Genomic DNA, 54,565 nt, shown 5'->3' with positions numbered 1-54,565 from the left:
ACACGTCGGCCTGCGCCGCGCCCACCAGCGCGGCGACCCGCTCCACTCCGAACACGTATCCCTGCACTCCGCATCCGGCGATGACCCCGTCGGCGCGCAGCGAGACGTACGAGTGGTGGCGGAAGGACTCGCGTTTGTGAATGTTGGAGATGTGGACCTCCAGCACCGGAAGGCCGTCGCAGGTGTTGAGTGCGTCCAGAATCGCGACCGACGTATGCGAGTAGGCGCCCGGGTTGATCACGATCCCGCAGTGGCCCAGCCGCGCCTCGTGGATCCAGTCGACCAGCTCACCCTCGTGGTTGGACTGCCGGAAGTCGACCGTGCCGCCGTGCGCGGCCGCCGCCTTGGCACACAGCGCCTCGACGTCGGTCAGTGTGTCCTTGCCGTAGATCTCCGGCTGACGCTGCCCGAGCAGGTTCAGGTTGGGGCCGTTGAGGATCATGATCGGGGCGTTGGCCAGGGTACGGGGCACGGTTCCTCCGGTCCGGTGAAGGTGAGCTGCTCGGACCCGGTTTATCACGGTGCACCGCGCGCGGTGCGGCCCGTACCCTCCCGGCATGACGACGATCTCGTACCCGCCGAAGCCCGTACCGGGTGACCGCATCGCCGTGATCTCGCCCGGCGCCGGTCTGCCCGGGCTCTTCCCACGCCCCCACGAACTGGGCCTGGAGCGGCTCCGCAAGGAGTTCGGGCTCGAACCGGTGGAGTATCCGACGACCCGCAAGATGGGCTCGACGCCCCAGGAGCGGGCCGCCGACATCCACGCCGCGTTCGCCGACCCGGACATCAAGGCGGTCATGGCGTCGATCGGCGGCGAGGACCAGATCACCGTGCTGCCGTTTCTGGACCGGGAGTTGATCCGGGCGAACTCGAAGCCCTTCTTCGGGATGAGCGACAACACGAACCTGCTCGCATTCCTCTACACCACCGGCATCGTCGGCTACCACGGCGCGACCGTGATGACCGCGCTGGGCCGCCCGGTCGCCATGGACCAGCTGACCGCCGACTCCCTGCGGGCCGCCCTGTTCACCTCGGGCGAGTACGAACTGAAGCCCGCCGAGCGCTGGAACGACGTCAACCGCGACTGGGCCGACCCGGCGACCTTCGAGGCGGAACCGGCGACCAGGCCCGGCAGCGGATGGACGTGGGTGAATCCGGACCGGGTGGTCGAGGGCCGCAGTTGGGGCGGCTGTCTGGAGATCGTGGGCTGGCTGCTGATGGCCGACCGGGAGATCGCGCGCGACCTCTCGGAATACGAGGGCGGAGTGCTGCTCCTGGAGACCACGGAGGAACTGCCCAGCGCCACGGAGGTCTTCCGCACCCTGCGCAACATGGGTGAGCGCGGCCTGCTCCAGCGCTTCTCCGCCCTCCTGATGGGCCGCGCCAAGACCTGGTCCTTCGAGCGGCCCAACAGCCCGGAGGAGGGTGCGCGTTACGCCACCGAGCAGCGTGAGGCCGTACTGCGGGCCATGCGTATATATGCCCCCACCACCCCGATCGTCTTCGACGTGGACTTCGGCCACACCGATCCACAGCTCGTCATCCCCTACGGCGGTGTCGTCCGCGTCGACGGGCCTGCCCGGCGCATCACGGTCACGTACTGACGGAGACCGCCCGCCTCCGCGCGCCCCCGTAACTCCCGATCACCGTGGGTAGTTGACGCGGCATGCACGACGTACGCACCGTAAGGGCACCTTCCATGCTGCGGCTCGCGGCCGCCTCGCTCGCCGGGACTGCCATCGAGTTCTACGACTTCTTCGTCTACGGGACCGCGGCCGCGCTGATCCTGGGGCCGCTGTTCTTCCCGACCTTCTCGCCGGTCGCGGGGACGCTGGCCGCCTTCGGGACGTTCGGCGTGGGCTTCGGGGCGCGGCCGTTGGGGTCGGTGCTCTTCGGGCACATCGGTGACCGGCACGGGCGGCGGCCGGTCCTCGTCGGTTCGCTGCTGCTGACCGGCGGCTCGACGGTCGCGGTCGGTTGTGTGCCGACGTACGACACGATCGGGGTGGCCGCCCCCGTGCTGCTCCTCGTCCTGCGGTTTCTGCAAGGGCTGGGCCTCGGCGGGGAGTGGGGCGGAGCGGTGCTGCTGACCGCGGAGCACGCTCCTCCCGAGCGGCGCGGGCTGTGGTCGAGCTTCCCGCAGGTCGGCCCGGCCGTCGGCTTCGTGCTCGCCAACGGGGTGGTGCTGGCTCTGACCGCCACGCTGTCCGACGCGCAGTTCGCGCAGTGGGGCTGGCGTGTGCCGTTCTGGGCAGCGGGAGTGTTGGCCGTGCTGGGCCTCTGGCTGCGTTCGTCGCTGGTCGAGAGCCCGCGCTTTCTGGAGATCGAGGCCCCCGCGCGCGTACCGCTCGCCGAGGTGGTGCGGGACCACTGGCGACTCGTCCTGCTGACCGCCGGAGCACTCACGGTCGGGTACGCGCTCTTCTACGCCGTGACGACATGGTCCCTCGCCTACGGGACCGAGCGGCTCGGGGTGAGCCGAGTGGTCATGCTGTCCTGCATCATGGCCGCGGTGGTGGTGAAGGGGGCGCTCACGCCCTTGGTGGCGCTGCTCGGCGACCGTCTCGGGCGTCGGCCGCTGTGCCTGGCGGGGTGTGCCGCTGCGGCCCTGTGGATGCTGCCGATGGTCGCCCTCCTGTCGACGGCGGAGCCGTTGCTGATGTTCCTCGGTTTCCTGGGGGCGATGGTCGCGTTCGTCACCATGTTCGCGGTGATCGCCGCGTATCTGCCGGAGCTGTACGAGGCCCGGGTCCGGTGCACGGGTGCCGCCGTCGGCTACAACCTCGGCGGGGTCCTCGGCGGCGCGCTCACCCCGATCGTGGCCACGACGTTGGCGGAACAGGGCGGGCGGGTGCCCTGGGGCGTGGGCGCCTATCTGACGGGCGTCGCCCTCTTCAGCCTGGGGTGCTTCGCGCTGCTGCCGGAGACACGCCCGGTGCCGGTGGTGGCGGAGGCGGCGGCCACGGCTTGACGGCCGACTCCAGGTACGCCTCCCGGCAGGGGCCCGGCAGTCGACCTGCCGGGCCCCTCCTTGTGCGACGTGTGCGACGGGTGCCGCTGCTCAGACGTCGATGCTGTTCTTCGGACTGCCTTCGTTCGCCGCCTGCGCCGCCTCGGCCGCCTCCTGCTTCTTGGAGGCCCTGAGGCTGGTGATCGTGGTGACGATCAGGACCGCGCAGATCACGCCGAGCGAGACCGGGATGCTGATCTCCGGGACGTGGACCCCCGACTCGTGCAGCGCGTGCAGCACCAGCTTGACGCCGATGAAGCCCAGGATGATCGACAGGCCGTACGACAGGTGGACCAGCTTCCTCAGCAGGCCGCCGATGAGGAAGTACAGCTGCCTGAGGCCCATCAGCGCGAAGGCGTTGGCCGTGAACACGATGTACGGGTCCTGGGTCAGGCCGAAGATCGCGGGGATCGAGTCGAGCGCGAACAGGACGTCGGTCGTACCGATCGCGAGCATCACGACCAGCATGGGGGTCATGACCCGCTTGCCGTTCTGCTGGATCCACAGCTTGGTGCCGTGGTAGCGGTCGGCGACACCGAACCTGCGCTCGGCGGCCTTGAGCAGCTTGTTCTCCTCGAACTCCTCGTCCTCCTCGTCGGCCCGGGCCTCCTGGATGAGCTTCCAGGCGGTCCAGATCAGGAAGGCGCCGAAGAGGTAGAACACCCACGCGAAGCTGGCGAGGATCGCGGCGCCCGCGGCGATGAAGATCGCCCGCAGGACCAGGGCTATGAGCACACCGATGAGCAGGACCCGCTGCTGGTACTGCGACGGGACCGCGAACTTCGCCATGATCAGGACGAAGACGAAGAGGTTGTCGACGCTCAGCGACTTCTCGGTGATGAAGCCGGCGAAGAACTCGCCGGCGGGCTGGCCGCCGCCGAAGACGAGCAGGCCGAGTCCGAAGAGGCCGGCGAGAACGATCCAGACGACCGTCCAGATACCGGCTTCCTTGATCGAGACGTCGTGCGGCTTGCGGCCGATGAAGAAGTCGACCGCGATAAGGGCGGCAAGGCCCGCGATGGTCAGGACCCACAGGGTCACGGAAACATCCATTGCGCCTCCAGCAGTACGTAACGGCAGGTAATCAGCGTCGTCGCGCTGCCGGAGGTCTCTTCCACCCCGGACTCCCGGGCGCTGGACGCGCCGGGAGTCCACGGGCCGACGCCCCGGGATCTGGCCTGATCCGTATTGACGGGTACGCCGCAGCAGACAGGGAGTACTCCCCTCCGTATGGAAAACAGTACCCCAATCACCAAGGAAAGGTAAAGCGATTGGTAAAGGAAGTTCCAAAGCAGCTGGTCAGCCAGCTTTACGGGGACTTGGGGCAGACGTGGCCAGCCGTCACTGGTTCCATGAGCGACGGCCCGCAGCAACCTGCGTGAGCACATGCTGGAGGACCTGGCTGCCCGACGGCACGAGCGACGGCTCGTACGTCCAGGTGTGCCCCACCCATGGGTCGGCGAGGTGGTCGTCGGCGACCGGGGTCAGCCGCAGCAGCGAGCGCCACAGCGGATCCAGCAACGGACCGTAACCGGCGGCGTCCTCGCGGTCGGCGACCATCATCAGGTGGACACCGACGGCCGGGCCCTCGTCCGCGAGGTAGCGGAGCTGGGTCACGGCACGGTCGTCGAAGCCGTGCGGGAAGTCGTTGACGACCAGCAGCTGCTGCGAGGTGTCGAAACCGGGCGGGAGCGAGTCGGCGGCACCGCCGCGCACCGCCATCTGCACCAGGTCGACGCGCTGGGTGAGCCGGGCGAGGACGTCCGCCACCCCCGCGGCACCCACGGCGGGCGGGCCCGCGAGGACACCGGACTGCACCAGCGGCACCAGCTCCTGTGCCCCCGAACCCGCCGGGTCGGCGACATGCACCGTGAACTCGCCGGCGGGGTGGGCCGCGAGCAGCCGGGCGACGTGCGCCACTGCCGTCTCCATGGCCAGGCGGCGCAGGTCGTGGGAGTCTGCGAACGAGCCGTCGGACGATCCGGTCCGTCCGCTGTCCACCCACAGACCGCGTTCCAACGGCAGCCGGACCAGCATCGGGACGCGCAGCTGGTCGGCCTCGGGCAGATGGAGCTCGCCGAGGCGCAGGGCCATGGGCATCTCCATCGGGACGCGGTAGCCGTGCCAGACGGGGTTGTCCCAGCCGGCGTACGCGGGCGGCAGCGCGGGTTCGACGACCTCGGCCTCCGCAGCGAGCTGGGCGATGTCCCGGTCCAGGGCCTGCTGGGCCTGGTCGACGAGCTGGGCGTGTTTCGCGCGGGCCGCCTCACGGGCGGCGTCTCCCTGCCCGCCGATGCGGCTGCGCGGGTCGGACAGGACCTGGTCGAGCTCCTTCTCCATGCGGGACTCGGCGAAGTCGACGGCACTGCGGTAGGCGGCAGCGGTGCGAGCCAGGTCCTCGAACATGCCCCACACCTGGTTGTAGAGCCGCTCCTCCATGGTCCAGCCGGTCGCGTCACCGGCGACGGGCCGCGCGGGCTGTCCGGGCTCAGCCGGGGGTGCGGTGGGCGGAGGCGGAGGCGGAGCCGCGTTCTGACGGCGCGGGGGGCTGTAGTCGATCGGGCCGCCGACGGTGGGCGTGGTCGGTTGGCCGGCGGTGGAGGAGTCCGCGGGGGACGCGCCTGCCGGGTAGCCCGCGGGTGTTCCCGCGGTGCTCTGGCCCGGGGCCGCGTAGGGCGAGCCGCCCTGATCCTGAGTCGCGTAGGGCGAGCCGCCCTGGTCCGGGCCGAGCGCCGGTGCGGCCGCCTGCCGGGAGCGGTCGCCGTCGGCCGTACGCGGCGGCGGGGCCGCGACGGAGCGGGCCAGGCCCTGGGCGACCGCCTCGTTGATGCTGCTCGCGAGCTGCTGGGCCTGCGGGACGCCCTGGTCCGCGAAGAGCTCGCCGAGTCCGCCGGCGTAGCCCTGGCCGACGGCGCGCACCTTCCAGGCGCCCTGGCGGCGGTAGAGCTCCAGCACGACGACCGCCGACTCGGCTTCCAGACCGGTGACGGTGTAGCTGGCGATCTCGGTGCCGTCCGGTGCGGTGACCGCGACGAAGGGAGCGGCGACCACTCCGAAGCTGAGCGGTCCGCCGACGCCGCTGGGCAGGGCGAGCAGCACGGTGACACGGTGGACGGCTTCCGGCACGGCGTCCAGGTCCACCGCGAGCCGGTGGTCGGCTGCCGCCTGCCGGGAGACCTCGAGCCCGGGCAGGGTGGGCGCGCCGGGGTGCGCCACCCACTCGACGCCGTGGACCTTGCCGTGCTCGTCGCCGAGCGTGGCGCCGACCACGACCGGCTTGCCGGCCGAGACCCGGATCTCTAGGCGGGCCTGGGAGAGCGGGTGGTTCTGCCCCCGCACCAGCTCGGCCGTCATCGCCTTTCGTCCCCCTGTGTCGTTGTGGTGTTCTTTGCTGCTCGCCGGGCGTCCTACAGGTGCGGCAGGATCGACGGCATCAGGTCCTGGAAGGTGCGGCCGTTGGCCGGGGTGCCGATGGCCGTCATCGTCCAGCCCGGGCCCGTCCGGTGCACCTTCGCCATGATCTGGGCCGTGTAGGCGCCGCCGCCCGCGAGCGTGTACCGGGCGAGCTCCTGACCGTTGGTCTCGTCGACCAGGCGGCAGAACGCGTTCTGCACTTCCTGGAAGGTCTGGCCCGTGAAGGAGTTCACGGTGAAGACGATCTGGTCGATGTGGACCGGGATGCGCTGCAGGTCGACGAGGATCGCCTCGTCGTCGCCGCCCTGGCCGACACCGCCGACGAGGTTGTCGCCCGTGTGGCGCACGGAGCCGTCGTCGCTCACGAGGTGGCGGAAGAAGACGACGTCGACCGGCTGCTTGTCCGCGAACAGGACGGCCGAGGCGTCGAGGTCGATCTCCCTCGTACGCGAGCCGAACAGGCCGCGCCGCGGAGCCGCCTGCCAGCCGAGACCCATGCGCACCGCGGTCAGGCTGCCCCCGTCGTTCTTCTGCAGACTGATGGCCTGACCCTTGGTCATGTTGACGGTCACGCGCTGATTCCCCTCTCGAACTGTCCCCTGTTGCCGCGGAGCGCCGCGGTTGACCAGAACACTACGCAGGGGCACTGACAGTGCCGTACCCAGGCCCGCACTTTGTGTCGGTCTTGCAACACAGCGCGCTACGCCTGGGTCCGGCGGGACGGAAGGTCAGGCCAGGCCCGCCTCCTTCATCTGGCGCAGCTCCTTCTTCATTTCGGACACCTCGTCGCGCAGCCGGGCCGCGATCTCGAACTGGAGGTCGGCGGCGGCGGCGCGCATGCGCTCCGTCAGCTCCTCGATCTGCTCGGCGAGTTCGGCCGCCGGACGGTCGGTCGGCACGGTCTCCTTGGCCTTGCCCTTCGCGGCCTTCGCGGACTTCGCGCCCTTGGCCGCCTTGTCGCCGAGGGCGGGCACCGGGGCCTTGGTGCCGCGGCCGTCCTTCTTCGCGCGGTAGCCCGTGCCGAGCAGCTGCTCGGTGTCGACGTCCTCGCGGGCGATCTGCGCGACGATGTCGTTGATCTTCTTTCGGAGCGGCTGCGGGTCGATGCCCTTCGCCTTGTTGTAGGCGACCTGCTTCTCGCGGCGGCGGTTGGTCTCGTCGATGGCCCGCTCCATGCCAGGCGTGATCTTGTCGGCGTACATGTGGACCTGGCCGGAGACGTTGCGCGCCGCTCGGCCGATGGTCTGGATCAGCGAGGTGCCGGAGCGCAGGAAGCCCTCCTTGTCGGCGTCGAGGATCGCCACCAGGGACACCTCGGGCAGGTCGAGGCCCTCCCGCAGGAGGTTGATGCCGACCAGGACGTCGAACTCGCCGGCGCGCAGTTCACGCAGCAGCTCGACGCGGCGCAGCGTGTCGACGTCGCTGTGCAGGTAGCGCACGTGGATGCCGAGCTCCAGGAAGTAGGCCGTGAGGTCCTCGGCCATCTTCTTGGTGAGCGTGGTGACCAGGACGCGTTCGTCCTTCTCGACACGGGTGCGGATCTCGTGCACCAGGTCGTCGATCTGCCCTTCGGTGGGCTTGACGACGACCTCCGGGTCGATGAGGCCGGTGGGGCGGATGATCTGCTCGACGACGCCGTCGCCGCGCGAGAGCTCGTACTTTCCGGGCGTCGCCGACAGATACACGCTCTGCCCGATGCGCTCCTGGAACTCCTCCCACTTCAGGGGACGGTTGTCGAGGGCGGAGGGCAGACGGAAGCCATGATCGACGAGGGTGCGCTTGCGGGAGGCGTCACCTTCGTACATGGCGCCGATCTGCGGAACGGTGACGTGGGACTCGTCGATGACGAGGAGGAAGTCGTCCGGGAAGTAGTCGAGCAGGGTGTTCGGCGCGGAGCCGGGCGAGCGGCCGTCGAAGTGCATCGAGTAGTTCTCGACGCCGGAGCAGGATCCGATCTGGCGGAGCATCTCGATGTCGTACGTCGTGCGCATCCGCAGGCGCTGGGCCTCCAGGAGCTTGCCCTGCTTCTCCAGCTCGGCCAGGCGCTCGCCGAGTTCCTTCTCTATGTCGTTGACGGCCCGCTCCAGGCGCTCGGGGCCGGCGACGTAGTGGGAGGCCGGGAAGACGTACAGATGCTCGTCGTCGCTGATGATCTCGCCGGTGAGCGGGTGGAGCGTCGACAGGGCCTCGATCTCGTCGCCGAACATCTCGATGCGGACGGCGAGCTCCTCGTAGACCGGGAAGATCTCGATGGTGTCGCCCCGGACGCGGAAGGTGCCGCGGCTGAACGCCATGTCATTGCGCGTGTACTGGATGTCGACGAAGCGGCGCAGCAGCTCGTCCCGGTCGATCTCGTCGCCGACCCGGAGGGGGACCATGCGGTCCACGTACTCCTGTGGAGTACCGAGGCCGTAGATGCAGGAGACGGAGGCGACCACGACGACGTCACGGCGGGTGAGCAGGGAGTTGGTCGCGGAGTGGCGCAGGCGTTCGACCTCCTCGTTGATCGAGGAGTCCTTCTCGATGTAGGTGTCCGACTGCGGGACGTACGCCTCGGGCTGGTAGTAGTCGTAGTACGAGACGAAGTACTCGACGGCGTTGTTCGGCAGCAGCTCGCGGAACTCGTTCGCCAGCTGGGCGGCCAGCGTCTTGTTCGGCGCCATCACGAGGGTGGGGCGCTGGAGCTTCTCGATCATCCACGCGGTGGTGGCGGACTTGCCGGTGCCGGTCGCGCCCAGGAGGACGACGTCCTTCTCACCTGCCTCGATGCGCTTGGCCAGCTCGGCGATGGCCGCCGGCTGGTCGCCGCTGGGCTGGTAGGGGCTGACGACCTCGAAGGGCGCCACCGTGCGTTCGATGTGGGAAACGGGCCGCATGGGATCCACCGTACGACCCGCCACTGACAACCGGGTCCGGTCAGCGGTTCTGCGGGGCGCGGGACTCCTGGTGGCCGACCTTCTTGCGGGGACGCAGGGGGGCGCGTCGGGCGGTGTGGTGGAACGGAGTGTGCGCCGGTACGCCCGGCTTGTGCTCGACGGGGGCCCAGTTCGGCTTGCCCATGACCATCAGGGGGTCGCGGAGCACCACGACGCCCGCGAGGCACAGGAAGGCGAGCGGGCCGATCAGCATCGGCGCGAGCAGGCCGGCGGGCGAGTCCCCCGTGGCGGGTGCGCCCGTGCCGTGGACGTGGACGCTCAACGCGGCCATGCCCGTGTAGTGCATTCCGCTGACGGCCAGCCCCATGACGAGGCTCGCCCCCACGCTCCACAGAAACCCTCTGACCTGTCCGGCCGCCCACAGGGCGGCGGTGGCCGCCACCATCGCTATGACGACGGAGGCGGCGACGGTGACGGTGTTGTACTCCAGCGTCCCGTTGAGGCGCATGCCGGCCATGCCGAGGTAGTGCATCGAGGCGATGCCCAGGCCGGTGATGGTGCCTCCGGTGAACAGGGCCGTTCCTGAAGCGCCCTTGTAGCCGACGATGAAGATCCCGACTCCCACCATCACGATGGCGACGCCGAGGCTGGCGTACGTCATCGGTTTGTCGTAGTGGATCGGCGCCCCTTCGACGGTGAAGCCCATCATCGCGACGAAGTGCATGGTCCAGATGCCGGAGCCGATCGCGGCCGAGGCGAGGGCCAGCCAGCCGGGGCGCCACGAGTGGGTGACCAGCAGGGCCCGGGTGGTGCAGCGCAGGCCGAGAGCACCGCCGAGGCAGGCCATGAGGTAGGCCACCAGTGGTGTGACGAGGCCGTAGCTGAATCCGTCGACCGTGCCCTGCATACGCAGCTGCCCTTCCGCCCTGTTGTGTTCCGGAAATCCCTGGAATGCGCCCCCTGCCAGGGCCGCACGAGCGGCCAGGGTTGACGAAAAAGAGTATGACCCCCACCGGAATGGTCGAACGATTTTCCCGCAAAGAAACACGTCCTTGCCCCACATGTGCGGCACCAGTGTGCGGGCTTGGGAAACGCCGTTCCTTCTGTGGTCATCCTGCACCCCTCCACTGTTGACCCTCTGCTGTCAGAGTTGAGCTGTCCGTGATCATCAGACGCGAGGAGTACGCATGCACGCGCGCGCAGTTGCGGCCACGACCACCGCACTCCTGGGTACCGCCGCCTTCCTGCTCCCCGCCCCCCACGCCCGGGCGGGCATCGCCACACGGCCTTCCGTCATCGCGCACCGGGGCGCTTCCGCGCTCGCCCCCGAGAACACGCTGGCCGCCGTCGACAAGGCGGCCGAGCTGGGCGTCGCGTGGGTGGAGAACGACGTCCAGCGCACCAGGGACGGCGAACTCGTGGTGATCCACGACGACACCCTCCGGCGCACCACGAATGTGGAGGAGGTGTTCCCGAACCGTGCCCCCTGGAAGGTGAAGGACTTCACCACCGCCGAGATCGCGCGTCTCGACGCGGGCAGCTGGTTCGGCCCCACGTACGCGGGCGCGCGCGTGCCGACGCTGGAGCAGTACGTGGACCGCGTCGAGCGCCACCACCAGAAGCTGCTGCTGGAGATCAAGAATCCCGAGCTGTATCCGGGCATCGAGCGGCAGACCCTCAAGCTGCTCAGCAACGAGGGCTGGCTCGACGAATGGCACCTCGTGGACCGGCTGATCGTCCAGAGCTTCAGCACGGACAGCGTGCGCACCGTCCACGAGCTGAAGCCCGGCCTCAAAACCGGCTTCCTCGGTACGCCGTCCATGGCGGACCTGCCCGGGTACGCCGAGTTCGCCGACCAGGTCAATCCCTCGTACAGCTCCATCTCCCGGGGGTACGTCTCCGCCGTCCACGCGTTCATGGGACCGCACGGCAGCCCGATGGAGGTCTTCACCTGGACCGTCAACGACGCGGACACCGCCCGGACCGTCGCCGGGTACGGCGTCGACGGCATCATCACCAACAAGCCCGACGTGGTGCGGGAGGCGCTGACGTCCGGGTTCTGACCCGCTCCGGGGTTCTGGTCCACCCAGGATCGCGACCCTGCCACGCCTCGGAGCCCGGGTCGGTGTCCGGGCGCCGGGGCGTTGTCAGTGGCGAGTCGTACGGTGGGCGCATGGACAGCCATGGGCAGTACGAGCAGCAGGTTGTGTGGACCGTCATCGGCACCGACATCGGTCCGCTGTTGCTGGCCGCGACCCACGAGGGGCTGGTCAACGTCGTCTTCCACGCCACGGAATCCGTGCGCGACACGGCCCTGGCCCGCCTCGCGTCCCGGCTGGGCACCGAGCCCGTCGAGGCGCCCGGCTCCCCGCTGCTGGCCGAGGCGATACGTCAGGTCGAGGCGTACTTCGCGGGGAGGCGGCGTGACTTCGAGCTGCCGCTGGACTGGTCGCTGATCTCGGGCTTCAACCGGGAGGTGCTGCGCGAACTGGCCTCAGGCGTCCCGTGCGGCGCGGTCGTCGGCTACGGCGAGCTGGCCGGCCGGGTCGGCCAGCCGGGCGCCGCCCAGGCGGTGGGCGTGGCCATGGGCTCCAACCCGCTGCCGGTCGTCGTGCCCTGCCATCGGGTCGTGGAGAGCGACGGCGGCATCGGCGGTTTCGGGGGCGGTCTGGAGACCAAACGGAAGCTGCTCGCTCTGGAGGGGGTCCTGCCCGAGCCGCTGTTCTGAGGCAGTCGCGCTCGGCGGGCCCGTCATGCATCGCGGATGGGTGTCCTCCCCCACAGGTCGCACGGGTTTGACCGGGCGTGCCGCTCGCCAGGGATGAGGGAGGACCGACGGACAGGAGGCAGGCGCGTGGTGCTGGTGGTGTCGGATGAGGTGCGGGACGCGATCGACGCGCGTCGCCCCGTGGTGGCCCTGGAGTCCACGATCATCGCGCACGGGCTGCCGCGCCCGCGCAACCTACAGGTGGCCCTGGAGCTGGAGGCGGCCGTGCGGCAGGAGGGTGCCGTGCCGGCGACCATCGCCGTGCTGAACGGGCGGCCCCATGTGGGCCTGGACAAGGAGCAGTTGGAGCGGGTCGCCAACGAGGACGGCATCCGCAAGCTGGGTCATCGCGACCTGCCGCTCGCGGTGGCCTCCGGGGCGAGCGGGGCGACGACGGTGTCGGCGACCGCGCTGCTGACGGCGCGGGCCGGGGTCCGGGTGTTCGCGACCGGGGGGCTCGGCGGGGTGCACCGGGAGTGGACGGTGACGCAGGACGAGTCGGCCGACCTGGGCCTCCTCGCGCGGACGCGGATCACGGTGGTGTGCGCGGGCGTGAAGTCGATCCTCGACGTCCCGGCGACCCTGCAGCGGCTGGAGACGCTGGGCGTCGCGGTGGCCGGCTACGGCACGGACCGTTTCCCCGGCTTCTACCTGTCCGACTCCGGACATCCCGTGGAGTGGACGCTGGACACACCGCAGCAGGTGGCGGAGGTGATGCGAGCGCAGGACACGTTGAACGTCCCGGAGTCGGCACTGATCGTCGCCAACCCGGTTCCCGAGGAGGAGCAGCTGGATCCCGAGCTGCACGCGCGTGTGCTCGCCGACGCGCTGCACGCGTGCGAGGCGGAGGGGATCACCGGACAGGCGGTCACACCGTTCCTGCTGGGCTACCTGGTACGGCACACCGACGGTGCCTCGCTGAGCGCGAATCTGGCGGCGGTGCGCGGCAACGTACGGCTGGCGGGGCGGATCGCGGCGGCCTGGGCCGGGGCATGACCATGCGCCGGGACGGTGCGCTGCTGGTCGTCGGGGACGTGGTCACGGACGTCGTCGCCCGGCACCGGGGGCCGCTCGCCCCGGGCACCGACACTGCCGCCGCCGTGCGGACCCTGCCGGGTGGGGCGGGCGCCAATGTGGCGTGCTGGGCGGCGCATTGGGGGTGTGCGGACGTACGTCTGCTCGGCCGGGTGGGCGGCGACAGCGCGGCGTGGCACGAGCGGGAGCTGGTCGCCTGTGGGGTGCGGCCCCTGCTCGTCGTCGACCCCGAGGCCCCGACCGGGACGGTGGTCTGTCTGGTGGACACGGACGCCTCGGCCGAGCGGACGTTCCTCACGGACAGCGGCGCGTCCCTGCGGCTCGCGCCCCGTGACTGGTCGGAGGCGTTGCTCGACGGGGTCGTCCGGCTGCACCTGTCGGGTTACCTGCTGTTCTCCGCCACGGGGCGGGCAGTAGTGGCGGAGGCGCTGAAGTCGGCACGCGCGCGGGGGGTGCCGGTGAGTCTGGATCCGGCTTCGGCGGGTTTCCTGGTGGAGCTGGGCGTCGACCGTTTCCTGGCGCTCGTCGACGGGGTGGACGTCCTGCTGCCCAGCCGTGACGAGGCATGTCTGCTGACGGGGTTGCCGGATGCGGCGGACGCCGCGGCCAAGCTGAGCCGCCACATTCCGCTGGTGGTCGCCAAACAGGGCGCGGACGGTGCGCTGGTGGCCCGCGACGGCGCCGTACTGGCCCGTGTCCCCGCCCGGCCGGCGGCTCCCCGGGACACCACGGGGGCCGGCGACGCCTTCACGGGAGCGTTCCTCGCCGCGCTGCTGGCGGGGGCCGAGCCACAGGACGCCGCGGCGGAAGGGTGCCGAGCGGGGGCACGCGCGGTGGAGCGTGTGGGCGGCCGACCGCGTTCGGCTACGTAGCGGCACGCATCCTCGGCGACAGCGGCGCACGCCCTCACCGACGTGACGGCACGCATCCTCGGCGACGTGGCGGCGCACGCCCTCACCGACGTGACGGCACGCATCCTCGGCGACGTGGCGGCGCACGCCCTCACCGACGTAGCGGCACGCGCCTCACCGACGCCGCAGCGCCCGCCCCCGCCTCGCCGCGGACACCCCTCTGACAGCATCCCCTCTCACGGCTTCCGCCCCCACGCCGAGATCATCGGCGCCGTGGCCAGGTCCATGCTGCCGGACGCCACGTTCGCGAGGTGGCGGTCGATGTCCTGGTGGGTGGCGAGGCCGGCGGCGACGAGGTCGTCGCGAATCTGACGGATCGTCGCGGACTCCAGGGCGGCGCAGGCGGGCGAGGCGATCGGGAAGTAGGCCTCGGCCGTCACGCCGCGCAGCCCGGCCTCGCGCATCAGACGCGGAAGCCTGCGGCCGTACGACAGGTCGGCGCCGCAGTCGGCGAGGAGCTGTCGGAAGCCGTGCCGCAGCCGGTTGGCCAGCTGCTGCTCGGGGCCGTACTCGTCGGGGCAGGTCAGGGGCTGAAGGGCGGGGTCGGCGTCCTCGATCAGGAGCCGTCCGCCGGGGCGCAGGGCCTTGACCATGGACCGCAACGCCCGGTCCCGGTCGGGCACGTGGACCAGGACGAGCCGGGCGTGCACCAGGTCGAAGCCCTCCCCCGGCGGCTCCTGCGCGCCGACGTCGTGCACGCGCACCTCGACCGGCGGGCGGGCGGCGGGGGTCAGCCGGGAGGTGTCGATGTCGGTCGCGACCACCTTGCCGGTCGGCCCGACCTTCTTGGCGAGCCAGGACACCACCGAGGTGCCGCCGGCGCCGACCTCCCAGCAGCGCCAGCCTGAGCCGATACCGAATCCCTCGAGGTGCCGGAACGTCGTGGGGTCGAAGAGGGCCGCGAAGGCGTCGAAGCGCTCTGCCGCCTCGGCCTGCTGGTTGTCGAGGAGGTACCCGTCGGTTCGCGTCATGGCACGATCATCCCAGTTGCTCGACTTGTCCGACATGGTCGACGCTCCGGCACGACGGGGCGGCGCGCTTGGCGACAACCGGCCGTCGCACACGGTGACCGAGACCCCGTCGTCCACAGCCGGGAACAAAGCGGAACACTCCGTTTCCACAGGCTTACCCGGCACCTACGTCGGCCTGGCAAACTGGCGCGTCAAGGCGCAGGAATGCGGTGCGAGGAGATCCACGCAAGGAGATCCAGATGTCCATGGCAGGGAATCTGCGGAAGGTCACGAGCCTCGGCAGGGTCGGCGGCCTCCGCAAGGTGGCACGGCTGGCCCGGCGGCGCCCGCGTGTCGACCTGAGCCACCCGGCCCGGTCCCCGCTGGGCTCCTCGGTCGTGAACTGCGTGGCCTACCGGGACGGGGTCCGGGCCCCGGCCCCCGGCGATCTGGTCGACACCCTCGAGCGGGTGCGCAAGAGCGGTGACGGTTTCGTGTGGCTAGGTCTCCACGAACCCACGAACCGGGAGTTCGCGGGCATCGCCGAGCTCTTCGACCTGCACCCGCTGGCGGTCGAGGACGCCGTCGAGGCCCATCAGCGTCCGAAGGTGGAGCGGTACGGCGAGACGCTGTTCGCGGTGTTCAAGACGGTCTGCTACGTCGAGCACGAGGAACTCACCGCGACGAGCGAGGTGGTGAACACCGGCGAGATCATGGTGTTCGTCGGCCGCGACTTCGCCATCACGGTGCGCCACGGCCGGCACGGCTCGCTGGGTCCGCTGCGGGAGGAACTGGAGTCGGATCCGGACCAGCTCACCAAGGGCCCGTCGGCGGTGCTGCACGCGATCGCGGACCATGTGGTCGACGACTATCTCAACGTCATCGACGCGGTGCAGGCGGACATCGACCAGGTGGAGACGGACGTCTTCGCGGAGAACGGCGCGCGGGCCGACCCGGGCCGCATCTACCAGCTCAAGCGCGAACTGCTGGAGCTGAAGCGGGCGGTGGTGCCGCTCGGACGTCCGCTCCGGGATCTGGCGGAGCGGCCGACCCGGGTGGTCGAACCGGAGATACAGGCGTACTTCCGCGACGTCTCCGACCATCTGCTGCGGGCCACGGAGCAGATCGCCGCCTTCGACGAACTGCTCAACTCGATCCTCCAGGCCCATCTGGCACAGGTCACGGTCGCGCAGAACGAGGACATGCGGAAGATCACGGCGTGGGCCGCGATCGTCGCCGTGCCCACGATGGTGTGCGGGGTGTACGGCATGAACTTCAAGCACATGCCGGAGCTCCACTGGCGGTACGGCTACGGCATGGTCATCGGCGTCATATCCGTCGCCTGTCTGGCGCTGTACCGCGGCTTCCGGCGCAACGGCTGGCTCTGACCCCTCCCACGACCTGGGCCGGTGTCAGTGTGGGGTGGTCCTGGCGTAGACGCTCTCGGCCCAGGAGCCGATCTGGTCCTCCGAGAGGTGCTGGGCCAGGTCGGACTCGCTGATCATGCCGACGAGGCGCTTGTTGTCGATGACGGGGAGCCGGCGGATCTGGTGCTCCTGCATCTCGTGGAGCACCTCGCTGACGTCGGCGCCCGCGTCGATCCAGCGGGGCGTGCCCTGGGCCAGTTCGCCGGCGGTCGTCTTGGCGGGGTCGTGCCCCAGCGCCACGCAGCCGACGACGATGTCGCGGTCGGTGAGGATGCCGCAGAGCCGTTCGTTCTGGTCGCTGATCGGCAGGGCTCCCACGTTCAGGTCACGCATCAGCTGGGCGGCCCGGTCCAGGGTTTCGTGGGCGGGGATCCACTGGGCACCGCGGTGCATGATGTCTCGGGCGGTGGTCATGGAGCACCTCCGGTGCCGGACGGCCGGCGCGGCGCGGACGCACCGCCTTGTCCCGTTGCCCTACATTCTCGCCGCCCCTTCGGGCCGACGCACCCCGAGCCCGGCGGGTGTTCGGCGCACCGCGCGGCCCGAGTCCTCAGGCCGAGAAAGCCACGATCTTCCGCGGCACGACACGGATGATCACGCGGACCTCGTCGTCCTTCTCGGCGGGCGGGTCGATGCCGAGGTACTTGTGCGAGAGCTCGTGCGGAAGCCGCTTGCCCTCGTCCGGGAGGATCTCGGCGGTGCCGCGGATCTCGACGGAGGTGTAGGGGTTGGCGAGGTCGAACACCGAGAGGCTGATGCGGGGGTCGCGGCGGAGGTTGCGCACCTTCTGGCGTCCGTCGGTGGAGGAGAAGAGCACGGTGTCGCCCTCGCGTTTGATCCAGACCACCGAGTTCTGCGGGGCGCCGTCGGGGCCGAGGGTGGCGACGCCGGCGAAGTTCTTGCCGTCGAGGAGGGCGCGGACGGAGTCGTCGAAGGAGACGGAAGGTGCGGTGGAGGTCGTCATGCCGAACAGCGTACTTACATGCATGCGCATGTAAAAGCGGTTTCCCGGATTTCAGTCCGATGCTCCGGGCAGGCCGCTCCAGGCCGGATGGCGTGGGTCGTCGGCGCGCACGAGGACGTCGGCCGTGCCGACGGGGTCGGTCTCCTGCTCGTAGCGCTCGAAGGCGTGGAGGGTCCAGTGGTCGGTCCCGGGGGTGCGGCGGCGCAGGGCGCCCGGGGAGAGGAGGACGTGGACGGCCAGGTCGAAGGGGAACCAGTGGCGCAGCAGGAGGGGGCCGTGCAGGAGAAGGAAGCCGCCGGGCGGGAGTGGGACGTAGGGGCTGCGGGTGGCGCGGTCCGTGGCGGGATCCCAGAAGTCGGGCAGGATCCGCCCGTCGCCGCCGGATTCGAGGGGGCCGAACACCTCGCGCCAGAGGGCGCCGGTGTCGAACCAGCCGTTGTAGTAGGCCTCCACGTCCTGGTGGCCGTACTCCAGGCGGAGCGAGGCGGGTCGCAGGAAGCCGTGTGTGTCGACGGTCAGCGAGGGGCGGCCGCGCACACGGAGGGCTTCGGCGACCCGTGCCGCGAGGTCTCCGGGGCGGGCCGCCGGGGCGCCGTCGAAGGCGATGCGCGGCCAGGGACTGCCGTCGTCCGGTTTCAGGTCGAGCAGCCGCTCGGCGAGGAGGTCGCCGAGCCGGTCCCAGGTGATCGCTTCAAGTCGCACACGGCCCATGATGCGTCAGTCGCCGGTCGGAACGCGTCGCGCTCGACGCCGGAGAAGCGGACCGGTTCCCGGCCCGCCGAGGGGAATGAACCCTGTATGGCAGCCCTCGCTACTCCCCCGCCCCGGACCGGACTTCTCGTCATCCAGCCGATCAGGAGGAAACACTGTGCCGAGTGCCGCCGGGGCCCGCTGCCGCTGCTCGTGCTGGAGGACGGTGCGCCCCGGTGCCTCGACTGCGCCGATCTCGGCCACCTGGCCTTCCTGCCGCGCGGGGACACGGCGCTGACGCGCAGATCGCGGGAGGAGAGCACGCTGTCGGCGGTGGTCGTGCGCTTCAACCGGCGCAAGGGGCGCTACGAGCGACAGGGCGTCCTCGTCGAGGAAGCGGGGCTGGCGCGGGCCGAGGAGCGGTGCCTGGCGGACGCGGAGGCCCGTCGGCGACGGCGGGCGAGGGACGCCTTGCGGCGGGCGGCGCAGGACATGCGGTTCACGGAGGCATTCGCGGCGGAGATACGGCGCCTGCTTCCCGGCTGCCCGGAGGACCGGGCCCGGGCGATCGCCACGCACGCCTCGCTCCGGGGCAGCGGGCGGGTCGGGCGGAGCGCGGCCGGGCGGGCGCTGTCCGAGGTGGCGGTGGTGTCGGCGGTCGTGGCCTCCGTACGGCACCTGGACACGCCGTACGACCAGCTGCTGATGAGCGGGCTGCCGCGGCACGAGGCGCGGCGGCGGATCGCGGCGGGGGTGGAGGCCGTGCTGCGGGCATGGGGATGGGAGGGGCGGATCGGCTTCGCCGGATGAGGCGGGCCGTGGGCTGGACGCGGGCGGATGCCCGCGCGCTCCTCGGCCATGGTCACCGTGCCCGTGCCGGAATTCACTGGTCGTGACGGGTCGGGGCGGGAAGGATCTCGGTTCGACGAGGGAGTTGACGTTGACATGAGCGAGGAGCCGTATGCCGTACTGGCGCTGCTGGGCGTGCTCGGGACCGGGCTGGTGGCCGGGACCTTCTGCGCCTTCTCCACCTTCGTGATGAGAGGGCTCGCGCAGCTGCCGCCCGTGCAGGGTGTCGCCGCGATGAACGCGATCAACAGGGCCGCCCTGAAACCGCCGTTCATGATCGTGTTCCTCGGATCGGCGGGGCTGTGCGCGGTGACCGCGGTGGTGACGTTCGTACTGTGGCCGGACGACGGAGCGGTGGAGCTGCTGCTGGGCAGCGCGCTGTATCTGGTCGGCGCGTTCGGGGTGACCGTCGTCGCCAACGTGCCGCGCAACGACGCGCTGATGCGGCTGGACCCGGGCACCCCCGAGGCGGCCGCCTACTGGCCCTCGTACCTGCGCCGGTGGACGGCGTGGAACCACGTCCGCACGGTCGCCTCCGCGGCCGCCGCGCTCTCGTACGCGCTGGCGCTCGCCTGAGGGAGGCAGAAACCGGTCGGGACCCGTGGCCCCTGCGGGAGAAAGCGCTGTCTCGGAAGGTGACCGGGCTCCTGCGTCTGTGGCCGATGGGACGTATCGTGGCCGAAAGAGTGCCGCCCGGCGACGCTCGGCAGCCCGTCGTACCCGTATTGCAAGGAAGACGGCCATGGCCGATCCCAAGGGATTCATGACCACACCGCGCCAGGACTGGCCCCGTCGGCCGGTCGAGGAGCGGGTCCGGGACTGGGACGAGGTGTACGTCCCCGGGGCGCTGTTGCCCATCATCAGCAAACAGGCCGACCGATGTATGGACTGCGGCGTCCCGTTCTGTCACGACGCCTGCCCGCTCGGCAATCTGATCCCCGAGTGGAACGACCTGGTCTCCAGGGAGGATTGGCGGGCGGCGAGCGACCGGCTGCACGCCACGAACAACTTCCCCGAGTTCACCGGGCGGTTGTGTCCGGCGCCGTGCGAGGCGGGGTGTGTCCTCGCCATCAACCAGCCCGCGGTCACCATCAAGAACGTCGAGTGCGCTGTCGCCGACCGGGCCTGGGAGGACGGGTTCGTGCCGCCCCGGCCGCCGGACCGGCTCTCGGGGCGGACCGTCGCGGTCATCGGCTCCGGCCCGACGGGGCTCGCCGCGGCGCAGCAGCTGACCCGGGCGGGCCACACCGTCGCCGTGTACGAGAAGGACGACCGGCTCGGCGGGCTGATGCGGTACGGCATCCCCGAGTTCAAGATGGAGAAGCGGCATCTGGAACGGCGGATCGAGCAGATGCGCGCCGAGGGGACCAAGTTCCGTACGTCGACGGCGGTCGGCCGGGATGTCGCAGCCTCCGAGGTGCGGGCCCGGTACGACGCCGTGGTGATCGCCACCGGGGCGACGGCGTGGCGGGAACTTCCGGTACCGGGTCGGGAATTGTCCGGGATACACCAGGCGATGGAGTATCTGCCGCTGTCCAACCGGGTGTGCGAGGGCGACCTGGAGGCTTCGCCGATGTCCGCCGCCGGGAAGCATGTCGTGATCGTGGGCGGCGGCGACACCGGGGCGGACTGTCTGGGGACGGCGGTGCGGGAGGGTGCCGCGTCCGTGACCCAGCTGGACATCTACGCCCAGCCGGGCGCGGAGCGCGACGAGGACGCGGAGCCCTGGCCGACGTACCCGAAGATCTACCGGCTGTCGGCCGCGCACGAGGAGGCCGGCGATCTGCGGACCGCGCCGGCGGCGGACGCGGACGCGCGGCTGTTCGCGGCGTCCACGCTCCGCTTCACCGGCGACGAGGACGGGCAGGTGCGGTCGCTGCACCTGGTCGAGGTGGACGCGGGGCGGCGCCCGAAGCCGGGTACCGCGCGGGCGCTCCCCGTCGACCTCGTGCTGCTCGCCCTGGGCTTCTCCGGGCCCGACCGCGCGGACGGACTCATCGATCAGCTGGGCCTCGAGCTGGAGCCGCGCGGCACGATCACGCGGGACGCCGACTTCGCGACGAACGTGCCGGGGGTGTTCGTCGCCGGGGACGCCGGGCGCGGGCAGTCGCTGATCGTGTGGGCGATCGCGGAGGGGCGTGCGGTGGCGGAGGCTGTCGACCGTCATCTGACGGGGAGTTCGCGGCTGCCGGCGCCGATATCGCCGTACGACCGGCCGATGGCCGTGTGAGAACAGGGGGCGGGGTCAGCGGCGCTCGTCCGTGCCCGCCACCTTTGCCGTGGCCAGGGCCACGCGGTTCCAGGTGTTGATCGTGCAGATCACGGCCAGCACCTGGGCCAGTTCCTCCTCGTCGAACTCCGCCGCCGCGCGGGCGTAGACGTCGTCCGGGACACCGCCGTCCGCCACGAGGGTGACCGCCTCCGTCAGAGCGAGGGCGGCCTGCTCCCGCTCGGTGAAGAAGTGCCGGGCCTCGCGCCACACGGGGACCATGTGCAGCCGGTCCTCGCTCTCGCCGGCCTTGCGTGCGTCGTTGGTGTGCATGTGCAGGCAGTACGCGCAGTGGTTGAGGTGCGAGGCGCGGATCTGGATCAGTTCGACGAGCGCCGGGTCGAGGCCCTGACGGGCGGCCGCGTCGAAGCCGATGAGGGCGCGGAAGGCCTTGGGGGCGGTTTTCGCGAAGTCGAGGCGGGTCTGTTCGGGCATGTTCGTGCCAGGCGTGTGCGTCTCAGGCGTGTGCGTCTCAGCCTCGTGGGTCCCGGGCGGGTGCGTCGTCGTCATGCCCTCAACCTATGAGCCGGAAAGACCGCCTGTAAGGTGCATTCCGATGACGGATTCATGGGTCAATGCAGCGGAAGGCATAGGCGCCGACCTGCATCTGGAGCTGGACGGGCCGGGCGGTCGGCGGGCCGCGCTCATCCGGGCGCTGCGCGACGCCGTACGCAGCGGACGACTCGCGCCCGGCACCCGGCTACCGCCCTACCGCTCGCTCGCCGCCGACCTGGGTGTCGCCCGCAACACGGTGGCGGACGCCTACGCGGAGCTGGTCGCCGAGGGCTGGCTCACCGCCCGTCAGGGCTCGGGCACCCGGGTCGCCGAGCGGGCCGAACCTCTGCGCCCGCCCGCACGCGTCCCCAAAAAGGCACCTCCACACGCGCGTGCACCACGACACGACCTGCGCCAGGGCACCCCGGACGCCTCGTCCTTCCCGCGATCGGCCTGGGCCACCTCCTACCGGCGGGCCCTCCAGCAGGCACCCAACCAGGTGTTCGGGCCCGGCGACCCGGCCGGCCGCGTCGAGCTGCGCGAGGCCCTCACCGAGTACCTGGCACGCGCGCGTGGCGTACGCACGGAGCCGGGCCGGATCGTCGTCTGCTCCGGCTTCGCGCACGCGCTGCGTCTGCTCTTCGGGGGCCGGGTGCTGCGCGGTCCGCTGGCCGTGGAGGCGTACGGGCTGGACTTCCACCGGGGACTGCTCACGGAGGCGGGCGTACGGACCGTGCCCCTCCCCCTGGACGACCACGGGGCGCGGGTCGAGCGGCTGGAGCGCGAGCGGGCCGTACTGCTCACGCCCGCCCACCAGTTCCCGACCGGAGGCCCGCTGCACGCCGCCCGCAGGGCCGCCGTGATCGACTGGGCACGCGCGCGTGACGCGGTGATCGTCGAGGACGACTACGACGGCGAGTTCCGCTACGACCGCAAGCCCGTCGGCGCACTCCAGGGCCTCGACCCCGAGCGGGTGATCCACATCGGCTCCGTCAGCAAGAGCCTGTCACCGGCGCTGCGACTGGGGTGGATGGTCCTGCCGGAGCGGTACGTCGGCGCCGTCCTCGCGGCCAAGGGCGAGCGGGAGGCGTGGGTGAGCGCCCTGGACCAGCTGAGCCTCGCGGACTTCATCGCCTCCGGTGCGTACGACCGTCATGTGCGGCGCATGCGCCAGCGGTACCGGGGCCGCCGGGACCGGCTCGTCGCGGCGCTCGCCGAGCGGGCGCCGCACATCGAGGTCACCGGGGTGGCGGCCGGGCTGCACGCGGTGCTGCGGCTGCCGCCCGGCACCGAGCGGTCCGCCGTCAAAGCGGCCACATGGCAGGGCGTCGCGTTGGACGGCCTGGCCGCGTTCCGCCACCCGGAGACGGACATGGCGGTGCGCGACGGGCTCGTGGTCGGCTACGCGACACCCTCGGAGCACGCGTACGCGGCGGCACTCGACGCGCTGTGCGCCGTGCTGCCGCCGCAGTAGCGGCGTGCGCCGTGCCACCTCAGTAGCACTGTGCTCCGTGCCGCCGCAGGAGCCGTACGTGGCCCGGGGCGCCCCCTCGCCCGGGCCCTGCGGCCTACGCCTTGCGCCCCACCGCCCCGTATCCCGGGATCACCCCGTCGTCCTGCCCCGGAACCGGCTCGCCGAGTTCCGGATGCCACTCGGGGACCACGGCGACCCCGGGCTCGACCAGTTCGAGTCCGTCGAAGAACCGGCCGAACTGCTCGCGGGAGCGCAGTGCCAGGGTGACGCCGGCGGCCTTCAGCTTCTCCGTCGCCGCGGCCGACTCCTCAGGTGTGAAGTCGGCGGTGGCGTGGGTCATCATCAGGTAGCTGCCGGACGGGAGTTCGGACAGCAGCCGCTGGACGAGTTCGAGCGCTCCGTCCTCGTCGGAGATGAAGTGCAGCAGCGCGACCAGGGAGAGGGCCACGGGCCGGGAGAAGTCCAGGACCTTACTGGCCCCCTCCACGATGGTGGCCGGATCCCGCACGTCGGCCTGGAGGTACTCGGTGACGCCCTCGGGCGTACTGCGCAGCAGGGCCGCCGCGTGGGCCAGCACGATCGGGTCGTTGTCGCAGTAGACGACGCGGGCGTCGGGAGCGATCTGCTGGGCGACCTGGTGCAGGTTCGGCTCGGTCGGGATGCCCGTACCGACGTCCAGGAACTGCCGTACGCCGTTCTTGGCGAGCCAGCGTGTGGCCCGGTGCATGAAGGCTCGGTTGACTCGTGCCATCACGGGCACGCGCGGGTCGAGGGCGAGCATCTGCCGGCCCATCGCCTCGTCGACGGGGTAGTTGTCCTTGCCGCCGAGGTACCAGTCGTACATCCGCGCGGGATGCGGTCTGCTGGTGTCGATCTCGACGGCCGCGTTCGGGTCCAGCCCGGTCATGAGGCACTCCGTAAGGCACAAAGGATGTTCAATTCAGCACCACGATAAGGAAGTTCAGCGATAAGGAAGTTCAGATAAAGACAATCACGTCAGGACAGCAGGAAGTCCGCCTTTCCCGCCTTCGCTCCCTCGACGAAGGCCGTCATCTCGTCGGTGGTGTAGATCAGCGCCGGACCGTCCGGGTCGGTGGACTGACGGACGGCGATCCTGCCGTCGGCGAGCTTCATCGCCTCCAGGCAGTTCCCGCCGTTGCCGCCGCTCCACGGCTTGTGCCAGCCTTCGCTGCCCAAGTCACGCGCGGGCATGCCGTTGTAGACCTGTTTGCGCGGCTTGATGCGATCCATTCACAGCTCCTTGCGGAGATCCCGGAGGATCTCCTTCGTGCGATGTGCAGTAGCGGCCTGCGCCGCCATGCGGTCCATGACCTCGAGGTGGGTCGCCACCTCGGTGCGCCCGTCCAGGTAGACGGCGCCGGTCAGGTACTCGCTGTAGACCATGTCCGGAAGTTCGGGCATGGCGAATCGGAACAGCACGAAGGGCCCGTACGTGCCGGGGTGCGGCCCGTTGGCGAACGGGGCGACCTGAAGGGTCACGTGGGGCAGCTTCGTGGCGTCGAGCAGTTTGTCGATCTGGGCACGCATCACCTCCGGGCCGCCGACGGGGCGGCGCAGCACGGTTTCGTCCATCACGACCCAGATCCGGGGCGCGTCCTGACGGGTGAGCAGTTCCTGGCGTTGCATGCGCAGCTCGACGAGGCCGTCGATGTCCTCCGGCCGGGTCTGACCGACGGCCCCGGAGGTCAGGACCCCGCGGGCGTAGTCCTCGGTCTGCAACAGACCCGGCACGAAGTGGGGTTCGTACTGGCGGATGAGGGCGGCCGCCCCCTCGAGGCTGACGTGCATCGAGAACCAGCCGGGCAGGACGTCGTGGAAACGCTGCCACCAGCCGGGCTGGTTGGCCTCCTCGGCCAGCTGGACGAAGGCGTCGGCCTCCCGGTCGGACACGCCGTATGCCTTCAGCAGCAGCTGGAGGTACGGGATTTTGAGCGCGACCTCGGCCATCTCCATGCGGCGGACGGTGGCGGGGGCGACGCGGAGGATGCGGGCGGCCTCCTCGCGCTTGAGCCCGGCGCGCTCCCGCAGATCCAGCAGGCGTCGACCGAGAACGACCTGTCCGACCGTCGGCGCGGACCGCGGTTCGCTCACGCTCCACCTCCATGAAGAGCCCTGACAGCCCGGCCACACCGGGGCGTTGACGCCCGGTCGGTCCGGCGGCGAGGTATCGACAAAGACTGCTGACAGCCATGCGGCGCCATGCGAAGACCCATTCGAAGATCCGTTCGGATCTCCGGCGATCCCAACTGGCGCCGTGTCACGTGCTGTTGCGAGCAGTGTGCCACGGCCATCCACAGCGTCACACAGCACTCTGCATTTTTCAGAGTGACACTTGCCAAGTGTTCACGGCGGGGCGATAGTGGCAAGCGTGATTCCGTCCGCGCCCTTAGGAACAGACGCCGCCGCAGGCCGCCCCCTCGGTCTCGGTGCCGCCCCGACGGTGGACCCCGAAAGGGCCGCTGCCGAGCGCCGGTTCCGCTTCGAGCTGGCCGCACATCCGGGTTCTCCCGCGCAGGCCAGACGCCTGACGAGGGCCCGGCTGACGGGCTGGTCGGTGTGCGAGGACACCTGCGACACGGCCGCTCTGGTCGTCACCGAACTGGTCACCAACGCGATCGTGCACACCGCGAGCAATGTCGTCGTCTGTGAACTGCACGACGGCGACGACGTGGTGCGCATAGCCGTGCGTGACGAGGGATGCGCTCCGGGTGAGCCCCACCCGTCCCCGCAGCGGCCCGAGGAGGAGCACGGGAGGGGACTGCTCCTCGTCGACGCCCTCTGTCACGCCTGGGGCGCCCAGGAGCACGGACCCGGGCTGCTGGTCTGGGCGGAGCTGCCGCGCACGGCCGACATCGCCGACGAGGCTGCCACCACCCACGATGCCGACAGCGACCGCGATCACGAAGAGCCCCGCAACGACCTGGGCTGGGGCACCCGCCCGAAGCCCGGCGGCCCCACCGACGGCTCGGGCGACGAGACCGGCCCAGCTCAGCGGGCGCACCACGGAACCGGGGACGCGGTCGTCACCCCGCTGGAACCCGGCCGAGAGTGGGGCAGGGCGTGAGCGTCGCATCCGGCCGGGGTCTGGTCCTCAGCATGGACACGCTCGTACGGACGACACGCGGGCTGCACCCCGCCGAGAGCACCCGCCGCCTGACCGTCCCTGACGGCATGACGGCCCCGATGGGATGCGACGCGGTCGCGGTGCCGGCCCACTTCGGCCCGCTGGTGCTGCCCCGACTGCCCCGCGTGGGATGCGTGTACGCCGACGAGGCGCACTGGTGGTGGATCGTTCCCTCGGACTCCGACCATGCCCTGGAGTGGCCGGCTCCGGCCCGGTACGCCATAGGCGCGGTCGTCCCCGACTCCCCGCGCTCCCCCGACCTCATCCACCGACCGGACGGCACGGTTCCGTACACCCCGCCGATCCCCCTCTACCTGACGCTGTGCCGGCTGACGGGGACGACACCGACCTGGTCGCGTCCGGTCAGCGCGTAGGCCCTCAGCCGCGCTCCCCCGAAAAGCCCTGACGCGGGGCATGGACCCGCTGCCGCAGTCCCCTTTCAAAAGCCTGACGCTGGGCGTACGCCCGCTCGCTCACCGCGAACGGACTCGCGCTCTGCCCCGACCCGGCACGCCCCCGCGATAGTGGCCGTTCGTCCACGATCGGGGGAGGTCGACGGTGCGCAAGAAGGCCCAGGCGGAAAAGCCCGAGGTGTCCGAGTCGGAACAGCTGCTCTTCGGAGGGCCGCTGCGCTACGACATGGGCTGGAACCAGCACGCGGACGCGTTCCTGGAGCTGAACTTCCGCGCCATGATCACCCGGCTGCCCGCGCTGCTCGCCTCCAGCTTCCGGCTCGCCTGGCAGGCGGACCGCCGGGCCGCGCGGGTCGTCCTGGCCGCCGAGGCGGGCCGGGGCGTGGCCCAGGCGGTGAGCCTGCTCGCGGTGAACAGCGTCCTCGGCCGGCTGATGACCGGCGGTTCGATCGAGGCCCGGCTGCGCGAGGCCGTCCCCGCACTGGTCACGCTGGCCGCCGTGATGCTGGTCGAGACGCTGCTGCGGGCCACGTCGACGTACGCCACCGGACGCCTGGAGCCCAAGGTGGAGCGGGTGGCGACGGAGCGGTACCTGGAGCGGGCGGCGGCGGTGGAGCTGTCGGCGATCGAGGACCACGCCTTCCACAAGCTGCTGGACACCGCCCAGTACGGCGCCTCCTCGGCCCGGCGCATGATCGCGCACGCGACCCGTCTGGTGAACGCGATGATCTCGCTGATCGCGGCCGCGAGCGTGCTGACCGTGCTGCACCCGGCTCTGCTTCCGCTGCTCGTGACCATGACGCTGCCGAGCGCGTGGAGCGCCCTGACGAACGCCAGGCGCCGCTACGAGTCCTTCCACACCTGGGTGCAGCACGCCCGCGCCGGCTATCTGCTCAGCGGTCTGCTCACCGAACCGGCGGCCGCCCCGGAGATCCGTTTGCATGGGGTCGGCCCGTTCCTGCTGCGCCACTTCCGGGCCATGTCGGAGACGGCGGAGGCGGAGCAGGCCCGGCTGGCCCGGCTCGCGGCCCGCACGGGACTGATCGCGGCGGCCTGGACGGGCCTCGCGACAGTGGCGACGTACGCCACGCTCGGCGGGCTGTTGCTGGCGGGAGCGATGGCGCTGTCGGTGGCGGGCACGGCCGTGATCGCGATCCGCACCGGTTCCGGCAGCCTGGACAGCCTCGTGCTGGAGGTGAACCAGCTGCACGAGGAGGCCCTGTTCGTGGGCGACCTGCAACGCCTGTACAAGGAGGCGGCCGAGCGGGCCATCCCTGTCGGCGGCGACGCGTTGCCCGAGGAGCCGCGGGAGATCCGCTTCGAGAAGGTCTCCTTCAGCTATCCGGGGGACTCGGCCCGTCCCGCCCTCGACGACGTCTCCCTCACTCTCCCGCTGGGCCGGATCGTCGCGCTCGTCGGCGAGAACGGCTCGGGCAAGACGACGCTGGTGAAGCTGCTCGCCGGGCTGTACAAGCCGGACCGGGGGCGGATCCTGTGGGACGACGTGGACGCGGCGACCGCGGACCGGCACCAGGTGGCGGAGCGCATCGCGATGGTGGCGCAGGACTTCAAGCGCTGGCCCTTCACGGCCCGGGTGAACGTCGCGGTCGGCCGCTCCTCTGCACCGCTGACGGAGGAACGTCTGGCCGCCTCGATCGAGGAGGCGGGGGCGCAGGAGGTGGTCGCGGATCTGCCGCGCGGTCTGGACACGCTGCTGGCCCGCAACTTCAGCGGCGGGCACGAGCTGTCCGGCGGCCAGTGGCAGCGGCTCGGCATCGCCCGCGCCGCCTACCGGCGTGGGCGCATCCTGATCGTGGACGAGCCGACGGCGGCCCTTGACGCCCGGGCCGAACTGGAGGTCTTCGAGAAGATCCGCGCCCTGGCCGGCACCGGCCAGACGGTCGTCCTCATCACACACCGGCTGGCGTCCGTGCGCCACGCCGACCTGGTGCACGTCCTCGACCAGGGCCGGCTCGTGGAGTCCGGGACGCCCGACGAGCTGCTCGCCACGGGTGGCATCTACGCGGAGTTGTACTCGCTCCAGGCCGAGCAGTTCTCGACGAAGCTGCCCGCTCCGAAAGCGGGCTGATCCGCCTCAGGCCGCGAGGTCTCCCACGCCCTCGCCCCGGACGATCACCAGGAACGTGTCGGTCGCGAGGTCCATGACGACCTCGGCTGCCAGTCCCTCCAGCCGCCGCGCCTGCGCGAACTCCTCCGCCGGCCACGATCCCCGCGGCCCACCTGCGGGAAAGCGTTCGAGCACTGTTCGCCCGTTCACCACCCTGCACCTCCCGAGAGCGTCGTACTTGTAGGAGTTAACGCCTTCGGACAGGGAAACGCCTCGCTCGGTGACGCTACTGAGACGTAGTTGACACCCGTTCACCGCAGTGTGTGAGGATCTGATCACTTACCGATCACCGTGCACACGGTCAGTGTCGATCTTCACACTGATCGTGAAATATCAGGTGTCGTACTCCTGAATCCGCCTCCCGTGGCTTCGGTCCAGCAGCCCGGGCATCCGCTCCCCCAGTTCCCGCACGACCGCGGGCACGTCGAGGGTGAGCAATTCGCGGTCGCGCATGAGGATCCGTCCGTCGACGATCGTCGTGCGGACGTCGGAGGACCGGGCGCTGTGCACAAGGGTCGCGGCGAGGTCGTGGACGGGCTGGGTGTGCGGCCCCGTGAGGTCGACGAGGATGATGTCGGCCCGCCGGCCCGGCGCGATGCCGCCGACGATCTCGCCGAGGCCGACGGCCCGTGCGCTCTGGAGCGTGGCGTGGTGGAGGGCCTGGCGGGACGTCAGCCAGCGCGGGTCGCCCGTGGTCGACTTCTGGATCAGCGAGGTGAGCGCCATCGACTCCCACACGTCGAGGGAGTTGTTGGAGGCGGCGCCGTCGGTCGCGAGTCCCACGGGGACACCGATGTCCCGCAGGGCACGGACCGGGGTGGTGGTGGGCCAGGCGAACTTGAGGTAGCCCCGGGGCGCGGTCGCGACGGCCGTACGGCCCTGGGCCCGCTCCAGGACGGGCAGGTCCCGTTCGACGATGCCGGTGCCGTGGGCGATGAGGACGTCCGTGTCGAGGATCCCGGTGCGGTCGAGGACCTCGACGGGGGTGACGCCGTGCCGGGCGAGGCTGGTGTCGGTCTGGTCGCGGTTCTCGGCGGCGTGCAGGTGTACGGGGAGGTCGTGGGCGAGGGCGAGTTCGGCGGTGGCGGCGAGGTCGGAGTCGGTCACCGTGTACGGGGCGTGCGGGGCGAGGGCGGTGGTGATGCGGCCACCGGCGCCACCGCGGTGCCGCAGCGCGAACTCCAGCGACCTCTCCCGGCCTTGGGGCCCCTGGGAGGAGAAGTACGCCTCCCCCAGATGGGCGCGGATACCGCACTCGGCGACCACGGCGGCGACCTCGTCCATGGCGAAGTAGTGGTCGGCGAAGCAGGTGACGCCGCCGCGGATCATCTCGGCGCAGGCGAGCCGGGCGCCCAGCTCGACGTCCTTCGCGGCGAGGTTGGACTCGACGGGCCAGACGACGTCGTTGAACCACTCCTCGGTCGGCAGGTCCTCGGCGAGGCCGCGCAGGGCGGCCATCGGGGCGTGCGTGTGACAGTTGATCAGGCCGGGCAGGGCGACCTGGCCACGGGCGTCGACGCGTTCGGCGGCGGCGATGCCGTCGACGGCCGCCGCGCTCGTCACCGACTCGACGACGCCGTCCCGTACGACGATCGCGGCGTCGTCCCGGAACCCGATGTGCTCGTGGTCGTCGTGCAGGAGGACGGTGCATCCGGTGATGAGGAGATCAGCGGAGGTGGGCGTCATGAGGCCAACGTACGACGCGGTCGGCGCGCCGGGAGCGGGTTCGCGTCACCCGGCGAGCGGCAGTTCGGCCACGTCGGGAGAGTGCAGGCCCACCCGCTTGCGCTGTGCGGCGAGTTCGCGCAGCAGTTCGGCGAGCCGCTCCGTGTGCCGGGGGGTGAGCCGTCCGGCGTCGTCGAGGTGCACGGCGCACGCGGTGGTGGTGTCGACGAGCCGTTCGAGCAGGTCGGCGACCTCGTCGGTGCCCTCCGTGTGCCGGGCGAGGGCGGGCAGTTCGGCGGCGGCGAGGGCGATGGCGGTACGGGCCTCGGCGAGCGCGCGGTAGGCCTCGCGCCGCAGGGTCCAGCGGGCAGCCCGGTCGTCGGACTCGCCGAGCACGTGGACGAGGTAGGCGTGCGCGGCACCGCCCGCCGCGGCGAGCCGGGCCCGTACTCCGCCGCCGCGCTTCCCCGTCATCGGCAGGTGTCCGACGATGAGCACGATCGCGCAGGCCAGCAGTGTCTCCCCGATGCGGCCGGCGGAGGCCTGCGGCTCCCCGCCGACCATGACGAGGGCGAGGACGAGGAGGGTGACGACGGCGGTCTGCGCGGCGAAGTGCCGGGTGGCGACGGGGATGAGGGCGCCGCAGAGCGCGACCAGCGCGACGAGCCCCTCCGGCCGGGGCAGCACGGCGGCGAACCCGGCGAAGAGCAGGGCCCCGAGCACGGTGCCCGCGGCACGGCACAGGACACGGGAGACCAGCGGCCCGAGGTCGGGCTTGACGAGGAAGACGGCGGTCGCGGGCAGCCAGTACCAGTGCGCGTGCTCCCCGTACCAGTGGCTGTGGTGCAGCGCCTGCGCGATGGCGACGGCGGCGCCGAAGCAGAGGGCGACCCGCAGGCCGTACTCCCGCCCGCCGGCGCCGCAGGCGGTACGCAGCATCTGCCTGGCCGTACGTCCGCGGGTGTGCAGGTCGCGTCCCTCCCCCTGGTCGAACGCCTCGGCGGCGTGCAGCAGGGCGTCGTCGAGGGCGCGCAGGGCGGGCGCGGACCGGTGCGGCGCGGGCAGCGGACCGGTGTGGGTGCCGGTGCGTACGGCGGCGGCGAGGCGCCGGGGTCCCGCGCAGGCACGCTCGGAGACGGGCTCCCCGGCCCAGGCGAGTGCGGTCGCGGCCTCTGCGAGGGGGAGCGCGGCGGCGTACTGGGCGTGCAGCCGCCGTTCGGCCGCGGAGCCGGCGTAGCGCCGCAGCCGGGGCCCGGTGAGGGCGTCCTGCGCGTGGTCGAGGGCGGCGGTGAGGGCGGCACGGCGGGCGATGGCGTGCTCGGTGCCGGCGGCGTCGAGCAGTTCGGCGACGGCGTCGTACACACGGGCCACGGCGTCCCGCTCCCCGTCGAACCGGAAGTCACCGGCGAGGGAGCCGGGCGTGGGCAGCACGAGCCGCAGCGTCAGCAGCCAGCCGGCGCCGGCGAGGAAGGCGAGCGCCCGTTGCCAGGCGGGCACCGGGAGGGGCATCCCGGCCCCGATGGCCGCGGCGACGAGCAGTTGGGTGCCCGCCCCGGAGGCGACGGGCCCGACGGCGCTCATGCCTCCGGCGACGAGCCCGAGTCCGGTGAGGAGGAGGGTCAGCGGGACGGCCGAGGTGTGCTCCCCCGCGTACGTCCCGGCGAACATCCCGACCGCACCGGCCAGCGCGGGCCCGCCGATCCGCCTGACGGAGGCCCGCCGGCTGCCGGGCCTGTCGTTGATCCCGGCGAGCATGGCGGCGATGGCGGCGACGACGCCGAGCGAGGTCCGGCCGGCCGCCAGGGCCACGATCAACAGCGGTCCGCCGGCCAGCGCTCCCCTGAGGACCGCGTTCCACGGCACCGGTCCGCGCTGGGCGCCCAGCGCGTGGGCGAGCCAGGGCGGCAGAGCGAATACGCGAACGGGAACAGGCAGGCGCGGGGACACGGAGCTCCTGTCGTGACGAGGGCGGGGGTGTGCCTTCGGGCGACGGCGACCGGGCTGGTGGTATTCACCTTAGGAAGGGTTCTTGGAGGCGGAGCATCCCTCAGGTTTCGGCGACGTGACACTTCGCGCGAACCCCGCGTTCTTTATGAACGCAACTGCTCCCGCGCCGCCGCCATGGACCGTTCGAAGAGCACGCGGGCCCTTTCGAGTCTCGCCGCCACCGCCTCGCCGAACCCCGGACCGGAAACGATCTCGTCGACCCCGCGCAGCCCGGCCCGCTCCAGCAGCCGCTTCTCGTTCGTCACCCATTCCCCCCGCGCCGCCAGCACCGCGTGGCCCGTCTGCGCGGCGGCGACGGCCAGGGCCCCGGCGGCCTCCGTCAGGCGTCCGGCGGCGGCATGGTTGGCGGTGGCGTAGTCAAGGGTGGCGCGGGCGGTGCCGTACCAGCGCTCGCAGGCGGTCCGCCGCAGTGGCTCGGGATAGGTCTCCGGGCGGGGCAGCGTGCCGCGCAGCACCCGGTTGACGGCCAGTTCGGCGACGAGCAGGTAACTGGGGATCCCGGCGAGATGGAACAGCAGCGGCTCCACCCGGAACCGCCCCTCCCGCGCCTCAGCCAACTCGTGCTCGACGACGTCCAGGTCCCGGTAGTGCACGTCGACCCGCCGCCCGTCGATCGTGAGCCAGGCACCCCCGTTGAAGACGCCGCCGCCCCAGCCCCCGACCTCGGAGACCTCGCCCTCCCAGCCGAGGGCGCGCAGGTCGGCGGGGTCGAAGGCGCCGCGGTAGTAGACGGCGAGGTCCCAGTCACTGTCGGGCCGGTGGGTTCCCTGGGCGCGGGAGCCGCCGAGGGCCACGGCTTCGACGGTGGGGAGCGCGGCGAGGCGGTCGGCGGCTGTGTCGAGGAAGTCCATGGGATCGGTCAGGCCTACCAAAGGTCGGTGTGTCGGTGGCGGGTCGGCGGGTGGTCCAGCTCCTCCGCCGTCGTGAGGAGGTCGCCTGGCGCGGCGGCGCGCAGGCGCGCGCGGGCGGTCGTACGGAAGACCTGAAGGGCGGCGCGCGCCCGTGACTCGTACGGGCCGCTCACATCGGTGTTCAGGCTGCGGGGGTAGGTGCGCGCGACGAAGCCCCGTACGACGGCGGCCGGCACAGGACGGCGTCCCTCGCGCCGGGAACGAGCCAACTCCTGCTCGCTGTAGCGGAGTTCCGTGAGGATGTGACCGGTGTCCAGGCTTGAACGGCCGTACGGCGAGTTCGCGGGATGCTTGCGGTGTCGTGGGCGGACGTGGTGGACGGTGCGGGACATGGCAGACCTCCGGGGGCCCGCCGGGACTTCCGGCGTGGCCCGCTAGAAGTCCGCCGCGGTGAAACGCCCGAGGAGTTTTCTGCGCATGGGGGCAGCCTGTCCGTCGGTCGGCGGTGTTGTCGAGCGAAAAAAACTCGGATGCGTCGATGTACGCGGCTGCGGATGATCGGCAGGTTGCCCTGTCGTCTCCCGGGAGTTCACGTGATCCAGCGCGTCACCACCCCTGTTCTCTTCCCACCGCCCACCTACGCGCACGCCTCCGTCGTCGAGGCCGGCACGAAGCTCGCGTTCCTCGCCGGTTCCGTCCCCCTCGACGGTGACGGGAACCTGGTGGGGCCGGGGGACCCCGTACGGCAGGCCGAACAGGTGATCGCCAACCTGGAGGAGCAGTTGCGGGCGGTCGGCAGCGATCTGGCGCACGTGGTGGTGACGGACGTGTACGTGGTGAGCGGTGAGACGGCGGTGCTCTCGGCCGTCTGGGACGTCGTCGAGGCGTCCGGGCTCAGCCTCGGGCCGCACTCGTCGACGCTCCTCGGAGTCACCTGCCTCGGTTACTCGGGGCAGCTCGTGGAGATCACCGCGACCGCCGTCGTACCGGACAAGGCCGCCGTCGTAGCGGAAGAGGCCCGCCGATGAGCACCGAGGTCACCGTCGCGCTGCGCCGCGCCGCCGCCCCGGACGCCGCCGCCGCGGCCGACGTGTGGCTGCGTTCCTTCACCGCCGCGCTGCCCACGGTCGTCAGGCCGCACTCCGACGACGCGGTGCGGGCGTACATCCGGGACGTGGTGGTGCCGCTCCACGAGACATGGGTGGCCGAGGCCGGGGGCGCGATCGTGGGGCTGATGGTGCTCGACGGCGAGCTGCTGTCCCAGCTCTACCTCGACCCGCGGTGGCGCGGGCACGGCATCGGCGACCGGTTCATGTCGCTGGCCAAGGGGCGCAGGCCGGGCGGGCTGACGCTGTGGACCTTCCAGGTCAACAAGCCCGCACACCGCTTCTACGAGCGGCACGGTTTCTCCGCCGTGGAGTACACGGACGGCAGGGACAACGAGGAGCGGGAGCCCGATGTGCGATATGCCTGGCAGCCGGGGGCTCAGGGCTGATCGGTCCCCTCCGCCAGGTCCTTGATCGCCTGGAGCCGGACCTCCCACTTTGCGGCCAACTCGTCCATCCAGCGCGCCGTCCGTTTCAGGGGGTGCAGGTCGGCCTCGTAGCGGACCTCACGCCCGGCCCGGTGGGCGCTGACCAGACCGGCGCGGTCAAGGACGGCCAGGTGCTTGGCCACCGCCTGCCGCGTGACGGGGAGACCGGCCGCCAGGGAGGTCGTCGTCGCTCCGCCCTGCCGGGCGAGGACGGTGAGGATCTCCCGGCGGACCGGGTCGGCCAGGGCCACCAGAACGGCCTGTTCGTCGTCGCCGGAGGGGATCATGCCGCGGCGGCCGCGCAGTGCGTACGCAGTTGGTCGAGCTTCCCGGGCCAGTTCTGGCTGTTGGCGCGCTGCCGAACCGCCGCCTCGTCGCCCGGCAGCCCGAGGCGCGCGAAGCCGCTTTCGACGAGGGTCAGGCGCGTGCCTCCCGTCGGCTCGTCCGCGGCCAGGGTGAACTCGACGAGGGTGGCGTTGGCGTCGTCCGGCTCCTCACCGGACGCGCCCTGGGACCACCGCCAGGACAGGACGCGGGGCGGCTCGACCGTCTCGATGCGGGCGGGGAGGGCGCCGTGGACCCCGTGGTCGAACAGGAGCAGGCCGCCGGGGCGCAGGTCGAGCCGGACGGGCTCGCCGTTGCCGAACCAGCGGCCGAGGAAGGCGGGTTCGGTGAGGATCGACCAGACCCGTTCCAGGGGGGCGTCGATCACGATGGCACGTTCGATGGTGTCGGGGATCATGGCGACCTCGTCTCGTCCGGATGCGCTACCCGTAGGTTGCACATTCGGAACACCTTCGCGCAACCAAGCGGTTGCACACAGCGGGTCATGTGTCTGCCAATACCCGGCTCACCCCGCCGAAGCCCCCCACTCCCGCCGCTTGTCCAGCGGCCGCGCGTAGCTCCCCGCCCGGCTCGTCCGCAGCCCCAGCGCGACGAGCGACTCCGCGAGCTTCACCGCCGCTCCGACCCCGTCGACGACCGGCAGGCCCAGCTTCTCCCCCACCACCTGTTGCAGGCCGGTCATCCCCGCGCACCCCAGCACCAGCACTTCGGCGCCCGCGTCCCGGGCCCGTCCGGCGGCCGTCAGGAACGCCGCCTCGGTGCGTTCGTCGTCGCCGAGGTCGAGGACGCCGAGGCCCGTGCCGACCACGGCGGCGCAGTTGCGCCCCACCCCGGCCAGCTCCAGGCTGTCCTCGATCTGCCCGCACGTCCGCTCCAGCGTGGTGACGACGCCGTACCGTCGCCCGAGCAGACACGCGAGATGCGCCGCCGCCTCGGTGATGTCGACGACCGGTACGTCGACCAGCTCCCGTACGCCCTCGCGCCCGTGCTCCCCGAAGCCGGCCATCACGACGGCGTCGTACGGCGGTCCGTCGCATGTCCGCACCGCGTCGAGGACGGCGGCGGCCGAGAGGTAGCTGTCGAGCCAGCCCTCGGCGGACTCGGGACCCCAGGCCGGGGTCAGCCCGGTCACGGTGGTGCCCGGACCTGCGGCGGCCCGGGCACCTCGCACGATCTCCTCGGTCATCTCCTGCGTGGTGTTGCAGTTGGTGACGACGATCCGCACGCTTCTCATGCCTCCACGGGTTCGGCGGTGTCGGGAACGATCTCGGGGGCGGTCCGCTCGGCCTTGCACAGGACCGCGTACAGCCCGGCGGCCAGCGCCGTGCCGATGAACCAGGAGTACGGCGCCACGTCGCTGAACGTCTTCACCAGCGCCAGCACCGCCGCGACCGCCGCCGACGGCAGGAACGCCCACAGCGCCTTGGGGTTGACGCCCTTGCGGTAGTAGTAGCGGGAGCCGGGGCGGGCGTCGAAGAGTTCGTCGGCGTCGATGCGGCCGCGCTTGACCCAGTAGTAGTCGACCATGATCACGCCGAACAGCGGGCCGAGGAAGGCACCGAGGCCGCCGAGGAAGTAGTTGACGACCGTGGGGTTGGAGAAGAGGTTCCACGGGGTCACCACCAGCGCCGCGACGGTGCTGATCATGCCGCCGATCTTGAAGGTGATCTTCTGCGGCCAGACGTTGGCCAGGTCGTACGCCGGCGAGACGAAGTTGGCGACGATGTTGACGCCCATGGTGGCGACGGCGAAGGTGAACGCGGCCAGCACGAGCACCCAGGTGTTGCCGACCTTGGCGACGAGCTCGGCCGGGTCCGTGATGGCCTCTCCGAACACCTCCAGCGAGCCGGCCGTCACGATGACCGACACGACGACGAAGGCCGTCGAGTTGATGGGCAGGCCCCAGAAGTTGCCACGCCGCACCGTCTTGTAGTCGGGCGCGAAGCGGGAGAAGTCGCAGAAGTTGAGCATCAGGGTGCCGTAGGTGGCGAGGATCAAGCCGATCGCGCCGAACCACTGCCGCCACTGCTCGCCGACCGGGACCGGGTGCGGGGTGGAGGTGAGCGAGATGCTCCAGTCGGCCTTGGCGAGGATCCAGATGGCCAGCGCGATCATCACCAGCCAGATCGCGGGTCCGCAGAAGTCCTGGAACTTGCGCACCGACTCCATGCCCTGGCTGATGATCACCGCCTGGACCAGCCACAGCGACACGAAGGACACCCAGCCGAGCGCGTCCAGGCCCAGGAAGGAGTGGTGCGTCCAGGACTCCAGGCCGGGCCAGGCGGCCAGCAGCATCACGTTGACGGCGACGGACGCCAGGTAGGTCTGGATGCCGTACCACATGATGGCGATCACGGCCCTGATCAGCGCCGGGATGTTGGCGCCCCACACACCGAAGCTGATGCGGCTGACGACGGGGAAGGGCACGCCGTGGCGCTGGCCGATCTTCCCCATCCAGTTCATGCCGATGTAGATGAGCACGAAGCCGACGAGCAGGGACGTGAAGACCTGCCACACGTTCATGCCGAGGACCAGCAGGCCGGCGGCGAAGGTGTAGTTGCCGAGGTTGTGGACGTCGGACATCCACATGGCGAAGAGGTCGAAGACCTTCCAGTTCCGCTTGCCCGCGGGCGCGAGGTCTTCGTTGGTGAGCCGGGGGTCGGGGACGAACGCTGGTGCGCCGGTGGCTTCGGCGGGATCGGCGAGGGACACGGGGCCTCCATAATCGAGGGGACGGCGGAGGATTGCATTCCGGTTCATGCTGCCAACCGTGTTTGGTATACCAAACTGCGGTCATGGTCCTGCCGTCAACCCTTTCGACCGATGTCCATGTCGTTACGGCTGCGTAAAAGAGTCCTCGCGTCGGCGAAGATGGCCCCATGGCGAAGATCGAACCGCTCGGTGCGGTGCGCGAGCGGGTCCTGGAGACCCTGCGGCAGGACATCATCGCGGGCCGGATGGGTCCCGGCGACCGGCTCGTCGAACGCGAGCTGGCCGAGCGGTTCGGGGTCTCCCGCGTACCGGTCCGGGAAGCGATCCGGGCCCTGGTCGCCGAGGGCTTCGTCCTGTTCGAGACCCCGCGCCGCACGGTCGTGCGCCGGCTCACCCCGACCGACGTCAAGGAACTCTTCGAGCTGCGCGAGGCGTTGGAGGTGTACGCGGCGGGACTGGCCGCGTCACGGGCGACACCTCAGGCGCTGACGGAGCTGCGTGAACTGCTGGAGAGCGCGGCGAGCGCCACCGCGGTCGGGGACGCCGAGGCGATCACCGACGTCAACACCCGCTTCCACGACCGCATCCTCGCCCTGGCCGGCAACAACCTGCTGATCTCCGTCATGGAACCGGTCGACGGCCGCCTGCGCTGGCTCACCCGGCAGAACGAGGAGTGGCCCCAACTCCTCACCGAACACCGTGACCTGTACGACGCCATCGCCTCCGGGGACCCCGAGCGGGCGCGGGCCCACGCGCTCGCCCATGTGCAGGCCAACTACCGGTCGACGGTGCATCACTTGTTCGGGGCACATTTCGAACACCCGTCTGCCTAGACTCTCCCGACCCTGCAGTCGCCTGAGGCGCCTGAGCCGAGAAACGGGACGGAGAGAACATGGTCAGCAGACGTGGGCTGTTGAGCGGAGCCGCACTCGTGGGGGCGGGTGCGATGACGGGCGTGATCGGCGGCGCGGGGACTGCGGCGGCCGACGCCCCACTGAACACTCCGTTCACCCCCGTCACAGCACCGCATCTGGCGGAGGCCGAGCGCATGGTCCAGTACCAGCGGCTCCTCGCCGCCGGGCACCTCACGGCCGGACTGGTCGGCCACTGGCCACTGGACGGCACCCCCGCCGACCGCTCCGGCCGGGAGCGGCCCGTCACCCTCGGCTCGGGCGCGTCCTGGACGACACTGCGGGCCGGCAGCGAGCTGAGCTTCGACGGAAACCCAGGCGCGTACGCCGCCACGAGCTCCGTCCTCGACACCACCGCCCCGTTCACGGTCTCGGCGTGGGTGCGCCTGTCGGACACGGCCTCTCAGGACAACATGTACACCGCCGTCAGCCAGGACGGCACCACGGCCAGCCGCTTCCTCCTGCAGTACGACGACACGGTCCGCAAGTGGGCGTTCAAGGTGCGCAGCGCCGACCAGAGCGTCAAGATCTCCGCCGTCTCCACCGACGCCGCCAAGCCCGCGGTATGGACCCACCTGACCGGTGTGTGGGACGGCACCCGCATCCACCTCTACGTCGACGGGGCGTTGCAGAGCAGCGTTGACGCCACCGTGTCCTGGGCCGCGACCGAGGGCTTCAACATCGGCCGCGCCCGCTACGACAGCGCGCCCGTCAACCGCTTCAAGGGCTCCATCGACGACGTACGGGCCTACGACCGCGCCCTGACCGCCGCCGAGGTCGACCTCATCAGCGGCCGGACGGCCGACGCCAACAACCGCTATCTGATCGACTCCTCGTCGACGGTCATTTGGGGCACCCCCTCCGACCTCACGACCTGGATCTCACACGCCCGCTGCTCGTCCTTCCTCACCTGGGTGCTCAAGCACACCTACGCATGGGCGAGCGACGACTACTTCACCCAGTACTTCCACGACCGCATCCCGGAGGCCGCCGACTACCGGCGCGCGTTCGTCGACGGCACGGCCGGCCCGCGCTTCCAGCGGATCCGCAAGGTCGCCGATCTCCAGCCGGGCGACCTCGTCGCGGTCGACTACCAGGGCAGCGTCGAGGGCAGCACCGGGCACATCGTGATGGTCCGCCAGGTCAAGGGCGTCTACACCGGCTCCGCGACCCACAGAGGCGAGACGCAGTACGCCGTCGAGGTCATCGACTGCACGGCGAGCCCGCACGGGATGTACGACAAGCCCACCTACGCCGCCTTCCCCGACACCCGCATGGTCGACGACGTGACCAACTTCGAGGGCGTCGGCATCGGCCACATGATGTTCTACGCCGACGACACCACCGGAGAGTTCTGCCGCTACCGGTGGAGCGTCAACGGCACCTCGTACACCCTCGACCAGCGGCCCGTCTCGGCGGCCCGTCCGCTCTGAGGTCAGCGGCGGCGGGCGTACTTGTCCGTCGCCGCCACCAGCATCTCCGCGATGTCCGGCGCGCCGGCGTTGTGCCCCACCTCGTCGACCACGACCAACTCACTGCCGGGCCAGGCGTGGTGGAGCCGCCAGACGATGCCCAGGAGGTTGCCGAAGTCGAGGCCGCCCTGGACGAGGGTGCCCGGGATGCCCTTCAGCGCGGGGGCGTCCCGGAGCACCACACCCGCCTCGTCGCCCTCGCCCATGAAGTGGCCGTTGCCGAAGTAGTGCGTGACCGTGCGGGCGAAGCCCATGCGGAACACCGGGTCCTCGAAGCGCGCGACCGACCCCGGCGGCGCGGGAATCGTCGCCGTCTCCCAGTCCGTCCAACCCCGCGCCGCCCGCTCCCGCACCGCCGGGTCGGGCGACTCCAGCAGCCGGTTGTACGCGGCCGCGAGGTTGCCGCCGCGCTCACCGACGGGCAGCCCGCCGACGAATCGCTCATAGGCCTCCGGGAAGATCATCCCCAAGCCTCTGGTCAACAGGGCGACCTCCGGATCGGACCCCGTCGCCACCCCGGTCAGGACCAGCTCGGACACCACCCCGGGATGCGTCTGCGCGTACCGCAGCCCCAGTGCCGAGCCCCACGACACCCCCCACACCAGCCACCGCTCGATCCCCAGATGCCGCCGCAGCAGCTCCAGGTCGGCCATGACGTGAGCCGTCGTGTTGACACTCATGTCGGTGTCGTACGCGCTCGCGTGCGGCGTGGACCGCCCGCAACCCCGCTGGTCGAGCAGCACGATCCGGTACGCGTCCGGGTCGAAGAAACGCCGGAAGTACGGCGAGCTCCCCGAACCCGGCCCCCCGTGCAGCACCAGCGCGGGCTTGCCGCGCGGGTTCCCACAGGTCTCCCAGTACACGCTGTTGCCGTCGCCGACATCGAGCATTCCCTGCTCGTACGGTTCGATCTCCGGATACAGACCCATCCGGGCAGCCTACGATCCGTACGCCGCCCCGGTCCCCTCAATTCCGCCCCGGCAGACCGGCCGCCCCCGCCGCCGTGCGCAGCACCTCCCGCAACATCTCGGGCGTGAGCCGACCGGTGAAGGTGTTGCGCTGACTGACGTGGAAGCAGCCGAAGAGGTCGAGGCGGCCGGGCCGGTCGACCTGCTCGGGCCAGTCAGGCCGGTCAGGCCGACCGGGCTCCTCGGGCCCGTCGAGGGACACGCGTGTCCCGTGGGCGAAGGCCGGCCGCGGCCGGGGCACTCCCCAGCCCGCCTCCGCGAACGCGGGCAGCGCCGCCTGCCAGCCGAAGGCCCCGAGCACGACCACGGCCCGCAGCGTCGGCCGCAGCAACCGCAGCTCCTGCACGAGCCACGACCGGCAGGTGTCCCGCTCCTTCGGGGTGGGCTTGTTCGCGGGCGGCGCGCAGTGCACGGGCGCGGTGACCCGCACGCCGTACAGTTCCAGGCCGTCGTCGGCACTCACCGAGCTCGGTTGGTTCGCCAGCCCCACGTCGTACAGCGCCCGGTACAGTACGTCCCCCGACCGGTCCCCGGTGAACATCCGGCCCGTCCGGTTCCCGCCGTGCGCGGCCGGAGCGAGCCCCACGATCAGCAACCGCGCGTCCTGCGGCCCGAAGCCCGGCACCGGCCTCCCCCAGTACGTCCACTCGGCAAAAGCGGCCCGCTTGGTCCGCGCCACCTCCTCCCGCCACTCGACCAGTCGCGGGCAGGCCCGGCACCCGACGACGCGCTGATCGAGGCCGGGGATGCCTGCGGCGGCGCTGCTGTCCATGCCCCCACCGTAGAACCCACGCCCTCCCGCCCGCCGACGACGCCCAGTCCGCCCCGCACCCCGTGGAGCCGACGCCGTCCGACATCACCGGGGACGCCCGCGCGGAAATTCCCGTCTGCTTCGACCTGCACCGGGGACTAAGGTCGAGACATGGTTTCTGAGGGCGCGGACCACGACACGACGGGCGGGGCGGGGACGGACGCGACCCCGCGAGAGGGCACCCGCCCGGCCGGCACGGATCGCGTGGACCCGAACGTCGCCGCCGCGGTGGCCGCTGCCGAGGCCGCCGGGCCCGCCGGCGGTGAGAGCGTGCGCATCGACAGCTGGATCTGGGCCGTACGTCTGATCAAGACCCGCTCCCAGGGCGCCGCCGCCTGCAAGGGCGGCCACGTGCGGGTGAACGGCGAGCGTGTGAAGCCCGCGTACTCCGTGCGCGTCGGCGACGAGGTCCGCTTCCGGCAGGAGGGCCACGAGCGGGTCGTGGTCGTCAAGCGCCTCATCCGCAAGCGGGTCGGCGCCCCGGTCGCCGTCCAGTGCTACGTCGACAACAGCCCTCCGCCCCCGCCCCGCGAGACCGTCGCTCCCGCCGGCATCCGCGACCGTGGTGCCGGCCGCCCGACCAAGCGGGACCGCCGCGAACTGGAACGGCTGCGCGGCCTCGGCGGCCTGGGCGGCCACCCGGGCAACCCAGGCGGCAGCCCAGGTGGCCCGGGTGGCCGCCCGGGCGCGCGCTGAGCACCTGCGCTCACGCCCGGCGCCGTACCAGTCGCAGCAGCTCGGCGTTGTGCTCCCGCCGGGCCCAGGCGATCAGGGCGAGCGGCACGATCAGGATGAGCGGGGTCGCCGCGTTCTGACCGTCGAAGTAGCTCAGCTGGACGACGAACGCACCCACCATCAGCGCGCTCAGCGCCACCGCCGCGACCGACTGGAGCACCGGAACCAACAGGGCGACCGCACCGGCCAGTTCGAGCGCACCGATCGTGTACATCGCCCCGCTTCCCCAGCCCATCGTGTCGAAGGAGTCGGCCGCCGAAGGGTGTGCGATCAGCTTGGGCAGCGCGCTCGCGATCGCGTAGAAGAGGGCGAGCACCACCTGCAGAGCGCGCAGGGCGATGCGGGCCCGGCGGCCCCGCGCGGTCGTGGCAGAAGCGGTGGCGGCGGAGGGATCGGTGGTCTCGGACATCGGGGTCTCCTGTGTGCAGCGGCCGTTGTGCTGTCACAGAGGTAGACCGACGCCTGCTCAGGAACTCATCGGCACCGCCTTCACCCAGATCCGGTCCTCCGTCAGATATCTGTCCACCCTCAGCCCCACCTCCGCCAGTGCCTCCTCGAACTCCTCCCGGGTCATCGGCCGGGCCCGGAACGTCTGTGTCCATATCGCGTCCGGGAACTCGTACTCCGCGTGGACCGAGTTGACACCGTCTCCAACCGGTACCGACGACACCATCCTCGAGGTGAAGCCGGTCGGGTGGACCCGTTCGCGCGGCAGGTCGGTGTGGTAGTCCTCGCCCTCCCGTTGGATCAGCACCAAGCCGCCGTCCGCGAGATGCCGTAGGCAGGTGCGCAGCAGCCCCCGTCGCACCTCGACGTCGCCGCTGTGGACGAGGAACGACGCGAGCAGCACGACGTCGAACGTCTCGCCCAGGTCGAGGTCCTCGATCGGGCTGAGTACCGTGCGCGCGCCACGGACGCGCTCCAGCATCTCCGCGGACTCGTCCACGGCCGTGACCGTGAACCCGCGCGCCAGGAGCGGGTGGGTCATCCGGCCCACGCCGCTGCCCAGTTCCAGAATGCTCGCGCCTGCCGGCACGGCCGCGGCGATGATGTCCGGCTCGGGTCCGACGGGCAGTCGTGAGTAGAGCTCGACCGCACATCCGTCCGGGGTGATCGCCCCGGGCCCCGTCCCCTGATATCCCGTACGCACTTTCAGTTCCATGCCCGATCAACGGCCCACGTCCGCACGGCAGTTCCCACCCGTCCCGGGTTCACCCGTTCGAGTGCCTCAAGCCCGGCAGGGCCCGAACCGGGCCCCGCCCACCGCTCACAACGGGCACCAGCCGTGCCCCACGTACCAGTGCCCGCCCTTCCGCAGATGGTCCGCGACCGCCCGCTCCAGGACGGTCCTGCGGGGCAACCGGTCGAGCGGCACGTCACCCCCCGTGCCGAAGACGAAGCGGATCGGCGTGTCGTCCTCCGGCTCCGTCGCCATGTGGCTGATGCGGAACCGCTCCTGGAAGCGGACGATGTTGGAGTCCTCGGGCAGGTACTCCCGGAGCTGCGGGTCGAGCAGCCATGACGCGCACGTCGCCACCCGGTAGGGCTCCTCGGGGTAGTGGCGGACGAAGAACTCCCGCGCCAGCGCCAGGGACCGGTCGCAGGCATCCGGGGTCAACGGGCCGAGGTAGTCGGGTATGTGCAGGCCGAGCCCCAGGTCTCCAGGGCCGTGGCCGAACCCCTCCGCCGCGATGGAGGCACCCGCCCGTCGGCCGGCCCGGTCGCGCTGGAACTGCAGCCGCCCCAGCTGGTACAGCTCGCCGTGGAAGTGCAGCGACAGCCAGCGCGGCACCAGCATCCCGCCCGTGCCGTACGTCCTGCGGTGCGCGGCGACGTTGCGGCCGGCGTCGGCCAGGGTGCGCCGGGCGACCTCCGTCGGTACACCCCGGTCGCGATGGTGCGCCCGTATCTGCGGCAGGGCCGCGACGAGGACGTACAGCGGGAAGAACCGCTGGAGGGGACCCGACGGCCAGTCGAGGTCGCCAAGCTCGACCATGCCGCGGATCTCGCCCATGTCCCGGACCAGCTCCTCGACGGCCTGTTTCAGGGCGTGCAACAGCTCGGGGTCGTCTCTCACCCGTCGGCCCATGCGTACGACGTCGTTGATGTCCTCGTGCGGTACGGCCAGGTCGAGGAGCGCCTCGGCCAGTTCGTCGGCGTCCGGAAGCACGCGGTCAACCCCCTTGTGGGACGGCTTGGAGAACGTCCGACCCGAAGAGTACGTTGCTGGGGAGGAGGAGTGATCCCGATGCGTACGGGCAGTGAGCCGACGACGGCGCGCAGTGCACTGCGGGTCCGGTTCTGGCTGACCGTGTGGGGGCTGCTCTGGACGATCTTCGGAACGGCCGCGTTCGCACTCGCCGGGCGTCCCGGGTGGGCGGCCGCCTGCGGGGTGCTGTGGCTGGTGATCACCGTCGACATGGCGATGATCCTCAGGCACATCAGGCAGGGCCCGCACTATCAGCCGGGCCGCGACATCCCGCCGTATGATCCGCCGCGACACCGTTACCCGTAGCGCAGACGTGCGCCGGGCCGGTGCTCACGAGTCGAAGCGGGCGGCCTTCAGGTACTGCGGATTCGGGTCCAGCGCGGCCGCCAGGCGGAAGTGGCGCTTGGCCTGGTCATCGCGGCCCTGACGCTCGTAGGTGCGGGCGAGCGCGAAATGCGCGAACGCGTTGTCCGGCTCGCGCTCGAGGACAATGGTGAACTCCAGTTCCGCCGGCCGTAGTTGCGCGGCCGCGAAGAAGGCACGTGCGCGCAGCAGCCGGGCGGCGGTGTTCTCGGGGTGCGCGGCGATGACTCCGTCGAGCAGTTTCACCGCGCCCCGCGGGTCCCGTGCGGCGAGCAGCTGCTCGGCGGCACGGTAGTCGATGACGTGAGTCTCCGGAGAACGTCCGGTCGAACCGCTGGTATCGGGCACGGAAAAGTCCTTCCCTCACTCAAGCGGTTCAACGCCGCGACCGTGGCTGATATTCCCCATCCGTTACGGCGTCGGCGTCCCGGTCAGGGCCCCGTGCGGCCTCTCAGCCGCTCGCGGACGCCCGCTCCGCGAGCTCCGCCCACACCTCGCGCACCCGCCGGTGGAGTTCCTGAAGCGGTACGTCGTTGTCGATGACGATGTCCGCGATCTCCCTGCGCTTCTCGCGCGTCGCCTGAGCGGCCATACGTGCGCGGGCGTCCTCCTCGGTCATCCCGCGCCGCCGTACGAGCCGGTCGAGCTGGGTCTCGGGGCTCGCGTCGACGACGATCACGACGTCGTAGAGCGGTGCGAGGCCGTTCTCCGCGAGGAGCGGGACGTCGTGGACGACGACTGCGTCCTCGGGGGCGGCGGCCTCCAACTCGCGGGAGCGGGCGCCCACCAGGGGGTGCACGATCGCGTTCAGGACGGCGCGCCGGTCGGGGTCCGCGAAGACGATCGAGCCCAGCTTCGGGCGGTCCAGGCTGCCGTCCGCCGCCAGCACCTCCGGGCCGAAGGCGTCGGCGATCGCCGCGAGCCCTGGGGTTCCCGGGGCCACGACCTCGCGCGAGATGCGGTCCGCGTCGATCAGCACGGCACCGCACTCGACGAACAGCCGTGACACCTCACTCTTACCGGCACCGATACCGCCGGTCAGGCCAACCTTCAGCATGAGCGGAAGCTTAGGGCCTGCCTCCGACAACGCACCCGGTGGGAGTCGGCCGCGTCAGCCGTCGCCCTCCCGCTCCGCCAGGAAGCGCTCGAACTCGAGGCCGATCTCGTCCGCGGAGGGGATGTCGACGGGCTCGGCGAGCATGTTGCCCCGGGTCTCCGCGCCGGCGGCGGCGTCGTACTGGTGCTCAAGGCCCTGGACGAGAGCGGTGAGTTCCTCGTCGCCCTCCTGGATCTGCCGGTCGATCTCCGTCTGGGTGCGGTGGGCGTCCGTGCGCAGGGCGTGCGCGATGCCGGGCAGGACCAGTCCGGTCGCGGCCGTGACAGCCTCCAGGACGGTCAGCGCGGCGTCCGGGTAGGGGGAGCGGGCGATGTAGTGCGGCACGTGCGCGGCGACGCCCAGGACGTCGTGCCCGGCCTCCATGAGGCGGTACTCGACGAGGGCCTCGGCGCTGCCGGGGACCTGGGCCTCGTCGAAGGGGCTGCGGTGGCCCGGCACGAGGTCGGTGCGGTTGCCGTGCGGGGTGAGACCGACCGGCCGGGTGTGCGGGACGCCCATGGGGATGCCGTGGAAGTCCACGGACAGGCGGACGCCGAGCCGCTCCACGATCTGCTGGACGGCCGCGGCGAAGCGCTCCCACTCCACGTCCGGCTCGGGGCCGGACAGCAGCAGGAAGGGCGCTCCGGTGGCGTCCTGCACGAGCCGCACCTCGATGGCCGGCTCCTCGTACTCGCTCCAACGGTCGCGCTTGAAGGTCAGCAACGGGCGGCGCGCGCGGTAGTCCACGAGCCGGTCGTGGTCGAAGCGGGCGACGACCTGGTGGGGCAGCGAGTCGAGGAGCCGGTCGACGATCTGGTCGCCGGTTTCGCCCGCGTCGATGTATCCGTCGAAGTGGTAGAGCATGACAAGACCGGCCGACTCCTGGGCCAGCGCCATGTCGACGACGGCCAGCCCCTTCGGCTCCCATGCGTACAAACCCTGCGGATCAAGCACTTGGACCGCTCCTCCTCGTGTTCCTCCATCCCAACGCGCGTGGAGGCGCGGGCATTCCCGCCCCAGGCCCTTGATCAGGTGACGAGCACGCCCTTCTCAGAGAGGGCAAGGGCAACGCCGGCAGGGGCGCGGGGCAGTATCGATATGCGGCTCCGCCGCGTGGGCGCGACAAGCCCCCACGACCGGCAGCCGAACGACAACCGCTTCCGGGCAACGCTGAGGGCCCGCACCTCGAAAGGTGCGGGCCCTCAGTTATCGGCTGAGCCTCAGCGGCCAGCGATCAGCTCTGGCCGCCGGCCAGCTTCTCGCGCAGCGCGGCCAGCGCCTCGTCCGAGGCCAGTGCGCCGGAGTTGTCCGGGCCCTCGGAGGAGTACGAACCGCCGCCGCCACCGCCCGCGGCCGGAGCCGCACCCGCGGCGTCGCCGCCCTCGGCCGCAGCCGCAGCGTCGGCCTCGCGGGACTTGATGACCTGAGCCTGGTGCTGCTCGAAGCGCTGCTGCGCCTCGGCGTACTGGTTCTCCCACACCTCACGCTGGGACTCGTAGCCCTCGAGCCAGTCGTTGGTCTCGGGGTCGAAGCCCTCGGGGTAGATGTAGTTGCCCTGGTCGTCGTACGACGCGGCCATGCCGTACAGGGTCGGGTCGAACTCGACCGAGGCCGGGTCGGCACCGAAGGACTCGTTGGCCTGCTTCAGCGAGAGGCTGATGCGACGGCGCTCGAGGTCGATGTCGATGACCTTGACGAAGATCTCGTCGTTGACCTGGACGACCTGCTCCGGGATCTCCACGTGGCGCTCGGCCAGCTCGGAGATGTGGACCAGACCCTCGATGCCCTCGTCCACGCGGACGAACGCACCGAACGGAACCAGCTTCGTGACCTTGCCGGGCACGACCTGGCCGATCTGGTGGGTGCGGGCGAACTGCTGCCACGGGTCTTCCTGGGTCGCCTTCAGCGACAGGGAGACACGCTCGCGGTCCATGTCGACGTCGAGGACCTCGACGGTGACTTCCTGGCCGACCTCGACAACCTCGGAGGGGTGGTCGATGTGCTTCCAGGACAGCTCGGAGACGTGGACCAGACCGTCGACGCCACCCAGGTCCACGAAGGCACCGAAGTTGACGATCGAGGAGACCACACCGGAGCGGACCTGACCCTTCTGGAGGGTCGTGAGGAACGTCTGGCGGACCTCGGACTGGGTCTGCTCCAGCCAGGCACGGCGGGACAGAACCACGTTGTTGCGGTTCTTGTCCAGCTCGATGATCTTCGCCTCGAGCTCCTTGCCCACGTAGGGCTGGAGGTCGCGGACGCGGCGCATCTCGACCAGGGAGGCCGGGAGGAAGCCACGGAGGCCGATGTCGAGGATGAGGCCACCCTTGACGACCTCGATGACGGTACCGGTGACGATGCCGTCCTCTTCCTTGATCTTCTCGATGGTGCCCCAGGCACGTTCGTACTGGGCGCGCTTCTTCGAGAGGATCAGGCGGCCTTCCTTGTCCTCCTTCTGGAGAACAAGGGCCTCGATCTCGTCACCGACGGCGACGACCTCGTTGGGGTCGACGTCGTGCTTGATCGAGAGCTCGCGGCTCGGGATTACACCTTCGGTCTTGTAACCGATGTCGAGCAGGACCTCGTCCCGGTCGACCTTCACGATGACGCCGTCGACGATGTCGCCGTCGTTGAAGTACTTGATCGTCTCGTCGATCGCGGCGAGGAAGGCTTCCTCGTTACCGATGTCGTTGACCGCAACCTGCGGGGTGGTGGCGGTGGTCTCGGTGCTGCTCGTCATGTGGGAAAGGGCTCCGGTACGGACATTGAGTCGTAGGTACTGCTTACGCCGGGAGCCCGTTTCGCTCTGAAGAAGCCGGACAGCCAAGGAAGCGCCACTCAAAACACCGGTGGCGCCTCGACAACCGAGGGGACATACAACAGATGCGAGCGCAGCCTGCTACGTCTGAGGAGCGCAGGCCCGCAGCGCAACTTGTAGCATACGGGGGCAGCCAGGCAGGGTCAATGCGCGAAGCCGCACACCCGGGGCGGATCGCCGCATTCCCGGCACAAGAAACGTCCCACGAGGCCAGGCAGGCCTGAAAGACCTCTTCCGCGACGCCCCTGCGACGGGATGAACGGAAGAGTACGACGAGGGAGCCGATCATCCAAGAGTCCGATGCGTTCGAACCGGAAGCCACCCGGCGTGATGCCGATGTCACGGAGAGCTCGCGCGCCAACCGCGGCTGGTGGGACCGGAACGCGGACGAGTACCAGGTCGAACATGGCACGTTCCTCGGTGACGACCGCTTCGTGTGGTGCCCCGAGGGCCTCGACGAGGTGGAGGCCGAGCTGCTGGGCCCGTCGGAGGAGCTGAAGGGCAAGGACGTCCTGGAGATCGGCTCCGGCGCCGCCCAGTGCTCGCGCTGGCTGGCCGCCCAGGGGGCACGGCCGGTCGCCCTGGACCTCTCCCACCGCCAGCTCCAGCACGCGCTGCGCATCGGCGGATCGTTCCCCCTGGTGTGCGCCGACGCGGGCGCGCTGCCCTTCGCGGACGCCTCGTTCGACCTGGCGTGCTCGGCGTACGGGGCGCTGCCGTTCGTGGCGGACCCGCGCCTGGTGCTGCGCGAGCTGCGCCGGGTGCTGCGTCCGGGCGGCCGCTTCGTCTTCTCGGTCACCCATCCCGTCCGCTGGGCGTTCCCGGACGAGCCGGGCCCCGAGGGGCTGTCGGTGTCCGCCTCGTACTTCGACCGCACGCCGTACGTCGAGCAGGGCGATGACGGCCGCGCGGTGTACGTGGAGCACCACAGGACGCTCGGCGACCGCGTCCGGGACATCGTGGCGTCCGGCTTCCGTCTCGTCGACCTCGTCGAGCCGGAGTGGCCGGCCTGGAACACGTCGGAGTGGGGCGGCTGGTCGCCGCTGCGCGGGAACCTGATTCCGGGGACGGCTGTCTTCGTGTGCGAGCGGGACTGAGGTCTTACGGGGTCGCTTCGGGGGCGTACGACACTAGGGGCGTGATCCGTTACGACGCTCTGGACGCGCTGCCCGTACGCGGTGCCCTGCCCGCGCTGAACGACGCCCTGGAGGGGCACGGCACCGCCGTGCTGGTGGCGCCGCCCGGCACCGGCAAGACGACGCTGGTGCCGTTGGCGCTGGCGGGGCTGCTGGACGAGGGGCCGGCGCGGCGCGTGGTCGTGGCCGAGCCTCGGCGGATCGCGGCGCGGGCGGCGGCCCGGCGGATGGCGTGGCTGCTGGGCGAGAAGGTCGGCGAGAGCATCGGCTACACGGTGCGCGGGGAGCGGGTGGTCGGCCGCCGCGCGCGCGTGGAGGTCGTCACGACCGGCGTGCTGCTTCAGCGGCTGCAACGGGACCAGGAGCTCGCGGGCGTCGACGTGGTGCTGCTCGACGAGTGCCACGAGCGGCATCTGGACGCCGACACGGCTGCGGCCTTCCTGTGGGACGTACGGGAGACGCTGCGGCCGGAGCTGCGTCTGGTGGCGGCGTCGGCGACGACCGACGCCGAGGGGTGGGCGCGACTGCTGGGCGGGGCGCCGGTGGTGGAGGCGGAGGGTGCGGCGCATCCGGTGGAGGTGGTCTGGACGCCTCCGGTACGTCCCGTACGGCCGCCGCACGGCATGCGGGTCGACCCCGCTCTGCTGACGCACGTGGCGTCGGTGGTGCGGCGGGCGCTGGCCGAGCGGACGGGGGACGTCCTGTGCTTCCTGCCGGGCGTGGGCGAGATCGCGCGGGTCGCCGGGCAGCTCGGGCAGTTGCGCGATGCCGGGGACGTGGAGGTGCTCCAGGTGCACGGGCGGGCGCCGGCGGCCGTGCAGGATGCGGTGCTGTCTCCCGGGGTGCGGCGCCGGGTCGTGCTCGCCACCTCCGTGGCCGAGTCGTCGCTGACGGTTCCGGGTGTGCGGGTCGTCGTCGACTCGGGGCTGGCGCGTGAGCCGCGCGTGGACCACGCGCGCGGGTTGAGCGCGCTCACGACGGTACGGGCCTCGCAGGCGTCGGGGCGGCAGCGGGCGGGGCGTGCCGGGCGTGAGGCGCCGGGTGCGGTGTACCGGTGCTGGGCGGAGGCGGAGGACGCGCGTCTGCCGCGTTTCCCGTCCCCCGAGATCAAGGTGGCCGACCTGACCGCGTTCGCCCTCCAGACGGCGTGCTGGGGAGATCCGGACGCCTCCGGGCTGGCGTTGCTGGACCCGCCGCCGGGCGGGGCGATGGCGGCGGCGCGGAGCGTTCTGTCGGCGGTCGGGGCGGTCGACTCCGTCGGGCGGGCCACGGATCGGGGCGTGCGCCTGGCGCGCGTGGGGTTGCATCCCCGGCTGGGGCGGGCCTTGCTGGACTCGGCGCCGGTGGTCGGTGCGGAGCGGGCTGCGGAGGTCGTGGCGCTGTTGAGTGAGGAGGCGCCGCGGGAGTACGGGGACGACCTCGCGGCGGCTTTGCGGGCTGCCCGGCGCGGGGGTGACGCCTATGCGGGGCGGTGGCGTGCGGAAGTACGGCGCCTGCGGGCCGTCGCCGCGGAGTTCGCCCATCCACCCACCCGTGACTCTCTTCCGGCAGAGCTGACCGTCCAGGGCACACCTACGGCTCCGGGGGCCCTGGGAGCGGGCGTCGCGGGCGCGCAGGCCGACGCGGCCGGCTCGGAGGCGAACCCCGCGGGCGGGCAGGCGGACCCGGGAGCGGGCGTCGCGGGTGGCCAGGGGGCGTCGGTGGGTCCGGGGGGTCTGGTTCGGGGGCTTGTCGCCGCCACGGACGACGGGGTCGCCGGGCTCGTCGTCGCCCTTGCCTTCCCGGAGCGGCTGGCGAGGGCCGACGGGGGGTCCTACCTCATGGTTTCCGGTACCCGCGCCGAGCTTCGGGAGGGCGGTGGGTTGCGGGGTGCCCCCTGGATCGCTGTGGCCGTGGCGGATCGGCCGGTCGGCAGCGGGCACGCGCGTGTGCAGCTCGGGGCTGTCGTCGACGAGGGGATCGCCCGGCTGGCCGCGGGGGCGCTGCTCGACGAGCGGGAGGAGGTCCACTGGGCCGGCGGGGACATCGTCGCGCGGCGGGTGGAGCGGCTGGGGGCGGTGGAGCTGGCGGTGCGGGCGTTGGCCGACGCCGATCCCGTGCTCGTACGGAACGCGCTCGTCGAGGGGCTGCGGCAGGAGGGGTTCGGGGTGTTGCGGTGGTCGCCGGAGGCGGGTGGGCTGCGGCAACGGCTGGCGTTCCTGCGTCTGCATCTGGGTGAGCCGTGGCCGGACGTGTCCGACGGCGCGCTCCACGCGCGTGTGGACGAGTGGTTGGAGCCGGAGCTCGGCCGGGCCCGGCGGCGGGGTGATCTCGCGCGGATCGACGCGGGGGATGCCCTCTCCCGGCTGCTTCCGTGGGCCTCGGGGGAGGCCGGGCGGCTGGACGAGCTGGCGCCGGAGCGGATCACCGTACCGAGTGGGTCCAGGATCCGGATCGACTACGGCAACCCGGAGCAGCCCGTACTCGCCGTGAAGTTGCAGGAGATGTTCGGGCTGGAGCGGTCGCCCGCCGTGGCGGGTGTGCCGCTGCTGGTGCACCTCCTCTCCCCCGCCGGGCGGCCCGCCGCCGTCACGGCCGACCTCGCCTCCTTCTGGAAGGACGGCTACAAGGGCGTACGGGCGGAACTGCGCGGCCGGTATCCGAAGCACCCGTGGCCCGAGGACCCCGCCACCGCCGAGCCGACCCGGCACACCAACGCACGGCTCAGGCGGTGACCGGTTCCGGGTCGCCGGTGCGGGTGGGCGCCGGATCGGCCGGGCGGCGTCCGCGTGCCTCCAGGTAGAGGGAGAGGGCCAGCAGCAGGACGCCCAGGGTGAGGAAGCCCCACGGCAGGTACGACGTCATCAGCAGGACCAGGGTGCGGTTGGACTTGACCAGGGCGACCGTGTGCTCGACGTAGTCCTCGCGCATCTTCACGTGCCCCGCGAAGGCCGTCACCTTCTCGCGGCCGCCGAGCAGGGTGCCGCCGCGCAGCTCCTCCTGGTGGATCTCCTCGCCGTAGACGGGTGCGCCGGTGAGGGGTTCGACCCAGAACTTGCGGACGGTGGTGTACCAGCGGGTCGTGCCGGTCTTGGCGACCGTCTCGGGCGTGATGCCTTCGACGGGCATGGTCCTGGGCATCCTGACCCGGGTCCAGGGGATGGTCTGCTCGAAGTAGTAGACCTTCACGCCGCGGAAGTTCTGGGTGCCCTTGTAATGAATGGGGGCCGTCACACGCGCCTGGGCGTCGAAGTACTCGTAGTCCCGTTTCTCCGTCAGGAACGGCCACTTGAACTCGATGCCCTCCCGTCTGACGGGGTCGCCGTCTACCATCTCGCCGGTGGCGTGGACGGGTTCCTGGGTGTGGGCGTCGAAGATGTAGCGCTCGGGGACCTTGGAGACCATCTTGCCGTCGGGGCCCTGGACGTAGGAAAGGCCGTCCCAGACGACGACGTCCCTTCCTGCCGTCTTCTCGATCTTCTCTGCGGCCTCCACGTTGCCCTTGAGGGTCTGCACGATGGTGACCTTGGGGACCTTCTTCGCCTTCATCGTGCCGTAGTCGAGGAGGGTGGCGTCCTTCGCCTCCAGGACCATGTCCTGGTACTGGCCGGCCGGGATCTTGGCCAGGCGCGGGAAGGCGTACCAGCGCATCAACGGTGACAGTGCCGCGAAGAGCACGGCGAGGGCGAGCAGGATCAGACTGGCCTTGCGGCGCATCTCGGCCTCCTTCCCGGGCGGGGGGTCACGGGTGTGCGGGCACCGTGGTCAGCATCGGCTTGGGGGACGTATGGCCGGCCGGTGTGCCGAGCGCGGTGAGGGTGAACACCAGGGCGAGCGCGACGGCGAGGCCGGTCGCGGCGGCGATCAGGGCGCGCATGCGGGCCTCCCGGCAGAGCAGCCACGGCAGCTGATGGGTCGTCAGGTCGGGCACCGTAGCAACGGGCGGGCGAGATGAGAACACGTCGCACACGACGGGGGGGGGGGGGGGGGGGGGGCGGGGGGGGGGGGGGGGCGGGGGGGGGGGGGGGGGGGGTGGGGGGGGGGGGTCGATGTCGCGCCGGAGTGTGGGAGCGGGCGTGAGGTGGCGGAGCGGCTGATGGATCTGGGGGTGTTGGTGAAGGACACGCGCGGGCCGA

At 71.3% G+C, this 54,565-nt stretch carries 56 protein-coding genes (1 of these 56 cut by a window edge); 22 read left to right on the top strand and 34 right to left on the bottom strand.

The window, feature by feature from the left end:
• On the bottom strand, positions 1–472 hold the 5' portion of the coding sequence (gene aroQ / locus ACFYWX_RS41400) for a type II 3-dehydroquinate dehydratase (RefSeq protein WP_389430334.1). It extends 2 nt beyond the left edge of the window; the window shows 472 of its 474 coding nt (coding positions 1–472); its start codon is at positions 470–472; the stop codon is cut by the window's left edge — 1 of its three bases falls inside, at position 1.
• 85 nt (positions 473–557) lie between these two features.
• On the opposite strand from aroQ, the gene ACFYWX_RS41395 reads away from it, so the two are divergent.
• The gene (locus ACFYWX_RS41395) at positions 558–1,604 is read left to right on the top strand and encodes a S66 peptidase family protein (RefSeq protein WP_389430332.1); all 1,047 of its coding nucleotides are present in this window, start codon (positions 558–560) and stop codon (positions 1,602–1,604) included.
• Positions 1,605–1,666: 62 nt separating this feature from the next.
• Positions 1,667–2,971, top strand: coding sequence for an MFS transporter (locus tag ACFYWX_RS41390; protein ID WP_389430331.1), 1,305 nt, complete (start codon positions 1,667–1,669; stop codon positions 2,969–2,971).
• Between the two features lie 90 nt (positions 2,972–3,061).
• Here the strand turns inward: ACFYWX_RS41390 and ACFYWX_RS41385 are convergent, their stop codons facing one another.
• The 5 genes from ACFYWX_RS41385 to ACFYWX_RS41365 form a co-directional block, all read right to left on the bottom strand.
• Entirely contained in the window at positions 3,062–4,063 is a 1,002-nt protein-coding gene (locus ACFYWX_RS41385; protein ID WP_389430329.1) for a TerC/Alx family metal homeostasis membrane protein, read from the bottom strand.
• 288 nt (positions 4,064–4,351) lie between these two features.
• Positions 4,352–6,364 carry a TerD family protein gene (locus ACFYWX_RS41380; protein ID WP_389430327.1) on the bottom strand — a complete coding sequence of 671 codons (2,013 nt, stop codon included), beginning with the start codon at positions 6,362–6,364 and terminating at the stop codon, positions 4,352–4,354.
• Positions 6,365–6,417: 53 nt separating this feature from the next.
• A complete protein-coding gene (locus tag ACFYWX_RS41375; RefSeq protein ID WP_389430326.1) occupies positions 6,418–6,996 on the bottom strand; it encodes a TerD family protein in 579 nt (192 codons plus the stop codon).
• A gap of 156 nt (positions 6,997–7,152) precedes the next feature.
• Positions 7,153–9,300 carry an excinuclease ABC subunit UvrB gene (gene uvrB, locus ACFYWX_RS41370; protein WP_389430325.1) on the bottom strand — a complete coding sequence of 716 codons (2,148 nt, stop codon included), beginning with the start codon at positions 9,298–9,300 and terminating at the stop codon, positions 7,153–7,155.
• Between the two features lie 40 nt (positions 9,301–9,340).
• Entirely contained in the window at positions 9,341–10,207 is an 867-nt protein-coding gene (locus tag ACFYWX_RS41365; protein WP_389430324.1) for an MHYT domain-containing protein, read from the bottom strand.
• Positions 10,208–10,487: 280 nt separating this feature from the next.
• On the opposite strand from ACFYWX_RS41365, the gene ACFYWX_RS41360 reads away from it, so the two are divergent.
• From ACFYWX_RS41360 to ACFYWX_RS41345, 4 genes are all read left to right on the top strand, one after another.
• Positions 10,488–11,363 carry a glycerophosphodiester phosphodiesterase gene (locus ACFYWX_RS41360; RefSeq protein WP_389430322.1) on the top strand — a complete coding sequence of 292 codons (876 nt, stop codon included), beginning with the start codon at positions 10,488–10,490 and terminating at the stop codon, positions 11,361–11,363.
• A gap of 110 nt (positions 11,364–11,473) precedes the next feature.
• Positions 11,474–12,028, top strand: coding sequence for a methylated-DNA--[protein]-cysteine S-methyltransferase (locus tag ACFYWX_RS41355; protein WP_389430320.1), 555 nt, complete (start codon positions 11,474–11,476; stop codon positions 12,026–12,028).
• A gap of 129 nt (positions 12,029–12,157) precedes the next feature.
• On the top strand, positions 12,158–13,063 hold the full coding sequence (locus ACFYWX_RS41350) for a pseudouridine-5'-phosphate glycosidase (protein WP_389430417.1): 906 nt from the start codon (positions 12,158–12,160) through the stop codon (positions 13,061–13,063).
• Positions 13,060–13,974, top strand: a complete 915-nt coding sequence (locus tag ACFYWX_RS41345) for a carbohydrate kinase family protein (RefSeq protein ID WP_389430319.1) — start codon at positions 13,060–13,062, stop codon at positions 13,972–13,974. Before ACFYWX_RS41350 ends, ACFYWX_RS41345 begins: the two co-directional genes overlap by 4 nt.
• 215 nt (positions 13,975–14,189) lie before the next feature.
• On the opposite strand, the gene ACFYWX_RS41340 is transcribed toward ACFYWX_RS41345, so the two are convergent.
• A complete protein-coding gene (locus ACFYWX_RS41340) occupies positions 14,190–14,984 on the bottom strand; it encodes a methyltransferase (protein ID WP_389430317.1) in 795 nt (264 codons plus the stop codon).
• A gap of 239 nt (positions 14,985–15,223) precedes the next feature.
• On the opposite strand from ACFYWX_RS41340, the gene ACFYWX_RS41335 reads away from it, so the two are divergent.
• On the top strand, positions 15,224–16,351 hold the full coding sequence (locus tag ACFYWX_RS41335; RefSeq protein ID WP_389430316.1) for a magnesium and cobalt transport protein CorA: 1,128 nt from the start codon (positions 15,224–15,226) through the stop codon (positions 16,349–16,351).
• 24 nt (positions 16,352–16,375) lie between these two features.
• On the opposite strand, the gene ACFYWX_RS41330 is transcribed toward ACFYWX_RS41335, so the two are convergent.
• The 3 genes from ACFYWX_RS41330 to ACFYWX_RS41320 form a co-directional block, all read right to left on the bottom strand.
• Positions 16,376–16,804 carry a CBS domain-containing protein gene (locus ACFYWX_RS41330; RefSeq protein WP_389430314.1) on the bottom strand — a complete coding sequence of 143 codons (429 nt, stop codon included), beginning with the start codon at positions 16,802–16,804 and terminating at the stop codon, positions 16,376–16,378.
• Positions 16,805–16,940: 136 nt separating this feature from the next.
• Complete coding sequence (locus tag ACFYWX_RS41325; RefSeq protein WP_389430312.1) at positions 16,941–17,354, bottom strand: PPOX class F420-dependent oxidoreductase; 414 nt, start codon at positions 17,352–17,354, stop codon at positions 16,941–16,943.
• 51 nt (positions 17,355–17,405) lie between these two features.
• Entirely contained in the window at positions 17,406–18,065 is a 660-nt protein-coding gene (locus tag ACFYWX_RS41320; protein ID WP_389430310.1) for a uridine kinase, read from the bottom strand.
• 87 nt (positions 18,066–18,152) lie between these two features.
• Between ACFYWX_RS41320 and ACFYWX_RS41315 the strand changes: the two genes are divergently transcribed.
• The 3 genes from ACFYWX_RS41315 (at position 18,153) to ACFYWX_RS41305 (ending at position 21,123) form a co-directional block, all read left to right on the top strand.
• Positions 18,153–18,854, top strand: coding sequence for a DUF2293 domain-containing protein (locus ACFYWX_RS41315; protein WP_389430308.1), 702 nt, complete (start codon positions 18,153–18,155; stop codon positions 18,852–18,854).
• Positions 18,855–18,989: 135 nt separating this feature from the next.
• A complete protein-coding gene (locus tag ACFYWX_RS41310) occupies positions 18,990–19,469 on the top strand; it encodes a DUF1772 domain-containing protein (protein WP_389430307.1) in 480 nt (159 codons plus the stop codon).
• Positions 19,470–19,635: 166 nt separating this feature from the next.
• A complete protein-coding gene (locus ACFYWX_RS41305; protein WP_389430305.1) occupies positions 19,636–21,123 on the top strand; it encodes a glutamate synthase subunit beta in 1,488 nt (495 codons plus the stop codon).
• A 15-nt stretch (positions 21,124–21,138) separates the two neighbouring features.
• Here the strand turns inward: ACFYWX_RS41305 and ACFYWX_RS41300 are convergent, their stop codons facing one another.
• Positions 21,139–21,597 (bottom strand): carboxymuconolactone decarboxylase family protein, encoded by a 459-nt coding sequence (locus ACFYWX_RS41300; RefSeq protein ID WP_389430415.1) that lies wholly within the window; start codon positions 21,595–21,597, stop codon positions 21,139–21,141.
• A gap of 121 nt (positions 21,598–21,718) precedes the next feature.
• Between ACFYWX_RS41300 and ACFYWX_RS41295 the strand changes: the two genes are divergently transcribed.
• Positions 21,719–23,131, top strand: a complete 1,413-nt coding sequence (locus ACFYWX_RS41295) for a PLP-dependent aminotransferase family protein (protein WP_389430304.1) — start codon at positions 21,719–21,721, stop codon at positions 23,129–23,131.
• Between the two features lie 94 nt (positions 23,132–23,225).
• Here the strand turns inward: ACFYWX_RS41295 and ACFYWX_RS41290 are convergent, their stop codons facing one another.
• The 3 genes from ACFYWX_RS41290 to ACFYWX_RS41280 all read right to left on the bottom strand — a co-directional run bounded on the left by ACFYWX_RS41290 (position 23,226) and on the right by ACFYWX_RS41280 (position 25,243).
• Entirely contained in the window at positions 23,226–24,038 is an 813-nt protein-coding gene (locus ACFYWX_RS41290) for an SAM-dependent methyltransferase (RefSeq protein ID WP_389430302.1), read from the bottom strand.
• 89 nt (positions 24,039–24,127) lie between these two features.
• Positions 24,128–24,382 (bottom strand): DUF397 domain-containing protein, encoded by a 255-nt coding sequence (locus ACFYWX_RS41285; RefSeq protein WP_389430301.1) that lies wholly within the window; start codon positions 24,380–24,382, stop codon positions 24,128–24,130.
• Positions 24,383–25,243: a helix-turn-helix transcriptional regulator gene (locus ACFYWX_RS41280; protein ID WP_389430300.1), complete on the bottom strand. Its 861-nt coding sequence runs from the start codon at positions 25,241–25,243 to the stop codon at positions 24,383–24,385.
• A gap of 268 nt (positions 25,244–25,511) precedes the next feature.
• Here ACFYWX_RS41280 and ACFYWX_RS41275 point away from each other — a divergent pair, with 268 nt between their 5' ends.
• The 3 genes from ACFYWX_RS41275 to ACFYWX_RS41265 all read left to right on the top strand — a co-directional run bounded on the left by ACFYWX_RS41275 (position 25,512) and on the right by ACFYWX_RS41265 (position 28,778).
• Entirely contained in the window at positions 25,512–26,216 is a 705-nt protein-coding gene (locus tag ACFYWX_RS41275) for an ATP-binding protein (protein ID WP_389430299.1), read from the top strand.
• A gap of 32 nt (positions 26,217–26,248) precedes the next feature.
• Positions 26,249–26,650: a hypothetical protein gene (locus ACFYWX_RS41270; RefSeq protein WP_389430414.1), complete on the top strand. Its 402-nt coding sequence runs from the start codon at positions 26,249–26,251 to the stop codon at positions 26,648–26,650.
• A 265-nt stretch (positions 26,651–26,915) separates the two neighbouring features.
• Positions 26,916–28,778, top strand: a complete 1,863-nt coding sequence (locus ACFYWX_RS41265; protein WP_389430413.1) for an ABC transporter ATP-binding protein — start codon at positions 26,916–26,918, stop codon at positions 28,776–28,778.
• Positions 28,779–28,784: 6 nt separating this feature from the next.
• Here ACFYWX_RS41265 and ACFYWX_RS41260 read toward each other — a convergent pair whose 3' ends face one another.
• From ACFYWX_RS41260 to ACFYWX_RS41240, 5 genes are all read right to left on the bottom strand, one after another.
• Complete coding sequence (locus ACFYWX_RS41260; RefSeq protein ID WP_389430298.1) at positions 28,785–28,967, bottom strand: hypothetical protein; 183 nt, start codon at positions 28,965–28,967, stop codon at positions 28,785–28,787.
• Between the two features lie 183 nt (positions 28,968–29,150).
• Entirely contained in the window at positions 29,151–30,503 is a 1,353-nt protein-coding gene (locus tag ACFYWX_RS41255; protein ID WP_389430297.1) for an amidohydrolase, read from the bottom strand.
• A 45-nt stretch (positions 30,504–30,548) separates the two neighbouring features.
• The gene (locus tag ACFYWX_RS41250) at positions 30,549–32,429 is read right to left on the bottom strand and encodes an FUSC family protein (RefSeq protein WP_389430295.1); all 1,881 of its coding nucleotides are present in this window, start codon (positions 32,427–32,429) and stop codon (positions 30,549–30,551) included.
• 143 nt (positions 32,430–32,572) lie between these two features.
• A complete protein-coding gene (locus ACFYWX_RS41245; protein WP_389430294.1) occupies positions 32,573–33,340 on the bottom strand; it encodes a nucleotidyltransferase domain-containing protein in 768 nt (255 codons plus the stop codon).
• 14 nt (positions 33,341–33,354) lie between these two features.
• Entirely contained in the window at positions 33,355–33,732 is a 378-nt protein-coding gene (locus tag ACFYWX_RS41240) for a hypothetical protein (protein WP_389430293.1), read from the bottom strand.
• Between the two features lie 201 nt (positions 33,733–33,933).
• Between ACFYWX_RS41240 and ACFYWX_RS41235 the strand changes: the two genes are divergently transcribed.
• Positions 33,934–34,368 (top strand): RidA family protein, encoded by a 435-nt coding sequence (locus tag ACFYWX_RS41235; RefSeq protein WP_389430291.1) that lies wholly within the window; start codon positions 33,934–33,936, stop codon positions 34,366–34,368.
• Positions 34,365–34,835 carry a GNAT family N-acetyltransferase gene (locus tag ACFYWX_RS41230; RefSeq protein ID WP_389430290.1) on the top strand — a complete coding sequence of 157 codons (471 nt, stop codon included), beginning with the start codon at positions 34,365–34,367 and terminating at the stop codon, positions 34,833–34,835. The genes ACFYWX_RS41235 and ACFYWX_RS41230 overlap by 4 nt, the downstream gene beginning before the upstream one ends.
• Here the strand turns inward: ACFYWX_RS41230 and ACFYWX_RS41225 are convergent.
• The 4 genes from ACFYWX_RS41225 to ACFYWX_RS41210 form a co-directional block, all read right to left on the bottom strand.
• Positions 34,826–35,161 carry an ArsR/SmtB family transcription factor gene (locus tag ACFYWX_RS41225; RefSeq protein WP_389430289.1) on the bottom strand — a complete coding sequence of 112 codons (336 nt, stop codon included), beginning with the start codon at positions 35,159–35,161 and terminating at the stop codon, positions 34,826–34,828. The genes ACFYWX_RS41230 and ACFYWX_RS41225 overlap by 10 nt on opposite strands.
• Complete coding sequence (locus ACFYWX_RS41220; protein ID WP_389430288.1) at positions 35,158–35,616, bottom strand: SRPBCC domain-containing protein; 459 nt, start codon at positions 35,614–35,616, stop codon at positions 35,158–35,160. Before ACFYWX_RS41220 ends, ACFYWX_RS41225 begins: the two co-directional genes overlap by 4 nt.
• 108 nt (positions 35,617–35,724) lie before the next feature.
• The gene (locus ACFYWX_RS41215; protein WP_389430412.1) at positions 35,725–36,444 is read right to left on the bottom strand and encodes an aspartate/glutamate racemase family protein; all 720 of its coding nucleotides are present in this window, start codon (positions 36,442–36,444) and stop codon (positions 35,725–35,727) included.
• Between the two features lie 5 nt (positions 36,445–36,449).
• Positions 36,450–37,931, bottom strand: a complete 1,482-nt coding sequence (locus ACFYWX_RS41210) for an NCS1 family nucleobase:cation symporter-1 (protein ID WP_389430286.1) — start codon at positions 37,929–37,931, stop codon at positions 36,450–36,452.
• Between the two features lie 167 nt (positions 37,932–38,098).
• Between ACFYWX_RS41210 and ACFYWX_RS41205 the strand changes: the two genes are divergently transcribed.
• On the top strand, positions 38,099–38,764 hold the full coding sequence (locus tag ACFYWX_RS41205; RefSeq protein ID WP_389430285.1) for a GntR family transcriptional regulator: 666 nt from the start codon (positions 38,099–38,101) through the stop codon (positions 38,762–38,764).
• Between the two features lie 59 nt (positions 38,765–38,823).
• Positions 38,824–40,275: a LamG domain-containing protein gene (locus ACFYWX_RS41200; protein WP_389430284.1), complete on the top strand. Its 1,452-nt coding sequence runs from the start codon at positions 38,824–38,826 to the stop codon at positions 40,273–40,275.
• Positions 40,276–40,277: 2 nt separating this feature from the next.
• On the opposite strand, the gene pip is transcribed toward ACFYWX_RS41200, so the two are convergent.
• The gene (gene pip / locus ACFYWX_RS41195) at positions 40,278–41,243 is read right to left on the bottom strand and encodes a prolyl aminopeptidase (RefSeq protein WP_389430283.1); all 966 of its coding nucleotides are present in this window, start codon (positions 41,241–41,243) and stop codon (positions 40,278–40,280) included.
• A gap of 37 nt (positions 41,244–41,280) precedes the next feature.
• On the bottom strand, positions 41,281–42,054 hold the full coding sequence (locus tag ACFYWX_RS41190; RefSeq protein WP_389430281.1) for a uracil-DNA glycosylase: 774 nt from the start codon (positions 42,052–42,054) through the stop codon (positions 41,281–41,283).
• A 150-nt stretch (positions 42,055–42,204) separates the two neighbouring features.
• On the opposite strand from ACFYWX_RS41190, the gene ACFYWX_RS41185 reads away from it, so the two are divergent.
• Complete coding sequence (locus tag ACFYWX_RS41185) at positions 42,205–42,789, top strand: RNA-binding S4 domain-containing protein (RefSeq protein WP_389430279.1); 585 nt, start codon at positions 42,205–42,207, stop codon at positions 42,787–42,789.
• Positions 42,790–42,799: 10 nt separating this feature from the next.
• Here the strand turns inward: ACFYWX_RS41185 and ACFYWX_RS41180 are convergent, their stop codons facing one another.
• The 3 genes from ACFYWX_RS41180 to ACFYWX_RS41170 form a co-directional block, all read right to left on the bottom strand.
• The gene (locus ACFYWX_RS41180; protein WP_389430278.1) at positions 42,800–43,237 is read right to left on the bottom strand and encodes a DoxX family protein; all 438 of its coding nucleotides are present in this window, start codon (positions 43,235–43,237) and stop codon (positions 42,800–42,802) included.
• Positions 43,238–43,294: 57 nt separating this feature from the next.
• Entirely contained in the window at positions 43,295–43,990 is a 696-nt protein-coding gene (locus ACFYWX_RS41175; protein WP_389430277.1) for a class I SAM-dependent methyltransferase, read from the bottom strand.
• A gap of 105 nt (positions 43,991–44,095) precedes the next feature.
• Positions 44,096–44,998 (bottom strand): acyltransferase domain-containing protein, encoded by a 903-nt coding sequence (locus tag ACFYWX_RS41170; protein WP_389430276.1) that lies wholly within the window; start codon positions 44,996–44,998, stop codon positions 44,096–44,098.
• Between the two features lie 78 nt (positions 44,999–45,076).
• On the opposite strand from ACFYWX_RS41170, the gene ACFYWX_RS41165 reads away from it, so the two are divergent.
• Positions 45,077–45,343: a DUF6343 family protein gene (locus ACFYWX_RS41165; RefSeq protein WP_389430275.1), complete on the top strand. Its 267-nt coding sequence runs from the start codon at positions 45,077–45,079 to the stop codon at positions 45,341–45,343.
• A gap of 24 nt (positions 45,344–45,367) precedes the next feature.
• On the opposite strand, the gene ACFYWX_RS41160 is transcribed toward ACFYWX_RS41165, so the two are convergent.
• The 4 genes from ACFYWX_RS41160 to rpsA form a co-directional block, all read right to left on the bottom strand.
• Entirely contained in the window at positions 45,368–45,748 is a 381-nt protein-coding gene (locus ACFYWX_RS41160) for a tetratricopeptide repeat protein (RefSeq protein ID WP_389430274.1), read from the bottom strand.
• Between the two features lie 103 nt (positions 45,749–45,851).
• Positions 45,852–46,457, bottom strand: a complete 606-nt coding sequence (coaE, locus tag ACFYWX_RS41155) for a dephospho-CoA kinase (RefSeq protein ID WP_389430273.1) — start codon at positions 46,455–46,457, stop codon at positions 45,852–45,854.
• Between the two features lie 54 nt (positions 46,458–46,511).
• Positions 46,512–47,450 (bottom strand): PAC2 family protein, encoded by a 939-nt coding sequence (locus tag ACFYWX_RS41150; protein ID WP_389430271.1) that lies wholly within the window; start codon positions 47,448–47,450, stop codon positions 46,512–46,514.
• A 280-nt stretch (positions 47,451–47,730) separates the two neighbouring features.
• Positions 47,731–49,236, bottom strand: coding sequence for a 30S ribosomal protein S1 (rpsA, locus tag ACFYWX_RS41145; protein ID WP_389430270.1), 1,506 nt, complete (start codon positions 49,234–49,236; stop codon positions 47,731–47,733).
• 323 nt (positions 49,237–49,559) lie between these two features.
• Here rpsA and ACFYWX_RS41140 point away from each other — a divergent pair, with 323 nt between their 5' ends.
• Both ACFYWX_RS41140 and ACFYWX_RS41135 read left to right on the top strand, forming a co-directional pair.
• Positions 49,560–50,411 carry a class I SAM-dependent methyltransferase gene (locus tag ACFYWX_RS41140; protein WP_389430411.1) on the top strand — a complete coding sequence of 284 codons (852 nt, stop codon included), beginning with the start codon at positions 49,560–49,562 and terminating at the stop codon, positions 50,409–50,411.
• Between the two features lie 41 nt (positions 50,412–50,452).
• Entirely contained in the window at positions 50,453–53,164 is a 2,712-nt protein-coding gene (locus ACFYWX_RS41135; RefSeq protein WP_389430268.1) for an ATP-dependent RNA helicase, read from the top strand.
• Here the strand turns inward: ACFYWX_RS41135 and ACFYWX_RS41130 are convergent.
• Together ACFYWX_RS41130 and ACFYWX_RS41125 are read right to left on the bottom strand one after the other, a co-directional pair.
• Positions 53,154–54,146 (bottom strand): DUF3068 domain-containing protein, encoded by a 993-nt coding sequence (locus ACFYWX_RS41130; protein ID WP_389430266.1) that lies wholly within the window; start codon positions 54,144–54,146, stop codon positions 53,154–53,156. The genes ACFYWX_RS41135 and ACFYWX_RS41130 overlap by 11 nt on opposite strands.
• 25 nt (positions 54,147–54,171) lie before the next feature.
• Positions 54,172–54,306 carry an SPW_0924 family protein gene (locus tag ACFYWX_RS41125; RefSeq protein ID WP_389430409.1) on the bottom strand — a complete coding sequence of 45 codons (135 nt, stop codon included), beginning with the start codon at positions 54,304–54,306 and terminating at the stop codon, positions 54,172–54,174.
• Between the last annotated feature and the right edge of the window lie 259 nt (positions 54,307–54,565).

It is taken from the genome of Streptomyces sp. NPDC002888, from assembly GCF_042888465.1.
GTDB lineage: Bacteria > Actinomycetota > Actinomycetes > Streptomycetales > Streptomycetaceae > Streptomyces.
This window is presented reverse-complemented; position numbering and strand designations above follow the sequence as displayed.

Excerpts from the sequence above, each read along its gene's own strand:
- ACFYWX_RS41395 (WP_389430332.1), top strand. The coding sequence starts at position 558 with ATGACGACGATCTCGTACCCGCCGAAGCCCGTACCGGGTGACCGCATC.
- ACFYWX_RS41390 (WP_389430331.1), top strand. The coding sequence starts at position 1,667 with ATGCACGACGTACGCACCGTAAGGGCACCTTCCATGCTGCGGCTCGCG.
- ACFYWX_RS41385 (WP_389430329.1), bottom strand. The coding sequence starts at position 4,063 with ATGGATGTTTCCGTGACCCTGTGGGTCCTGACCATCGCGGGCCTTGCC.
- ACFYWX_RS41380 (WP_389430327.1), bottom strand. The coding sequence starts at position 6,364 with ATGACGGCCGAGCTGGTGCGGGGGCAGAACCACCCGCTCTCCCAGGCC.
- uvrB (WP_389430325.1), bottom strand. The coding sequence starts at position 9,300 with ATGCGGCCCGTTTCCCACATCGAACGCACGGTGGCGCCCTTCGAGGTC.
- ACFYWX_RS41365 (WP_389430324.1), bottom strand. The coding sequence starts at position 10,207 with ATGCAGGGCACGGTCGACGGATTCAGCTACGGCCTCGTCACACCACTG.
- ACFYWX_RS41360 (WP_389430322.1), top strand. The coding sequence starts at position 10,488 with ATGCACGCGCGCGCAGTTGCGGCCACGACCACCGCACTCCTGGGTACC.
- ACFYWX_RS41355 (WP_389430320.1), top strand. The coding sequence starts at position 11,474 with ATGGACAGCCATGGGCAGTACGAGCAGCAGGTTGTGTGGACCGTCATC.
- ACFYWX_RS41345 (WP_389430319.1), top strand. The coding sequence starts at position 13,060 with ATGACCATGCGCCGGGACGGTGCGCTGCTGGTCGTCGGGGACGTGGTC.
- ACFYWX_RS41340 (WP_389430317.1), bottom strand. The coding sequence starts at position 14,984 with ATGACGCGAACCGACGGGTACCTCCTCGACAACCAGCAGGCCGAGGCG.
- ACFYWX_RS41335 (WP_389430316.1), top strand. The coding sequence starts at position 15,224 with ATGTCCATGGCAGGGAATCTGCGGAAGGTCACGAGCCTCGGCAGGGTC.
- ACFYWX_RS41330 (WP_389430314.1), bottom strand. The coding sequence starts at position 16,804 with ATGACCACCGCCCGAGACATCATGCACCGCGGTGCCCAGTGGATCCCC.
- ACFYWX_RS41325 (WP_389430312.1), bottom strand. The coding sequence starts at position 17,354 with ATGACGACCTCCACCGCACCTTCCGTCTCCTTCGACGACTCCGTCCGC.
- ACFYWX_RS41320 (WP_389430310.1), bottom strand. The coding sequence starts at position 18,065 with ATGGGCCGTGTGCGACTTGAAGCGATCACCTGGGACCGGCTCGGCGAC.
- ACFYWX_RS41315 (WP_389430308.1), top strand. The coding sequence starts at position 18,153 with ATGGCAGCCCTCGCTACTCCCCCGCCCCGGACCGGACTTCTCGTCATC.
- ACFYWX_RS41310 (WP_389430307.1), top strand. The coding sequence starts at position 18,990 with ATGAGCGAGGAGCCGTATGCCGTACTGGCGCTGCTGGGCGTGCTCGGG.
- ACFYWX_RS41305 (WP_389430305.1), top strand. The coding sequence starts at position 19,636 with ATGGCCGATCCCAAGGGATTCATGACCACACCGCGCCAGGACTGGCCC.
- ACFYWX_RS41300 (WP_389430415.1), bottom strand. The coding sequence starts at position 21,597 with ATGCCCGAACAGACCCGCCTCGACTTCGCGAAAACCGCCCCCAAGGCC.
- ACFYWX_RS41295 (WP_389430304.1), top strand. The coding sequence starts at position 21,719 with ATGACGGATTCATGGGTCAATGCAGCGGAAGGCATAGGCGCCGACCTG.
- ACFYWX_RS41290 (WP_389430302.1), bottom strand. The coding sequence starts at position 24,038 with ATGACCGGGCTGGACCCGAACGCGGCCGTCGAGATCGACACCAGCAGA.
- ACFYWX_RS41285 (WP_389430301.1), bottom strand. The coding sequence starts at position 24,382 with ATGGATCGCATCAAGCCGCGCAAACAGGTCTACAACGGCATGCCCGCG.
- ACFYWX_RS41270 (WP_389430414.1), top strand. The coding sequence starts at position 26,249 with ATGGACACGCTCGTACGGACGACACGCGGGCTGCACCCCGCCGAGAGC.
- ACFYWX_RS41265 (WP_389430413.1), top strand. The coding sequence starts at position 26,916 with ATGGGCTGGAACCAGCACGCGGACGCGTTCCTGGAGCTGAACTTCCGC.
- ACFYWX_RS41255 (WP_389430297.1), bottom strand. The coding sequence starts at position 30,503 with ATGACGCCCACCTCCGCTGATCTCCTCATCACCGGATGCACCGTCCTC.
- ACFYWX_RS41245 (WP_389430294.1), bottom strand. The coding sequence starts at position 33,340 with ATGGACTTCCTCGACACAGCCGCCGACCGCCTCGCCGCGCTCCCCACC.
- ACFYWX_RS41240 (WP_389430293.1), bottom strand. The coding sequence starts at position 33,732 with ATGTCCCGCACCGTCCACCACGTCCGCCCACGACACCGCAAGCATCCC.
- ACFYWX_RS41230 (WP_389430290.1), top strand. The coding sequence starts at position 34,365 with ATGAGCACCGAGGTCACCGTCGCGCTGCGCCGCGCCGCCGCCCCGGAC.
- ACFYWX_RS41225 (WP_389430289.1), bottom strand. The coding sequence starts at position 35,161 with ATGATCCCCTCCGGCGACGACGAACAGGCCGTTCTGGTGGCCCTGGCC.
- ACFYWX_RS41220 (WP_389430288.1), bottom strand. The coding sequence starts at position 35,616 with ATGATCCCCGACACCATCGAACGTGCCATCGTGATCGACGCCCCCCTG.
- ACFYWX_RS41205 (WP_389430285.1), top strand. The coding sequence starts at position 38,099 with ATGGCGAAGATCGAACCGCTCGGTGCGGTGCGCGAGCGGGTCCTGGAG.
- ACFYWX_RS41200 (WP_389430284.1), top strand. The coding sequence starts at position 38,824 with ATGGTCAGCAGACGTGGGCTGTTGAGCGGAGCCGCACTCGTGGGGGCG.
- pip (WP_389430283.1), bottom strand. The coding sequence starts at position 41,243 with ATGGGTCTGTATCCGGAGATCGAACCGTACGAGCAGGGAATGCTCGAT.
- ACFYWX_RS41190 (WP_389430281.1), bottom strand. The coding sequence starts at position 42,054 with ATGGACAGCAGCGCCGCCGCAGGCATCCCCGGCCTCGATCAGCGCGTC.
- ACFYWX_RS41185 (WP_389430279.1), top strand. The coding sequence starts at position 42,205 with ATGGTTTCTGAGGGCGCGGACCACGACACGACGGGCGGGGCGGGGACG.
- ACFYWX_RS41180 (WP_389430278.1), bottom strand. The coding sequence starts at position 43,237 with ATGTCCGAGACCACCGATCCCTCCGCCGCCACCGCTTCTGCCACGACC.
- ACFYWX_RS41175 (WP_389430277.1), bottom strand. The coding sequence starts at position 43,990 with ATGGAACTGAAAGTGCGTACGGGATATCAGGGGACGGGGCCCGGGGCG.
- ACFYWX_RS41165 (WP_389430275.1), top strand. The coding sequence starts at position 45,077 with ATGCGTACGGGCAGTGAGCCGACGACGGCGCGCAGTGCACTGCGGGTC.
- coaE (WP_389430273.1), bottom strand. The coding sequence starts at position 46,457 with ATGCTGAAGGTTGGCCTGACCGGCGGTATCGGTGCCGGTAAGAGTGAG.
- rpsA (WP_389430270.1), bottom strand. The coding sequence starts at position 49,236 with ATGACGAGCAGCACCGAGACCACCGCCACCACCCCGCAGGTTGCGGTC.
- ACFYWX_RS41130 (WP_389430266.1), bottom strand. The coding sequence starts at position 54,146 with ATGCGCCGCAAGGCCAGTCTGATCCTGCTCGCCCTCGCCGTGCTCTTC.
- ACFYWX_RS41125 (WP_389430409.1), bottom strand. The coding sequence starts at position 54,306 with ATGCGCGCCCTGATCGCCGCCGCGACCGGCCTCGCCGTCGCGCTCGCC.